37 protein-coding genes are annotated in these 43,763 nt (G+C 67.0%); 26 read left to right on the top strand and 11 right to left on the bottom strand.

Features of this window, described 5'->3' with window-relative positions; genetic code table 11:
• The 11 genes from murG to ligA all read left to right on the top strand — a co-directional run.
• Positions 1-1,041: undecaprenyldiphospho-muramoylpentapeptide beta-N-acetylglucosaminyltransferase (murG, locus tag ACREE8_RS22795; protein WP_431575316.1), on the top strand; the 1,041-nt coding region annotated here is incomplete at its 5' end.
• On the top strand, positions 1,038-2,480 hold the full coding sequence (gene murC / locus ACREE8_RS22800) for a UDP-N-acetylmuramate--L-alanine ligase (protein ID WP_431575317.1): 1,443 nt from the start codon (positions 1,038-1,040) through the stop codon (positions 2,478-2,480). The genes murG and murC, both read left to right, overlap by 4 nt.
• Positions 2,480-3,436, top strand: a complete 957-nt coding sequence (gene murB / locus ACREE8_RS22805) for a UDP-N-acetylmuramate dehydrogenase (RefSeq protein WP_431575351.1) — start codon at positions 2,480-2,482, stop codon at positions 3,434-3,436. Before murC ends, murB begins: the two co-directional genes overlap by 1 nt.
• A complete protein-coding gene (locus ACREE8_RS22810; protein WP_431575318.1) occupies positions 3,433-4,350 on the top strand; it encodes a D-alanine--D-alanine ligase in 918 nt (305 codons plus the stop codon). Before murB ends, ACREE8_RS22810 begins: the two co-directional genes overlap by 4 nt.
• Entirely contained in the window at positions 4,338-5,213 is an 876-nt protein-coding gene (locus ACREE8_RS22815) for a cell division protein FtsQ/DivIB (protein ID WP_431575319.1), read from the top strand. Before ACREE8_RS22810 ends, ACREE8_RS22815 begins: the two co-directional genes overlap by 13 nt.
• Positions 5,214-5,295: 82 nt before the next feature.
• The gene (gene ftsA, locus ACREE8_RS22820) at positions 5,296-6,546 is read left to right on the top strand and encodes a cell division protein FtsA (RefSeq protein WP_431575320.1); all 1,251 of its coding nucleotides are present in this window, start codon (positions 5,296-5,298) and stop codon (positions 6,544-6,546) included.
• A 93-nt stretch (positions 6,547-6,639) separates the two neighbouring features.
• Positions 6,640-8,517 (top strand): cell division protein FtsZ, encoded by a 1,878-nt coding sequence (gene ftsZ / locus ACREE8_RS22825; protein WP_431575321.1) that lies wholly within the window; start codon positions 6,640-6,642, stop codon positions 8,515-8,517.
• 206 nt (positions 8,518-8,723) lie between these two features.
• On the top strand, positions 8,724-9,659 hold the full coding sequence (gene lpxC / locus ACREE8_RS22830; protein ID WP_431575322.1) for a UDP-3-O-acyl-N-acetylglucosamine deacetylase: 936 nt from the start codon (positions 8,724-8,726) through the stop codon (positions 9,657-9,659).
• A gap of 204 nt (positions 9,660-9,863) precedes the next feature.
• Positions 9,864-10,676 (top strand): outer membrane protein assembly factor BamD, encoded by an 813-nt coding sequence (locus ACREE8_RS22835; RefSeq protein ID WP_431575323.1) that lies wholly within the window; start codon positions 9,864-9,866, stop codon positions 10,674-10,676.
• A gap of 7 nt (positions 10,677-10,683) precedes the next feature.
• Entirely contained in the window at positions 10,684-12,348 is a 1,665-nt protein-coding gene (recN, locus tag ACREE8_RS22840) for a DNA repair protein RecN (protein WP_431575324.1), read from the top strand.
• Positions 12,345-14,516, top strand: coding sequence for an NAD-dependent DNA ligase LigA (gene ligA / locus ACREE8_RS22845; RefSeq protein ID WP_431575325.1), 2,172 nt, complete (start codon positions 12,345-12,347; stop codon positions 14,514-14,516). Before recN ends, ligA begins: the two co-directional genes overlap by 4 nt.
• Before the next feature lie 181 nt (positions 14,517-14,697).
• Here the strand turns inward: ligA and ACREE8_RS22850 are convergent, their stop codons facing one another.
• Positions 14,698-16,698: an aminopeptidase P family protein gene (locus ACREE8_RS22850; RefSeq protein WP_431575352.1), complete on the bottom strand. Its 2,001-nt coding sequence runs from the start codon at positions 16,696-16,698 to the stop codon at positions 14,698-14,700.
• A 288-nt stretch (positions 16,699-16,986) separates the two neighbouring features.
• On the opposite strand from ACREE8_RS22850, the gene ACREE8_RS22855 reads away from it, so the two are divergent.
• Entirely contained in the window at positions 16,987-17,634 is a 648-nt protein-coding gene (locus tag ACREE8_RS22855; RefSeq protein ID WP_431575326.1) for a DUF1127 domain-containing protein, read from the top strand.
• Positions 17,635-17,934: 300 nt separating this feature from the next.
• The gene (locus tag ACREE8_RS22860; RefSeq protein WP_431575327.1) at positions 17,935-18,219 is read left to right on the top strand and encodes a hypothetical protein; all 285 of its coding nucleotides are present in this window, start codon (positions 17,935-17,937) and stop codon (positions 18,217-18,219) included.
• Here the strand turns inward: ACREE8_RS22860 and ACREE8_RS22865 are convergent.
• From ACREE8_RS22865 to ACREE8_RS22880, 4 genes are all read right to left on the bottom strand, one after another.
• Positions 18,206-19,153, bottom strand: coding sequence for a 50S ribosomal protein L11 methyltransferase (locus ACREE8_RS22865; protein ID WP_431575328.1), 948 nt, complete (start codon positions 19,151-19,153; stop codon positions 18,206-18,208). The genes ACREE8_RS22860 and ACREE8_RS22865 overlap by 14 nt on opposite strands.
• 8 nt (positions 19,154-19,161) lie before the next feature.
• Positions 19,162-21,504, bottom strand: coding sequence for an ATP-dependent helicase (locus ACREE8_RS22870; RefSeq protein WP_431575329.1), 2,343 nt, complete (start codon positions 21,502-21,504; stop codon positions 19,162-19,164).
• A 76-nt stretch (positions 21,505-21,580) separates the two neighbouring features.
• Complete coding sequence (locus tag ACREE8_RS22875) at positions 21,581-22,240, bottom strand: dimethylsulfonioproprionate lyase family protein (protein ID WP_431575330.1); 660 nt, start codon at positions 22,238-22,240, stop codon at positions 21,581-21,583.
• A 12-nt stretch (positions 22,241-22,252) separates the two neighbouring features.
• Complete coding sequence (locus ACREE8_RS22880; RefSeq protein ID WP_431575331.1) at positions 22,253-22,513, bottom strand: hypothetical protein; 261 nt, start codon at positions 22,511-22,513, stop codon at positions 22,253-22,255.
• Positions 22,514-22,558: 45 nt separating this feature from the next.
• Here ACREE8_RS22880 and ACREE8_RS22885 point away from each other — a divergent pair, with 45 nt between their 5' ends.
• The gene (locus ACREE8_RS22885; protein ID WP_431575332.1) at positions 22,559-23,701 is read left to right on the top strand and encodes a succinylglutamate desuccinylase/aspartoacylase family protein; all 1,143 of its coding nucleotides are present in this window, start codon (positions 22,559-22,561) and stop codon (positions 23,699-23,701) included.
• A 16-nt stretch (positions 23,702-23,717) separates the two neighbouring features.
• On the opposite strand, the gene ACREE8_RS22890 is transcribed toward ACREE8_RS22885, so the two are convergent.
• Positions 23,718-24,233: a thioesterase family protein gene (locus ACREE8_RS22890; protein WP_431575333.1), complete on the bottom strand. Its 516-nt coding sequence runs from the start codon at positions 24,231-24,233 to the stop codon at positions 23,718-23,720.
• A 232-nt stretch (positions 24,234-24,465) separates the two neighbouring features.
• On the opposite strand from ACREE8_RS22890, the gene ACREE8_RS22895 reads away from it, so the two are divergent.
• The 7 genes from ACREE8_RS22895 to ACREE8_RS22925 all read left to right on the top strand — a co-directional run bounded on the left by ACREE8_RS22895 (position 24,466) and on the right by ACREE8_RS22925 (position 31,918).
• Entirely contained in the window at positions 24,466-26,064 is a 1,599-nt protein-coding gene (locus ACREE8_RS22895; protein ID WP_431575334.1) for an ABC transporter substrate-binding protein, read from the top strand.
• Positions 26,065-26,172: 108 nt separating this feature from the next.
• On the top strand, positions 26,173-27,183 hold the full coding sequence (locus tag ACREE8_RS22900) for an ABC transporter permease subunit (protein WP_431575335.1): 1,011 nt from the start codon (positions 26,173-26,175) through the stop codon (positions 27,181-27,183).
• A gap of 9 nt (positions 27,184-27,192) precedes the next feature.
• A complete protein-coding gene (locus tag ACREE8_RS22905) occupies positions 27,193-28,086 on the top strand; it encodes an ABC transporter permease subunit (RefSeq protein ID WP_431575336.1) in 894 nt (297 codons plus the stop codon).
• 9 nt (positions 28,087-28,095) lie between these two features.
• The gene (locus ACREE8_RS22910) at positions 28,096-29,073 is read left to right on the top strand and encodes an ABC transporter ATP-binding protein (RefSeq protein WP_431575337.1); all 978 of its coding nucleotides are present in this window, start codon (positions 28,096-28,098) and stop codon (positions 29,071-29,073) included.
• Positions 29,070-30,101 (top strand): dipeptide ABC transporter ATP-binding protein, encoded by a 1,032-nt coding sequence (locus ACREE8_RS22915; RefSeq protein ID WP_431575338.1) that lies wholly within the window; start codon positions 29,070-29,072, stop codon positions 30,099-30,101. The genes ACREE8_RS22910 and ACREE8_RS22915 overlap by 4 nt, the downstream gene beginning before the upstream one ends.
• Positions 30,102-30,516: 415 nt before the next feature.
• Entirely contained in the window at positions 30,517-31,281 is a 765-nt protein-coding gene (locus ACREE8_RS22920; protein ID WP_431575339.1) for an MlaA family lipoprotein, read from the top strand.
• 4 nt (positions 31,282-31,285) lie between these two features.
• Positions 31,286-31,918, top strand: a complete 633-nt coding sequence (locus ACREE8_RS22925) for an MlaC/ttg2D family ABC transporter substrate-binding protein (RefSeq protein ID WP_431575340.1) — start codon at positions 31,286-31,288, stop codon at positions 31,916-31,918.
• A 201-nt stretch (positions 31,919-32,119) separates the two neighbouring features.
• Here the strand turns inward: ACREE8_RS22925 and ettA are convergent, their stop codons facing one another.
• The 3 genes from ettA to ACREE8_RS22940 form a co-directional block, all read right to left on the bottom strand.
• Positions 32,120-33,799, bottom strand: coding sequence for an energy-dependent translational throttle protein EttA (ettA, locus tag ACREE8_RS22930; protein WP_431575341.1), 1,680 nt, complete (start codon positions 33,797-33,799; stop codon positions 32,120-32,122).
• A 162-nt stretch (positions 33,800-33,961) separates the two neighbouring features.
• Positions 33,962-35,407 carry a DUF294 nucleotidyltransferase-like domain-containing protein gene (locus ACREE8_RS22935; RefSeq protein WP_431575342.1) on the bottom strand — a complete coding sequence of 482 codons (1,446 nt, stop codon included), beginning with the start codon at positions 35,405-35,407 and terminating at the stop codon, positions 33,962-33,964.
• A gap of 14 nt (positions 35,408-35,421) precedes the next feature.
• Entirely contained in the window at positions 35,422-36,762 is a 1,341-nt protein-coding gene (locus ACREE8_RS22940; RefSeq protein WP_431575343.1) for an exonuclease domain-containing protein, read from the bottom strand.
• Between the two features lie 267 nt (positions 36,763-37,029).
• Here ACREE8_RS22940 and ACREE8_RS22945 point away from each other — a divergent pair, with 267 nt between their 5' ends.
• On the top strand, positions 37,030-37,413 hold the full coding sequence (locus ACREE8_RS22945) for a response regulator (RefSeq protein WP_431575344.1): 384 nt from the start codon (positions 37,030-37,032) through the stop codon (positions 37,411-37,413).
• Positions 37,414-37,492: 79 nt separating this feature from the next.
• Here the strand turns inward: ACREE8_RS22945 and ACREE8_RS22950 are convergent, their stop codons facing one another.
• Positions 37,493-38,728: a hypothetical protein gene (locus ACREE8_RS22950; RefSeq protein WP_431575345.1), complete on the bottom strand. Its 1,236-nt coding sequence runs from the start codon at positions 38,726-38,728 to the stop codon at positions 37,493-37,495.
• Positions 38,729-38,730: 2 nt separating this feature from the next.
• Here ACREE8_RS22950 and ACREE8_RS22955 point away from each other — a divergent pair, with 2 nt between their 5' ends.
• Positions 38,731-39,318: a hypothetical protein gene (locus ACREE8_RS22955; RefSeq protein ID WP_431575346.1), complete on the top strand. Its 588-nt coding sequence runs from the start codon at positions 38,731-38,733 to the stop codon at positions 39,316-39,318.
• A 262-nt stretch (positions 39,319-39,580) separates the two neighbouring features.
• Here the strand turns inward: ACREE8_RS22955 and ACREE8_RS22960 are convergent, their stop codons facing one another.
• The gene (locus ACREE8_RS22960) at positions 39,581-39,973 is read right to left on the bottom strand and encodes a hypothetical protein (protein WP_431575347.1); all 393 of its coding nucleotides are present in this window, start codon (positions 39,971-39,973) and stop codon (positions 39,581-39,583) included.
• A gap of 410 nt (positions 39,974-40,383) precedes the next feature.
• Between ACREE8_RS22960 and ACREE8_RS22965 the strand changes: the two genes are divergently transcribed.
• The 3 genes from ACREE8_RS22965 to ACREE8_RS22975 all read left to right on the top strand — a co-directional run.
• A complete protein-coding gene (locus ACREE8_RS22965; RefSeq protein ID WP_431575348.1) occupies positions 40,384-41,007 on the top strand; it encodes a CDP-alcohol phosphatidyltransferase family protein in 624 nt (207 codons plus the stop codon).
• 45 nt (positions 41,008-41,052) lie between these two features.
• Positions 41,053-42,801, top strand: a complete 1,749-nt coding sequence (locus ACREE8_RS22970; protein WP_431575349.1) for a bifunctional alpha/beta hydrolase/class I SAM-dependent methyltransferase — start codon at positions 41,053-41,055, stop codon at positions 42,799-42,801.
• The coding region (locus tag ACREE8_RS22975) for a phosphatase PAP2 family protein (RefSeq protein ID WP_431575350.1) at positions 42,798-43,763 on the top strand (966 nt) is incomplete at its 3' end. The genes ACREE8_RS22970 and ACREE8_RS22975, both read left to right, overlap by 4 nt.

Genomic DNA, 43,763 nt, shown 5'->3' on the forward strand with positions numbered 1-43,763 from the left:
CTCTTGAAGCGCGGCCGGCGCGTCATGCTCGTGACCGACAAGCGCGGCCAGGGCTTCGGCGACCGCCTGCCCGAGGTCGAGACCCGGCGCATCCCGGCGGGTGCTCTCGCCGGCAAGCGGATCTCCGACCGGCTGAGCGGCCTCTTCCGTCTGGCCCAGGGTTATTTCGAGGCGCGCAAGATCCTGCGTTCGGCCCGGCCGTCCCTGGCGGTGGGCTTCGGCGGCTATGCCTCGGTGCCGGCCATGCTGGCGGCCGGCCATGCCAAGGTGCCGCTGCTGCTCCATGAACAGAACGCCGTGATGGGCCGCGCCAATCGGCTGCTGGCGTCGCGTGCCAACCGGATCGCCACCTGCTTCGAACAGGTCGGTGCCCTGCCCGCCTCGGCGCGGAGCCGCGCCATCCTGACCGGCAACCCGGTCCGGCCGGCCATCGCCGCGCTCGCCCACAGCATATATGTGGCGCCCCAGCCCGGCGGTGCCTTGGAGCTGCTGGTCATCGGCGGCAGCCAGGGTGCCCGGATCCTGTCCCAGGTGATCCCGGCTGCGATCGAACGGCTGGGGAGCGCCGAACGCGCCCGCCTGCGCCTCGCCCAGCAATGCCGGGCGGAAGATCTGGAAACCGTCGCCGCCGCCTATCGCAAGATCGGCTTCGCCGCCGAGCTCAAGCCCTTCTTCTCCGACATGGCGGCACGCCTCGCCCATGTGCATCTCATGATCGCGCGCTCCGGCGCCTCGACCGTCGCCGAGCTGCAGGCCGCGGGCCGGCCCTCGATCCTGGTGCCCTACCGCTTCGCCGCCGACGATCACCAGACCGCCAATGCCCGCGCCATGGCGCAGTCGGGTGCCGCCTGGGTCATGACCGAAGCCGAATTCACGCCCGAGGCGCTGGCCGCGAGGCTGGCCTCGCTCCTGGCCGATCCGCAGCAATTGGCGAAAGCCGCCGCCGCGTCGCGCAGCCTCAGCCATCCCGACGCCGCCGAGCGCCTGGCCGACCTCGCCGAATCGCTGGCGCCGCTCGTCGCCGGAAAGGAGGCCGCATGAGGGCCCTTCCGCTCGACATCGGCATCCTGCATTTCGTCGGCATTGGCGGCATCGGCATGAGCGGTATCGCCGAGATCCTGCATAACCTGGGCTACCGGGTGCAGGGCTCGGACGCGTCCGACAGCGGCAATGTGAAACGCCTGCGGACGCTGGGCATCACGGTCGAGATCGGCCACAAGGCCGAGAATCTGGGCCAGGCCGAGGTGATCGTCGTCTCCTCGGCGATCAAGCCGGAAAACCCCGAGGTCGTGGCGGCGCGCTCGCGCTTCCTGCCGGTGGTTCGCCGCGCCGAGATGCTGGCCGAGCTGATGCGCCTCAAATGGTCGGTCGCGATCGGCGGGACCCACGGCAAGACCACCACGACCTCGCTGGTCGCCCAGCTCGTGGACGCCGCCGGCCTCGATCCGACCGTGATCAATGGCGGCATCATCAACAGCTACGGCACCAACGCGCGGCTGGGCTCGGGCGACTGGATGGTGGTCGAGGCCGACGAGTCCGACGGCACCTTCGTCAAGCTGCCGGCGACGATCGTCATCGTCACCAACATGGATCCCGAGCATCTCGATTTCTACGGCACGGTCGAGGCGATGAACCGCGCCTATGAGGAGTTCGTCAAGAACATCCCCTTCTATGGCTTCGCCACGCTCTGCATCGATCACCCGGTGGTGCAGGCCATGATCCCGCGCGTCTCCGATCGGCGCATCGTGACCTATGGCATGAGCCCGCAGGCGGCCGTGCGCGCGGTCAATGTCGAAGTCGGGCCCACCGGCGCCGTCTATGACGTGATCATCCAGGACCGCCACCAGCAGGAGGAGCGCCGCATCGAGCGCCTCCATCTGCCGATGCATGGCGCGCATAACGTCCAGAACTCGCTGGCCGCCATCGCCGTTGCCCATGAGATGGGCATCGGCGACGACATCATCCGCAAGGGGCTGGGCTCCTTCGCCGGCGTCAAGCGCCGCTTCACCCGCACCGGCGAGGCCGGCGGCATCACCGTGATCGACGATTACGGCCACCATCCGGTCGAGATCGCGGCCGTCTTGCGCGCCGCGCGCGGTGCCACGCAGGGCCGCGTCATCGCCGTGGTGCAGCCGCACCGCTTCACCCGGCTCAAGAATCTGTTCGAGGAGTTCTGCTCCTGCTTCAACGACGCCGACGAGGTGATCGTGGCCGACGTTTATACCGCCGGAGAAGCACCGATCGAGGGTGCCAGCCGCGATGCGCTGGTCGCAGGCCTGCAGAATCGCGGTCACCGCCATGTCTCGCCTCTGCCCTCGCCTGAAGCCCTGCCCGCCATGATCCATGAGCTGGCGCAACCCGGCGATCTCGTCGTCTGCCTTGGCGCCGGCAGCATCACTTATTGGGCGAATGCGCTGCCCGAGCAGTTGAAGGCGCTGCAGGCGAGCCAGCCCAAGCCCCCCAAGGGAGCGGGCGAATGATGGCCGCGATGAAGCGCCCCACCGATCCCCTGGCCGGATTGCCGCCCGTGCGCGGACGGCTCACGGCCGATGCGCCTTTGGCCGGCGTCACCTGGTTCCGCGTCGGCGGCGCGGCCGAGATCATGTTCCGACCGGCCGATCGCGACGACCTGGCGGGCTTCCTCGCCGGCAAGCCGGCCGGTCTGCCGGTGACGGTGATCGGCGTCGGCTCGAACCTGCTGGTGCGCGATGGCGGCGTCCCCGGCGTGGTGATCCGCTTGGGCCGCGAGTTCGCGCGCATCGCGGCCGAGGGCGAGCGGATCCGCACCGGTGCTGCGGCACTCGATCTCAACGTCTCGATCGCCGCCCGCGATGCAGGCCTCGCCGGCCTCGAGTTCCTCTCCGGCATTCCCGGCACGGTCGGCGGCGCGCTCCGCATGAATGGCGGCGCCTATGGCCGCGAGATGAACGACGTGGTGATCGAAGGCGAAGCGCTCGACGGCAGCGGCAAGCTGCATCAGCTCAGCCACAAGGATTTCGGCTTCAGCTATCGCCATTGCGACCTGCCCGAGGAGTGGATCTTCACCGGCGCGCTGCTGCAAGGCCGGCGCGACGAGCCCGCCGCGATCCAGGCTCGCATGGCCGAGATCCAGAAGGCGCGCGAGGAGAGCCAGCCGATCCGCACCCGCACGGGCGGCAGCACCTTCGCCAATCCCGCCGGCCCCGAAGCGCGCGGCCACAAGGCCTGGCAGCTCATCGACGAGGCTGGCTGCCGGGGATTGCGCATCGGTGGCGCGCAGGTCTCCGAGCGGCACTGCAATTTCCTCATCAACACCGGCGATGCGACCGCCGCGGATATCGAGACGCTCGGCGAGGAAGTGCGCCGGCGCGTGAAGGAGAAGACCGGCGTGACGCTCGAATGGGAAATCCGCCGCATCGGCCGGCCTGCCACCAACGGTCCGGAGGTGCGCGCATGAAACGCGTTGCCGTGTTGATGGGCGGACCCTCCGCCGAGCGCGAGGTGTCGCTGGTGAGCGGCAAGGCCTGCGCCGAGGCCCTGCGCGCCGAAGGCTATGACGTGACCACGGTCGATGTAGGCCGCGACGTGTCGGCTCTGATCGCGGCGCTCGAGCCGCGCCCCGACACCGTCTTCAACGCGCTCCATGGCCGTTGGGGCGAGGATGGCTGCGTCCAGGGCGTGCTCGATCTCATGGGCATTCCCTATACCCATTCCGGCCTGCTGGCCTCCGCGCTCGCCATGGACAAGCCGATGGCCAAGCGTGTCTTCGCCGCGGCCGGCATCCGCTGCCCCGGCGGCAGGCTCGTCACGCGCGAGGAGTTCGCCAAGGGCGAGCCGATGGCGCGGCCCTATGTGATGAAGCCCTATAACGAGGGCTCGAGCGTCGGCGTGCGGATCGTGCGCCAGGGCGACAACATGCCTCCGCTCGCGGCCGAGTGGCCTTATGGACTGGCGGCGCTGGTCGAGCCCTTCATCGCGGGCCGCGAATTGACGGTGGCCGTCATGGGCGACCGTCCGCTGGCGGTGACCGAGCTCATCTCCAAGACCAAATTCTACGATTACGAAGCCAAATACACGGACGGCATCACCCAGCATCTGGTGCCGGCCCCGCTGCCCCCGGCGGTCTATGAGGCCGCGCTGGCGAACGCGCTCGCGGCCCACCGGTCTCTGGGCTGCCGCGGCGTCTCGCGCAGCGACTTCCGTTACGACGACACGCAAGGCGGCGGGCCCGAGCAGCTCTATCTGCTCGAGGTCAACACCCAGCCCGGCATGACGCCGCTCTCGCTGGCGCCCGAGCAGGCCAAGCATGTCGGCATCTCGTTTCGTGCCCTGGTGAGCTGGATGGTGGAGAACGCGCAATGCGACGTGTGACGGCCTCCGCCAAGTCCCGGGCTGACGCGCCGCGCGGCAAGGCCAAGCTGCGGCGCGATCCGCGCAGCCTGCGCCGCCAGCGCCTGCAGCGTTACGCCCTCATCGGTGCCACCCTCGCCACGGTCGTGGGCGCGAGCTGGATGATGTGGCCCGGCGCCTGGATCGGACGCCAGGGCGTGGCCCTCGGCGATAGCCTGGTGGCGCTGTCCGGCAAGATGGGCCTGACGCTGCAGAGCGTGGCTGTCGATGGCCGCCAGCAGACGCCGCCGGAGGAATTGCTGGCCGCGATCGGGGCCGACCGCGGCACCCCGCTGCTGGCACTCGATCCCGAGGCGATCCGCGCCCGCGTCGAGATGCTGCCCTGGGTCAAGGGTGCCAGCGTGCGCCGCGGCCTCGATGGCACGCTGACCGTTCATGTCGACGAGTTCGCGCCCTTCGCGCTGTGGCAGCGTGACGGCAAGTTCTATCTGGTGGATCGCGAGGGCGAGGCCATCGCCGCCGACGATCCCGGCCGCTTCAACCAGCTCCTGGTGCTGGTGGGCGACAACGCCCCGCAGCATGCGGCCGACCTGGTGACGATGCTGGGTCTCGAGCCGGAGTTGAAGACCCGCGTGCGCGCCGCCGTCTGGGTCGGCGACCGCCGCTGGAACCTGCGCCTCGACAATGGCGTGGATGTGAAGCTGCCCGAGACCAATCCGACCGCGGCCTGGCTCGAGCTGGCCCGCCTGGAGCGCGAGCAGGGGCTGCTCAAGCGCGACCTCTCAGCGATCGATCTCAGATTGCCCGACCGCATGGTGGTGCGGCTGGCGCCGGACGCGAAGCCGGTCGCCACCAAACCCGCGGCACCGGGGAGCGACACATGACATTCGGGGGAGCGGGTCACGGCCAGAAGGCCGGGCCGGCAGGCAGCGTAGAACAGGGGCGTTGGGAATGAGGAAGCCAAGAATGGCATCGCGCAGCGGCACGGTCGCCGCGCTCGACGTCGGGACCAGCAAGATCTGCTGCTTCATCGCGCGGCTGGAGGAAGACGGCCGCCCGCGCGTGACCGGCATCGGCCATCAGGTGTCGCGCGGCGTGCGCAGCGGCGCCATCGTCGATATGGAGCAGGCCGAGGCGGTCATCCTGAGCGCGGTCCATGCCGCCGAGGAGATGGCCGGCGAGACCATCCATGAGGTGATCGTCAATCTCTCGGGCGGCTATCCCGCCTCGCAGACGGTCGGCGTCGAGGTCCAGATCGCCGGCCATGAGATCGGCGACGGCGACCTGCGCCGCGTGCTGGAGCAGGGCGGCATGCTCGACGCCCATGGCGAGCGCCGCCTGATCCATTCGATCCCGATCCGCTACTCGATCGACGGCAGCAGCGGCATCCGCGATCCGCGCGGCATGTTCGGCGAGCGCCTCGGCGTCGACATGCATGTGGTGACGGCGCAGGCCGGCGCCGTGCGCAACCTGACGAGCTGCATCGCCCGCTGCCATCTCGAGATCGGCGCGCTGGTGGTCTCGCCCTACGCGGCCGGACTCGCCTCGCTGGTCGATGACGAGCGCGATCTCGGCGTGACCGTGATCGACATGGGCGGCGGCGCCACCACCATCTCCGTCTTCTTCGACGGCAATGTCGTCTATACCGACATCGTGCCGGTCGGCGGCGCCCATGTGACCAACGACATCGCCCGTGGCCTCTCGACGCCCTTGGCCCACGCCGAGCGGCTCAAGACGCTCTATGGCAATTGCATGCTCTCGCCCTCCGACGAGCGCGAGATGATCACGGTCCCGCTGGTCGGCGAGGAGGATGCGGTCGAGGGCAACACCATCGCCCGCTCGATGCTGGTCGGCATCATCCAGCCGCGCCTCGAGGAGACCTTCGAGCTGGTGCGCCAGCGCCTGGAGCAGAGCGGCTTCGACAAGATCGCCGGCCGCCGCGTCGTCCTGACCGGCGGCGCTTCGCAACTGGCGGGCCTGCGCGAGCTGGCCTCGGCCGTCCTCGACAAGCAGGTGCGCATGGGGCGCCCGATCCGCATCGCCGGCCTGGCCGAAGCGACGGGCGGTCCCGCCTTCGCCACCGCCGCCGGACTTCTGGTCTATGCGCAGCAGGCCTACCACCGGCTGCCGCGCACCGAGGGCCGTCATCAAACCCAACAAGGAGAGGCCGCCGGCTTCATCGGCCGGCTGGGCAACTGGCTCCGTGTCAATTTTTGAGTTCACCCCATACCGGGCCCCTGGCAAGGCCCGGCATAACCGGCGCCGGATCAACCGGCGCCGACACACCCGTGTCATGAATGGAGGCCGTACATGACTTTGAACCTGTCTCTGCCACACAATCCGCATGAGATTAAGCCGCGCATCACCGTCATCGGTGTGGGCGGAGCCGGCGGCAATGCCGTCAGCAACATGATCCGCTCGAATCTCGAGGGGGTCGAATTCATCATCGCCAACACCGACGCCCAGGCGATCGCGCAATCGCAATGCGCGCGACGCATCCAGCTCGGCCATGGCATCACCCAAGGTCTGGGCGCCGGCTCGCGCCCCGATATCGGCCGCGCCGCCGCCGAGGAATCGATCGATAGCGTGATCGAGGAACTGGCCGGCTCGAACATGGTGTTCATCACCGCCGGAATGGGCGGCGGCACCGGCACCGGTGCCGCTCCCGTCGTCGCCCGCGCCGCGCGCGAGCACGGCATCCTCACCGTCGGCGTGGTGACCAAGCCGTTCCATTTCGAGGGCCTGCACCGGATGCGTCTGGCCGAGAGCGGCATCCAGGAACTGCAGCAATATGTCGACACGCTGATCATCATCCCGAACCAGAACCTGTTCCGGATCGCGACCGAGAAGACCACCTTCGCCGACGCCTTCGCGATGGCCGACCAGGTGCTCTATTCGGGCGTGCGCGGCGTCACCGACCTGATGGTGATGCCGGGCCTGATCAATCTCGACTTCGCCGACATCCGCTCGGTCATGACCGAGATGGGCAAGGCGATGATGGGAACCGGCGAGGCCGAAGGCGAAGGCCGGGCCGTAACCGCCGCGGAACGGGCGGTGTCGAACCCGCTGCTCGACGATGTCTCGATGAAGGGCGCCCGCGGCGTTCTCATCAACATCACCGGCGGCCCCGACATGACCCTGTTCGAGGTGGACGAGGCCGCGACCCGGATCCGCGAGGAAGTCGATCCCGAAGCCAACATCATCTTCGGCTCGACCTTCGACCAGAACCTCACCGGCAAGATCCGCATCTCCGTCGTGGCCACCGGCATCGAAGCCGCGGGCCAGGTGATGCAGCGTCCGGTCAGCCTCAGCCTCGTCGCGGCCGGTGGCCGCGTCGTCAGCACGCCGGTCCATCAGCCGGCCGAGGCGCCGTCGGTCCTGCGGGCCGAGCGTCGCGACATGATCGAGGCCCCGCCGGCCGCGGTCATGAGCGCACAACCCTCCACCTCCGGCGCACTCGCGATGGCGATGGAAACCCACCCGGCGCCGGCCATGCCGGCACCGCGTCCGGCCATGGCCATGCCGGCTCCGGCCATGATGGCCCCGGCGACCGTCAGCCAGCCCCAGAGCGATGCGGGCATGTCGCTCGCCTATAATCTGGCGGCCACGCCGGCACCGACCGTCGCAACGCCGGCGCCGACCATGGCACCGACAGCGATGGCACCGATGACGGCGCCCCGCCATACCGAGGAACGGCCCTTCATCGCGCCGCCCCCGGTCGAACGGGCGGCAATGCCGGCACCGCGGGCTCCCCTGCCGACCATGACTCCGCCCGCCATGACGGCCCCGGCGGCATCGATGATGACGGCTCCGGCCATGACCGCTCCGGCGGCCCGGCCGAGCCCCACGCCCACCGCCCCTGAAGCGCCGCGTCGCGGATCGAACCTCTTCGCGCGCGTGACCGGAAGCGGTGGTTTGTTTGGTCGGGCACCCAAAGTAGAGCCGGCGTCCGCGCCGACCGCGGCTCCGGCCGCACCGGCACCGCGCCTGCAGGCTCCGACCATGCCCGCACAGCCGGCGCCGCAGCCGGTTGCACCGCCGCGTGCCGCCACAACCCCCGCCGCGCCGCAAGCTGCCGAAGCGCAGCAGCGGCTGGCGGGACTGGATCCGAAGGACCGCATCGCCTCGACACGCGCCGAGGAAGAGTTCTTCGAAATCCCCGCCTTCCTGCGTCGGCAAGCCAACTGAGCCCTTGGCCGGATTTTCGCCACGGGATTGATTGACTGCGGACACGGGTGCCACAGCTTTTCCCCGGTGCCATCGTCTTTTCGATGGCACCGGGGCTCTTTCTTCCTCTAGGCTGGCGATCGAATCAGAATCGCTGGCCCGATGCGCAAAGCGGAGCTGATTTCCGAGATCTTTCCAGATCGCTTCAGGGAACAGCCTCCCCCCAAATGCCTGACACCATCGCCGGCTCGACTGAGTTCGCTGGGTTTGCACGTCAGCGGACGTTGCGCAACAGCGTGTCCTGTTCGGGTATCGGATTGCACAGCGGACGCGCGGTCCGCATGAGCATCCACGCCGCCCCCGCCGGCAGCGGCATCCGCTTCATCCGCACCGATCTCAGCGGCGACAAGGCGATCATCGCCGCCGATTGGCGCCAAGTCTGCGATCTGCCGCTCTGCACGGCACTGAGCAACGATGCCGGCACGCAGGTGGCGACTGTCGAGCATGTGATGGCCGCGCTGGCCGGTTGCGGCATCGACAATGCCGAGATCGCGGTCGATGCGCCCGAGCTCCCCATCATGGATGGCAGTGCCGCCCCCTTCCTGTTCCTGATCGAATGCGCCGGCACGGTCGAGCAACCCGCCCCCCGCCGCGCGATCGCGCTGCTCAAATCCGTGGTGGTCGGGGACTCGCAGCGCCGCGTGGCGCTCCATCCCGCCGCCGAATTCAGCGTCGAGATCGAGGTCGATTACGGGACCTGCGCCCTGACGCGCCAGAGCTACAGCGCCCGGGTCACAACGGACGGCTTCCGTGCCGAGATCGCGCGGGCCCGCACCTATGGTTTCCTCGCCGATGCCGAAGCGCTACGCGCCGCCGGCCTCGCCCAGGGCGCCTCGCTCGACAATGCGGTGGTGGTCTCGGAGGGCAAGGTCCTGAACGAGGGCGGCCTGCGCTATCCCAACGAGCTGGCGCGGCACAAGGCGCTCGACGTGATCGGCGATCTGGCCCTGGCCGGAGGACCGCTCCTGGCGCGCTTCGAGGGCCGGCGGTCCGGCCATAAACTGCATCATCGGCTCCTCGCCGAGCTCTTCGCCGACTCCGAGGCCTGGGCCTGGGTTCCGATTCGCGAAGATCTGCCCTTGCAGGTTTCGGCGGCCGAATAGCGCCGCCGGTCCCCGCACAAGGGCCGCCTTCCGCCATTTTCCTCGCTGTTCGAGCCTCCGCGGCCGATACCCCGCCCGACTGCGTACCGGCGCTTGAGGGGCTGAGGCCGGGGCCCTATAGTCGGGCCCGGCGCCCGCCTGGGCCGAGCGTGAATTTGTCAGCCAGGCCAGCGACTTGAACGTGTCGAGGCAAAGCAAGAACCGATGCCGTCCCAGTTCCTACTCCGCCGGCCCGCCCTGGCCGCACTCGCCCTCCTGGCCGGCCTCGCGCTTAGCGCCTGCGGCTCCGACACGCCCAAGATCCCCGATCAGCCGCCCGAGGTCCTCTACAACCAGGGCTACGATCTGATCCAGACTGGCGAGTTCAAGAAAGCGGCCGCGATGTTCGACGAGGTCGAACGTCAGCACCCCTACTCGACCTGGGCGACCCAGGCGCAGCTCATGTCCGCCTATGCGCATTACGTCAACAACGAGTATGACGACGCGATCATCGGGCTTGAGCATTTCATCGATCTGCATCCCGGCCACCGCAACGCTCCCTATGCCTACTATCTGAAGGCGCTTTGCTATTACGAGCAGATCGTCGACGTCGGCCGCGACCAGAGGAACACCGAGCTCGCGCTGCAGAGCCTGGCCGAAGTGGTGGCGCGCTTCCCCAACACCGACTATGCGCGCGACGCCTCGCTGAAGCTCGATCTGACGCGCGACCATCTCGCCGGCAAGGAGATGGAGATCGGCCGCTATTACGAGACCCGGGGCCTGTGGGTCGCCGCCATCAACCGCTACCGCACCGTGATCGAGCGTTTCCAGACCACGACCCATGTGCCCGAAGCGCTGTCGCGGCTGGTCGAATGCTATCTCTCGCTCGGCGTCATGGACGAAGCCCAGAATGCCGGTGCCGTGCTCGGCTACAATTTCCCCGGCACGGACTGGTATCAGGACTCCTATGCGCTCCTGACCAGTCACGACCTGGAGCCGATGCATAAAGAAGGCTCCTGGCTCAACAACATCTTCTGACCCGCGGATGCTGATCGGCCTCGCCATCCGCGATGTCGTTCTGATCGACCGGCTCGATCTTTCCTTTGCGCCGGGCCTTTCGGTGCTGACCGGCGAGACCGGTGCCGGCAAATCGATCCTGCTGGATTCGCTGGGGCTGGCGCTGGGCGAGCGCGCCGACACAGGGCTGCTGCGTCCCGGCGCCGAGCAGGCCAGCGTCACCGCCGAGTTCGATCTCCCTGCCTCCCACCCCGCCAACGCGCTGCTGTCCGAGCAGGGCCTCGCCGTCGAGCCGGCGCTGATCCTGCGCCGCCAGCTCGGCCGCGACGGCCGCAGTCGCGCCTTCGTGAATGACGAGCCGGTCAGCGTCGGGCTGCTCAAGCGGCTTGGCGAAACCCTGGTCGAGATCGCGAGCCAGGCGAGCCAGTCGGGGCTCATGGATTCGGCTACCCATCGCGACCTGCTGGATTCCTTCGGCGGCTTGCGCGCCGCTGCCCGCGAGGTCGCCGCCCACTGGCAGGAATGGCAGGGCGCCAAGGCCGCGCGCGAGGCCGCCGAGGCGAGGCTGGCCGCCGCCCGGCGCGACGAAGACTATCTGCGCCATGCGGTGAAGGAGCTGGATGCGCTTGCCCCCGAGGCGGGCGAGGAGACCAAGCTCGCCAACGAGCGCAGCCTGCTGATGAACCGCGAGAAGCTGGGCGAAGCCCTCTCCGGCGCGCTCGCCGCCATCAGCGGCGATGGCAGCGCCGACGAGCGGCTGGCCCAGGCCCAGCGCCGGCTCGACCGGATCGCGGACAAGGCGGGCGAGGCGCTGCAGCCGGTGACGGCGGCGCTCGATCGCGCGGCCAGCGAGCTGGCCGAGGCGGTCCATGCGCTCCACAGCGTGGCCGCCGCCCTGGACGCCGATCCCAACCGGCTCGAGAAAGTCGAGGAACGGCTCTTCGCCCTGCGCGAGCAGGCCCGCAAGCATAACCGCACCGTGGAGGCCCTGCCCGCCCTGCTGATCGAGATGCAGGCCCAGCTCGAGGCGCTCGACGACCAGTCGGGCGGCCTCGCGGAGCTGGGACGGCGCGAGGCCGATGCGGCCGCCACCTATCGCAAGTCGGCCGACGCCCTGTCCAAGGGTCGGGCCGAAGCCACGCGCAAGCTCGACCGCCGCATCAACGCCGAGCTGACCCCGCTCAAGCTCGACAAGGCGTCATTCCGCACCCGGCTCGAGGCGCTGCCCGAACCGCAATGGGGATCGCACGGGACCGAGCGGGTTCATTTCGAGATCGCGACCATGCCGGGCGCCGAGCCCGGGCCCCTGGGCAAGGTCGCGTCGGGCGGCGAGCTTTCGCGCCTGATGCTGGCCTTGCGCGTGGTGCTGGCCGGCAGCGACCCGGTCTCGACCCTGATCTTCGACGAGGTCGATGCCGGCGTCGGCGGCGCCACGGCGGCGGCCGTCGGCGCCAGGCTGAAGCGCCTCTCCGACGATCTGCAGGTGATCGTGGTGACGCATTCGCCGCAGGTGGCGGCGCTCGGCGTCAATCACTGGCGCGTGCGCAAGAGCCTCGGCAAGAGCCCGCGCACCGAGGTCGAGCCGCTCGACGCCGCCGGAAGGCGCGAGGAGATCGCGCGCATGCTCTCCGGCGCCAAGGTCACCGACGAGGCGCGTGCCGCGGCCGACCGGCTGATGGCAGGGACGGCATGAGCAAGAAACCTTCCGCCGCGACCGGCAGCCTGCCGGTCGACGCGCTCACCCCTGCCCAGGCCGAAGCCGAGCTGGCGCGGCTCGCCGCCGAGATCGCGCGTCATGACAAGCTCTATCATCAGAAGGACGCGCCCGAGATCTCGGACGCCGACTATGACGCACTGGTGATCCGCAACCGCGAGATCGAGGCGCGCTTTCCCGATCTGAAGCGGCTGGACAGCCCGTCATTGCGCGTGGGCGCGGCACCGGCGAGCGGCTTCGCCAAGGTCACGCATCGCGCGCCGATGCTCTCGCTCGACAATGCCTTCGCGCCCGAGGACGTGACCGATTTCCTCGGCCGCATCCGCCGCTTCCTGAAGCTGCCCGAGGATGGCGATATCGAGATGGTGGCCGAGCCCAAGATCGACGGGCTGTCGGCGACGCTCACCTACGAGAATGGCCGCTTCGTCCTCGGCGCCACGCGCGGCGACGGCAGCGTCGGCGAGGACATCACGCGCAATCTGATGCAGCTGAAGGACGTCCCGCGCCAGCTCGCCGGCAAGAAGCCGCCCAAGCTGATCGAGGTGCGCGGCGAGGTCTATATGTCCCGCCTCGATTTCCAGAAGCTCAACAAGACCCGCGAGGCCGAAGAGGAACCGCTCTTCGCGAATCCGCGTAATGCCGCGGCCGGCAGCGTGCGCCAGCTCGATCCCGCCATCACCGCCAGCCGTCCGCTCCATTTCTTCGCCTATGCCGAGGGCGAGAGCGAAGGCGCCACCGAGGATTTGAAGACGCAGGCCGAGTTCCTCGACCGGCTCAAGAGTTGGGGCTTCAGCGTCAATCCGCTGATCAAGCTCTGCGAGAACGAGAAGGCGCTGCTGGCCTTCTATGAGAAGATCGGCGCCCAGCGCGCCAAGCTCGATTACGACATCGACGGCGTCGTCTACAAGGTCAACCGCCGCGACTGGCAGCAGCGCCTGGGCTTCATCGGGCGCGCGCCGCGCTGGGCCCTGGCGCATAAGTTCCCGGCCGAGCGCGCGGAGACCCGGCTCAATGCCATCACCATCCAGGTCGGCCGCACCGGCGCGCTGACGCCGGTGGCCGAGCTCGAGCCGATCAATGTCGGCGGCGTGATGGTCGCGCGCGCGACCTTGCATAACGAGGACGAGATCGAGCGCAAGGATATTCGCGAAGGCGACTGGGTCGTGATCCAGCGCGCCGGCGACGTGATCCCGCAGATCGTCGAGGTGATCAAGAAACGCCGCCCGCGCGATTCCAAACCCTACAAGTTCCCGACCAAATGCCCCGTCTGCCGCAGCCTCGCGGTGCGCGAGATCGACGAGGCGGTGCGCCGCTGCACCGGCGGGCTGATCTGCCCGGCCCAGGCGGTCGAGCGGCTGCGCCATTTCGTCAGCCGGGGTGCTGCCGACATCGACGGGCTGGGTGAGAAGCATATCCAGGCCTTCTGGGACGAGGGCTGGCTCAAGATGCCGGGCGATATCTACCGGCTGAAGAACCACCGCGACGAGCTGGTCGCGCGCGAAGGCTGGGGCGAGCAGTCGGTCAAGAAGCTCCTGGACGCGATCGAGGCGCGCCGACAATTGCCGCTCGACCGCTTCATCTATGCGCTCGGCATCCGTCAGGTCGGCGAACAGACCGCAAAGCTCCTGGCGCGCCATTACGAGACCCTCGCCGCCTGGCGCGACGCGATGATCGAGGCGAGCCAAGGCCTGAAAGAGGCGACGAAGCAGTCGACCGAAGAGTTGCCGCTCGATGTCTGGAAGCTCGCCATCAGCCTCAGCCCTGCCATCGGCGATCTCGATGCGATCGAGGGCATCGGCCCCTCGGTCGCCAACGACATCGTCGAGTTCTTCACCGAGCCGCATAACCGCGAGGTGGTGAAGGATCTGGAACACGAGATCGAGGTTCAGCCCTTCAAGGCGCCGAAGCGCGGCAACTCGCCGGTCGCCGGCAAGACCGTGGTCTTCACCGGCACGCTCGAAACCATGGGCCGCAACGAGGCCAAGGCGAAGGCCGAATCCCTCGGTGCCAAGGTCGCGGGCTCGGTCTCCAGCAAGACCGACTATGTCATCGTCGGCGCCGACGCCGGCTCGAAGGCCAAGAAAGCCACCGAGCTGGGCGTGAAGACGCTGAGCGAGCAGGAGTGGATCGCGCTGATCGGGGGGTGATGCCTCTTTCTTTCCTCTCCCCCACAAAGTGGGGGAGAGGATCAAGGTGAGGGGGTCTCGTTCGTAGAGCGGGATGTTCGAGCGTGAGCATCGGCGTCATTCTCAACAGCGACCGAGAATGTTTCGACGCCCCCTCACCCTGCCCTCTCCCCCGCTGCGCGGGGGCGAGGAAAGAAGGTTGCTACGCCCCCACCGGCCGCGTCGCCTGGGCCAGCCAGGTTGCGGTCGGCGCGTCCAGCAGCGGCGTCAGGCTCTCGCGCACGCGCTGGTGATAGGCGTCGAGCCAGGCGATCTCGTCGGCGGTCATGATCTTGGTGTCGACCAGCCGGCGATCGATCGGCGCCATCGTCAGGGTCTCGAAGGAGAGCATGGGCAGCCCGCCTTCGGGCGCGGGCTCCGCCTGCACCGCGACCAGATTTTCGACGCGGATGCCATAGGCGCCGGTCTTGTAGTAGCCGGGCTCGTTCGAGACGATCATCCCGGGCAGCAGCGCGACGCGGTTGGGCACCTTCGAGATGCGGTGCGGCCCCTCATGCACGGCGAGATAGCTGCCGACGCCATGGCCGGTACCGTGATCGTAATCGAGCCCGACCTCCCAGAGCGCGCGGCGCGCCAGCGCATCGAGCTGGCTGCCCGAGGTGCCGCGCGGAAACTTCGCGGCCCCCAGCGCGATATGGCCCTTGAGCACGCGGGTGAAGCGGTCGCGCATCTCGGGCGTCGGCAGGCCGATCGCGATGGTGCGGGTGATGTCGGTGGTGCCGTCGAGATATTGCGCGCCGGAATCGAGCAGGAACAGCTCGCCGATCTGGAGCTTGCGGTTGGTGCGCGGGCTCGAGCGGTAATGGACGATGGCGCCGTTGGGCCCGGCGCCGGAGATGGTGTCGAAGCTGAAATCGCGGAACAGCTCGCCCATGCGGCGGAACTGGGCCAGCTTCTCGACGGCGATCAGCTCGTCGACCTCGCCCTTGGCGGCGTTGATATCGAGCCAGGCGAGAAAGCGCGTGACCGCGACGCCGTCGCGCCGATGGGCGTTGCGCATGCCGGCGAGCTCGGTCTCGTTCTTGCAGGCCTTGGGCAGCGCGCAAGGATCCTCGCCCATCGCCAGCGAGGCGCCGGACGTTTTCAACTTCTCGACGATCCAGAGCGCGCCGGAGCTGCGATCGATCAGGACGCGGCGATGCTCGCTGCCGAGCCGCTCGAGCGCGCGTCCGAACTCGGAGGGCGGCGACACGGAGACGCCGTTGCCCAGATGAGCCTCGAGCCCGGGCGCCAGCTTCAAGGGCTCCATGAAGAGCTCGACCGTGCCGTCGCGATGGGCGAGCGCGAAACCCAGCGGCAGCGGCGTGCGCGGCACGTCGGCACCGCGCACATTGAGCAGCCAGGCGATCGAGGCCGGCTGGCTGATGACGGCGGCGTCGATCTCGGCCCTCTCCAGCTCGGCGCCGATGGCGGCCCGCTTGTCCGCCGCCTCGCGGCCGGAATATTGGATCGGATGGATCACCACCGGCGCGATCGGCGGCGCCGGCTGGTCGCTCCAGACCGCGTCGACCGGGTTGCGCTCGCAAGCCACGAGCTGCCCGCCGCGACGCTCGGCCGCCTCGCGGATCGCGACCAGCCCGTCGGCGGTGTGGAGCCAGGGGTCATAGCCGAGCCGCCCGCCCGCCGGGAAATGCTGGCCCAGCCAGGCCTCGGCCGGCTCGTCGGTGATGTGGCGATATTCGTAAAGGGCGCCATCGACCTCGTCGCGGACTTGCAGGGTATAGCGGCCATCGATGAAAACGGCCGCCCGGTCGGCCAGCGCCAGCGCCAGGCCCGCGGAGCCGGTGAAGCCGGTCAGCCAGGCCAGGCGGTCGGCCCGGGGCGGGACATATTCGCCCTGGAACTCGTCGGCCCGGGGCACCAGGAAGCCGTCCAGATTCTGCCGGACCAATTCTTTTCGCAGTGCAGCAAGACGCAGGCCTCGATCGCTACCGCGCGCCGCAAGCTCAACTGGTCGCCCAGCGGCTATTTCTTCTTCCAAGGCGGCAAGCTGGCGCTCCAGCGCCTGATCCGGGGAGGCCGCGACCAGCGTCATCCAGTCCTTGGGGCGCTCGCCCCGGGGCGCCGAAACTACGCCCGCGACCAGATGGCGCAGCTTATTGATATCCAAACGAGATCCCGACAGCTTCAGGAGCGCCGCCATGGCGGCGTCGCCCTCATAACGGGGGGGTTGGAGGGGTTGATTCACGCTCGGTTCTCCTGCCATTCACGGTCTGCCATAAGAGCGTCTTGCGGCTGCCACAAGATTTCCTCATTTGTTAACGTGATATGCAAAAATCGTCAATATTTTGTCAATGCATGCGCTGAGGACATTACTGCAATGCAGCAAAACCGCTGCCTAAACTCGGAACTCCTTCCTATATTTGCCACCGTAAGCGCAGGGGCAATAGCGCCCAGGAAAGATGATCGGATCTCGAAAATGACTCGCTTGATGGATTTGGAACTGACGACGGACAGCCGCGCGACGATGCCGGCCTCTGTCGCTTCTGTCGATGGCTTTGCTCGCATTGCTGCCTTCGGCCGTTCGCTGGTCACTCGCTGGCGGCACGCGGCCCGGAAGCACCAGGTGCTGCAGGAGCTCGCGGTGCTGAACGAGCGGATGCTGGCCGATGTCGGCCTGACCCGCGGCGACAGCGAGCGCGTGGCCGAGCTGACCGCTCAGGCCTATGCCCCGATCGACGGGACCCTGTTCCAGGAATTCCAGTCGCTGGTCCAGGATCTGGTGGTTCGCCCGGTGGGCCGTTTCGCCCGCCGCCGCCGCGCCTATCATAATCTGATGGCGCTCGACGATCGCATGCTCCGCGACATCGGCCTGACCCGGGACGAGATCCCGGCCGTCGTGAAGACCCTGACCGGCGACGCGCCGGCCTGGTCGAGCGACGCGGAAGAGGTCTCCACGATTCGCGTGTGGAACCGCTACCGGGCCGCCGCCAAGGAGCTGGGCCAGCTCGACAATCACATGCTGGCTGACATCGGCATCGTCCGTGGCGATATCGACTGGGTTGCCGAAGAGCTGGCGATCCGCTCGGTCCGTCCCGCCGCGAACGCCAACAACAGCTCGGCGCACCGCGCCGCCTGATCTTCCGTCAGCGACCAAGTCGCTGACAAAATTGAATAAATCAAGACGACGGCCCGATCCTCGGGCCGTCGTCTTTCTTTTGCCTTAATGTTTTTTTAACTTTCGTCCCCTGGGGAGCTTCACCGGTAGGGCCCAAGCCAACCGCTGTGCGATGTGACTCCCGCCGCAAGACAAGAAATTCGGGTGTGGGGGCGTGTTATGACGCGGCTTCGTTCGGCCTTGCTCATAGGCATGACGGCTTTGGCGTTCGCGATCCCGGCGACCGGCTGGGCGTCTCCGAAGGGGATCCAAGAGGTCCTGATGGGTTCGGAGATCCAGGGCCTCATCATCGGCAATACCCTGACCGGCGAGACCGCCAAAGCCGGCAGCTTTGCCTACTACTACAACAAGAACGGCACGATCCACGGCGCCGACTACAAGGGCACCTGGACGATCAAGGACAATGCCTTGTGCCTGACCGCCGCCGACGAGACCAAGCCGCGCTGCTGGCGGTTCGGCCGCGACGGCCATAATTTCCAACTGATCCTCGACGGCAGCGTCGTCGGCACCGGATCGGTTGTCCCCGGCAATCCTAACGACCTCTGACCTGACGGCCTCTGTGCGTCGCGGCCCTGACATTGGGCTTGCGCAGCAGCAGCGCCGACCAGTCGCCGTGATGCTGGCGCGCCTCGCAGCGCAGCCCTCGCGCGCGATGGGCCGCCAGCACCTCATCTTCCTGCTCGATCAGCAGCCCTGACAGGATCGCCCGGCCGCCCGGCTCGAGATGGCGCGCCAGATCGGGCGCCATCTCGATCAGGGGCCGCGCCAGGATGTTGGCGACGATGAGATCGAACGGCCCCGCCCGCTTCAGAGCCGCCGCTGCATAACCCTCGCTGCGCAGGGGCCGGATCAGTCTTCGCAATCCATTCCGTTCGGCGTTCTCCCGGGTGACCGTGACGGCATCCGGATCGTTGTCGGCGGCGATCACGGCCACCCCCCAGAGCTTCGCCATGGCGAGCGCCAGGATCCCGGTGCCGCAGCCGAGATCGAGCGGTCGCGCCGGCGGCGTGGCGGCAAGCCGCTCGATCAGCTCGAGACAGCCGCGCGTGGTCTGATGGCGGCCGGTGCCGAAGGCGATGCCGGCATCGATCTCGAGCGCCAGCTTGCCGCGCGGCAGGGCTCCGCGGTGATGCGAGCCATGGACGAAGAAGCGCCCCACCTTGAGCGCCGGCAGCTTCGCCTGGCTTTCGGCCACCCAATCGCGATCGGGCAGGCGATCGAGCTGCCAGGTGCGCTTTTCCAACCCCAGGGATCTCAGCAACGCAGCAAGCGCCTTGCGCTCAGGCCGGGCGGCAAAGAGGGCGTCGATCCGCCAGCGCTTGCCCTTGGCGCGCTCGAAGCGCAGCAGCGCCACGGCATAGGGTTCCAGCGTCTCCTCCAGCGCCGCGATCGTGGCGCCGTCGCGCGCCGACAACTCGATGCGGAATTGCCAGAGGGGCGTGCCGACGCTGGAGGGTTTCGGGCCGGCGCGCTTCGCCATGCGAAGAATCAGCCCGCCTGATCGGCCGGCAGGACGAAGCTCGCCATCACGCGCTTGGTGCCGGCCTTGTCGAACTGGATCTCGAGCTTGTCGCCCTCGGCCACGGTCACCTTGCCGTAGCCGAACTTCAGATGGAACACGCGGTCGCCGACGCCGAAGGCGCCCGACGAGCGCGACGAGGAGGCGGATTCGATCAGCCGCGGCGAGCGTTCGCGCGCAAGGGCATCGCGCCGCACGTCGAACCGCGCGACGTTCGAGCGTCCCGCATTCCCGCCCGAGAAGAACCGTCCGAATTCGCGCCCGCCGCTCTCGCCGAGCCGGCCGCGCGGCCATTCATCCGTATCCTCGCCGCCCCGGCCGGCACCATAGAGGCCGGGATCGACGATCCGGTCGATCGCGTCCTTGGGCAATTCGTCCACGAAGCGCGACGGAATCAGGCTCTGCCACTGGTTATGGATGCGCCGGTTGGCGGCATAGGAAACCCAGGCGCGCTTGCGCGCCCGCGTCAGCCCGACATAGGCGAGCCGCCGCTCCTCCTCGAGCCCGGACAGCCCGGTCTCGTCGAGCGCCCGCTGATGCGGGAACACGCCCTCCTCCCAGCCCGGCAGGAACACATAGTCGAACTCCAGGCCCTTGGCGCTGTGCAGCGTCATGAGCGTGACCTTCTCGACCGAATCGGTCGCGGCATTCTCCATCACCAGGCTCACATGCTCGAGAAATCCCTCCAGGGTCTCGAACTCGCCCATGGCGACGACGAGCTCCTTGAGGTTCTCGAGCCTTCCGGCCGCGTCGGGGGAGCGGTCGTTCTGCCACATCGCGGTGTAGCCGGATTCATCGAGCAGCCTCTCGGCCAGCTCGGTATGAGGAAGATCGCGCGCGAAGCCGCGCCAGCGGTCGAGATCCTCCATGAAGCGGCTCAAGGCCCGCTTGGCCGCCGGCTTGAGCTCGTCGCTGCCGACCAGCCGCAGGGCCGCTTCCGTCAGCGGCATCTCGTTGGCGCGGGCGAAGCGATGCAGCAATTGCAGCGTGCTGTCGCCGATGCCCCGGCGCGGGAGATTGACCACGCGATCGAAGGCGAGGTCGTCGACCGGTTGATGCACCAGCCGGAGATAGGCGAGCGCGTCGCGGATTTCCTGGCGCTCATAGAAACGCGGGCCACCCACGACGCGATAGGGTATGTCGGCGGTGAGGAACCGTTCTTCGAACTCGCGCATCTGATAGCCGGCACGCACCAGGATCGCGATCTGTCCCATGGGTCCGCCGCGCCGCTCGATCGCCTCCACCTCGTCGGAGATGTAGCGGGCCTCGGCCTCGCCGTCCCACAAGCCCCGCAGCAGCACCTTCTCGCCCGGATCGTCCTCGGTCCAGAGCGTCTTGCCGAGCCGGCCCTCGTTATGCGCGATCAACCCCGAGGCCGCGCGCAGGATATGCTGGGTCGAGCGGTAATTGCGCTCGAGCCGGATGATGCGGGCGCCCGGGAAGTCCTCCTCGAACCGCAGGATGTTGCCGACCTCGGCGCCGCGCCAGCCATAGATCGACTGGTCGTCGTCGCCCACGCAGCAGATGTTCCGATACTTCTGCGCCAGCAGCCGCAGCCACAAATATTGAGAAACATTGGTGTCCTGATACTCGTCGACCAGGATGTAGCGAAAGCGCTGCTGATAGCGCTCCAGGATCTCGGGGCGCGTCAGGAAGATCGTCAGGTTATGCAGGAGCAGATCGCCGAAATCGGTGGCGTTCAGCGTCTTCAGCCGTTCCTGATAGGCGCGATAGATCTCGGGCGCCCGGCCGCCAGCGAAATCGCCGGCTTCGGCGACGCCGATCTTGTCGGGCGTCAGGCCGCGATCCTTCCAGCGCTCGATCTGATGCAGCACCGCGCGCGCCGGCCATTTCTTGTCGTCGATGTCGGCCGCCTGCACGATCTGCTTCATCAGCCGGAGCTGGTCGTCGGTATCGAGGATGGTGAAGTTCTGCTTGAGGCCCACGACCTCCGCATGGCTGCGCAGGATGCGCGCGGCCAGGGCGTGGAAGGTCCCCAGCCACCAGCCCTCGACCGGACGGTGGACCAGGGCCGCGACGCGGTCCTTCATCTCGCGCGCCGCCTTGTTGGTGAAGGTGACCGCCAGAAGATCGCCCGGACCGGCCTTGCCGGTGTTGAGGAGATGGGCGAGGCGCGTGGTCAGCACGCGCGTCTTGCCGGTGCCGGCACCCGCCAGCACCAGCACAGGACCGTCGAGCGCCTCGACCGCTTCACGCTGGGTCTCGTTGAGCGCCGAAAGATAAAGCGGCGGATGGCCGGCGGCCGCTGCCGGGCGCGGCTCGAAAAAGGGAGAATCGCTGTCGGAAGTCATCACGGACGGGCTTATAGCATGCCCGCTGCGCTCGATTTATGCGTTTTCGCGAGGGCTCCCCGCGGCCGGAATCGGCTCAAGATGCAAGGATCCTGGCACCCGTCGCGAGATCGCCCAGCCACAGATAGAAGGCCAGCAAGGGCACGGCCCCGGCTTCGGTCGCATGGACCATGCCCGAGGCGTGATGAACGAGATCGCCCGCCTGCCGCTCGCGCCATTTCTCCTCGCCCCGCAGCCAGCGCGCCGGCGCCAGCGGCACATAAAGCTCCTCGGCGGGATGCGCATGGGGCGGGTAGAGAGTGCCCGGCGCCAGGAACAGAACGCCGAAGGCCAGTCGATCGCTCGTCATCAGGCTCGGTACCAGGGTGGGACCGACGAACTGCGCGTAACCGTAGCGGTCCAGGAAATCGCGGGAGGGCGGTCGATCGCGATAACCTTGGGTCCAACGCAAGGCAGGCGCCAACTTGGACAGCGGCTCGGCCAGGTCGGGCACACCTTCCCGCGCCGCCGCGAGCGCCTCGGGCAGCTTTTTCAGGACGGCCAAGGCGAACTCGGCGCCGGCACCGCCCTCCGGAATCTGGACAGGCCCGCGAAGCCCTGAAAGAGCTGCTTCGAAACGCTCGCAAGCGTCGATGGGAAAATCGCTGCCCTGATGCAGCCGCGATCGCAAGGCCGCCACGAGGGCGTCGAAGGCATCCTGGGTCGCGGCAGAACGGCGGGAATCGGGTTTCAACATCTTGTCTTTGAGTTAAGCGGAGAGATGCGATCTGGCAAGGGAGTGGATGGATCGACCGGCGGCAACGCCAGCCCAGGAGACCATGGGATGGCCCGGCGCGGCGATCACATCGCCGTCACCCGGCAATTGCACAGGGCTGCCGATCTTGCGGATTTCAAGGCGGGGCGTGCCGTCGCTGCAGCCGGTGTCGATTCGGGGCCAGATATGATAACGATGGATTGCAATATCAACTCCGAATGGCACGCGCCGGACTGGTGGATGCGCCTTCTTCAACGCCGCATTCCCCCTGCGGTTCCACGGAATCAGGGACCCTGTTCCATGACCAAGACCACCGAACGCATCACCCTGGTGTCGCCCAGCCCTGGCACCCATCGCCAATTGCTGGCGCATCGTTATGGCCGGCCGGGCACTCGACCGAAGGCCTATCTGCAGGCCTCGATCCATGCCGACGAAACACCGGCCATGCTGGTCGCCGATCACCTGATGCGGCTGCTCGACGAGGCCGACGCCAAGGGCGCCATCACCGGCGAGATCATCCTGGTGCCGGTGGCCAACCCGATCGGCCTGTCCCAGAGCCTGAACGATCATCTGCTCGGGCGCCATGAAGCCTCCGGCGGCGGTAATTTCAATCGCAGCTGGCCCGATCTCTATCCGACCCTGCCGAAGCGCGTCGCCGGCAAGCTCGGCAGCGATCCGAAGCGGAACATCGAGACCATTCGCGCCGCCTTGCGCGAGATCGCCGGCGAGCTCCAGCCCGGCAACGAGTTCTCGAGCCTGCGCAGCGCCCTGACCCGCCTTGCCGTCGACGCCGATATCGTGCTGGACATGCATTGCGACGACGAAGCGCTGATGCATCTCTATCTGATCCCGCAGCATTGGCCCGAGGCCAGCGACCTCTCGGCCGAGATCGGCAGCCGCGCGACCTTGCTGGCGGAGGATTCCGGCGGCCATTCCTTCGATGAGACCTTCAGCACGCCCTGGACGCGGCTGGCGGTCGCGCTCGGGTCCGAGACGCCCGTGCCGGCCGCCTGTCTCGCCGCGACCATCGAATACCGCGGACAGGCGGATACGAGCGACGAGATCAACCAGCCCGACGCGCAGGCCCTGTTCCGCTTCCTGCAGCGGCGCGGCCTCATCGCGGGCGATCCCGGGCCGTTGCCGAAGCCGTTCTGCGAGGCGACGGGCCTCGATGCGACCGAGGTGCTGCGCTCGCCCGTTGCCGGCATCGTCTGCTATCGCCGAGCCCTGGGCGCCAGGGTCGCCAAGGGCGATGTGATCGCCGAGATCTTGAATCCGCTGGCGGAAGATCCGTCCCAGGCGCGTCTGCCGCTCGCCGCCGGGACCGATGGATTCCTCATGACCCGCCGGCAGCACAAGATGGTGCGGCCGGGAAACTCCATCGGCAAGATCGTCGGCACCGAGCCCCTGCCCTCGCGGCAGGGTTACCTGCTGGAAGACTGAGCCCGCGCGGCAGCGATCAGGCCGGATCGGTCGGCGAACGCCGCGGGATCGAGATGCCGCGACCGACCGGCGCCGGCAGCGGGATCGTCCGATGGGCCTCCAGCACGCGGGCGAGATGCGCCTGAAGCTTTGGCGGCATCGCCGCCACCCGGCGCTGGTTCATGTCGATATAGAGGATGAGCCATTCTACAGTCGCCGCCAGATAACCCTCGTCCGCGTGGTACATCGCCTGAACGAAATAAACCCGACGCGGATCGACATCGATCAGCTGGGTCGTAATCCGCAGCGGCGCGCCCTCGAACAATTCGCGCTTGAAGCTCAGATGCATCTCGGCAGCGAAGGTCGAGGCCTGCAGGGTCTCGGCAGTCCCGCGTTCGAATCCGAACTGATCATAAACCCGGTCATACGCCAAATCGAAGCAATGCAAGTAATAGGCGATATTGAAATGACCGTTGCTGTCGATCCAGGCTGGAAGGACCTTCAGTCCTTCGGCCAGAAAGGGGATCTCGATCGGGGGAAGCTCGTCGCGCATGGCGCGGCACCTTAGCGAAAGAGCGATGCCGGTCAAGCTGTTACCGCGTTGCATCGAAACGCTCAAAAGCGCTGAGGCAGAGCCGGTCCTGCGCTGTGATCACGCGCTCCCAAATTGTCCTCGCACATTGACAAGGCCGATTGGGGCCGCCTAGGGTCGCGGCCAAGGTGGTCGTCCGTGAACCAGTGCTCCGGAAAGGCCGCCGCAATCAATTTCGGGGAGGTCATCGTCTATGAAACGTCAACTGTTGGGTGCCGTCGCGGCGCTGGCGATTGTCGCCAGTTTTGCCGTCGCAGCCGAAGCAAAGACCCTGGTCTATTGCTCGGAAGGCAGCCCAGAGAATTTCAATCCGCAGATCAACACCACCGGCACCAGCTTCGACGCCGTCTATCCGGTCTATAACCGGCTCGTCGAGTTCAAGCCCGGCACCACCGAGATCATGCCGGCGCTGGCCGACAGCTGGGATGTCTCCGACGACGGCCTCACCTACACCTTCCACCTGCATAAGGGCGTGAAGTGGCACACGGTGAAGGGCTTCAAGCCGACGCGCGATTTCAACGCCGACGACGTGATCGCGACCTTCAATCGCGAGTGGAAGGCGGACGATCCCTATCACAACATTTCCGGCGGCGCTTACGACTACTTCAACGACATGGGCATGGCCGATCTGCTGAAGTCGATCGACAAGGTCGACGACCTCACGGTCAAGTTCACGCTGACCGAACCGAACGCGCCCTTCATCGCCAACATGGCGATGGATTTCGCGGCCATCCTGTCCAAGGAGTACATGGACGCGATGATGAAGGCGGGCACGCCCGAGCAGGTCGACCAGCTTCCGGTCGGCACCGGCCCCTTCATCTTCGTCGACTACCAGAAGGACGCCGTGATCCGCTACAAGGCGAATCCGGATTATTTCCGCGGCAAGCAGAAGATCGACAATCTCGTCTTCGCCATCACGACCGACGCCACGGCGCGCATGGCCAAGCTGCAAGCCAATGAATGCCAGGTCGCGCCCTATCCGAGCCCGGCCGACATCGAGAAGCTGAAGGCTGATCCGAACCTGCAGGTGCTGCAGCAGGAAGGCCTCAATGTCGGCTATGTCTCGATGAACGTCACGAAGAAGCCCTTCGACGACGTGCGCGTGCGTCAGGCCATGAACATGGCGATCGACAAGGACGCGATCATCAAGGCCGTGTTCCAGGGCGCGGGCAAGCCGGCGGTCAACCCGATCCCGCCGACCATCTGGTCCTACAACAAGGACATCAAGCCCTATCCGTACGATCCGGCGAAGGCGAAGGCCCTCCTGGCCGAAGCCGGCTATGCGAACGGCTTCACCACCGATCTCTGGTACATGCCGGTGCAGCGTCCCTATAACCCCGACGCGAAGAAGATCGCCGAGCTGATCCAGGCGGACCTGGCCAAGCTCGGCATCACGGCGGAGCTGAAGAGCTTCGAATGGGGCGAGTACCGCAAGCGTCTGCAGGCGGGCGAGCACCAGATGGGCCAGCTCGGCTGGACCGGCGACAATGGCGATCCCGACAATTTCATGGGCGTGCTGCTGTCCTGCCAGTCGGCCCGCGAAGGTGGCCAGAACCTGTCCAAATGGTGCAACAAGGACTTCTCGGCCCTGATCGACGAGGCCAAGAAGACCTCCGACATCGCGAAGCGCACCGAGCTCTATATGAAGGCTCAGGTGATCTTCCATGACGACGCGCCCTGGATCCCGATCGCGCATTCGGTGGTCTATCTGCCGATGAGCAAGAAGGTGATCGGCATGAAGGTCCATCCGCTGGGCACCCACATCTTCGAAGGCGTGGATATCCAGGAGTAGAGCGCTCGAAAGACGGGGCCGGCGGAATCGAAAGGTTCCGCCGGCCAATTTCTTTTCGGCGCTTTTATTTTCGCTATGACACGCTCGATCCCCACGCGCTGAGGACGCATGCTGCGATTCCTCCTGACGCGCGTCAGCCTGGTCATCCCGACCTTCTTCGGGGTCGTCTTCCTCGCGTTCCTGCTGATCCACCTCGTGCCCGGCGATCCGGTCGAGGTCCGCGTCGGCGAGCGCGGCATCGATCCGGTCCGGCATGCCAAGCTGCTGCATGAGATGGGGCTCGACCGCCCGCTCTCGATCCAGTTCCTCGACTATGCCGGCCAGGTGGTCAGCGGCGATCTCGGCATCTCGCTGGTGACGCATCGTCCGGTGCTGGACGAGTTCCTGACGCTCTTTCCCGCGACCTTCGAGCTCGCCTTCTGCGCGATGATCTTCGCGACCATCCTGGGCCTGCCCGCCGGCATCCTCGCCGCGGTACGACGAGGATCGATCTTCGACCATGCGGTGATGGGGGCGTCGCTAACCGGCTATTCCATGCCGATCTTCTGGTGGGGCCTGCTGCTGATCCTGACCTTCTCTGTCAATCTGCATTGGACGCCGGTCTCGGGGCGCATCGCGCTCGATTACTTCTTCGATTCCACCACCGGCCTCATGACTGTCGACTCGCTTCTGTCCGGCCAGGAGGGCGCCTTCCGTTCCACCCTCTCGCATCTGATCCTTCCGACCATCGTCCTCGGCACGATTCCACTGGCGGTGATCGCGCGCATGACGCGCTCTTCGATGCTCGAGGTCCTGGGCGAGGACTATATCCGCACCGCGCGCGCCAAGGGCCTCCCCGCCTGGCGCGTCATCTCGATCCATGCCTTGCGCAACGCGCTCATTCCGGTGGTGACGGTGATCGGCCTGCAGGTCGGCACGCTCATGGGCGGCGCCATCCTGACCGAGACGATCTTCTCCTGGCCCGGCATCGGCAAATGGCTGGTGGAATCGATCAACCGGCGCGACTACCCGGCGCTCCAGGGCGGCGTGCTGCTGATCGCCACCCTGGTGATGTCGGTCAATCTGCTGGTCGATCTGCTCTACGGAATGCTCGATCCCCGCATCCGGCACCGGCGCTAGGACAGGACGATGGCGGAAACCTCCACCCGGCCCAATCTCCAGCCGATCTCGCCCGCTCGCGAGGTCTGGCTCGCGATGCGCGCCAATCGTGGCGCGATGCTGGGGCTGATCATCATCGTGATCCTCATCCTGGCGGCCGTCTTTGCCGATTTCGTGGCGCCGCATCCGCCGGCCGAGCAGTATCGCGACCATTTCCTCGAGCCGCCGGTCTGGCAGGCGGGTGGATCATGGGTGTTTCCGCTCGGCACCGACGATGTCGGCCGCTGCATCCTCTCGCGCATCATTTATGGCGCGCGGCTGTCGCTCTTCATCGGCAGCATCGTGGTGACGCTCTCGCTGGCGCTCGGGATCGCCTTCGGCATGCTGGCCGGCTTCTTCCGCGGCCTCACCGACATCGGCCTGATGCGTTTCATGGACATCATTCTGTCGATGCCGAGCCTGCTGCTCTCGATCGTGATCGTCGCGATCCTGGGCCCCGGCCTCGTCAACGCCATGATCGCGGTCGCGATCACCTATGTGCCGCATTATGCGCGCCTCACGCGCGCCGCCGTGCTGGGCGAGCTCAACAAGGAATATGTCACGGCCTCGCGCGTGGCCGGCGCCGGCACCTTCCGGCTGATGCTGGTGACGATCCTGCCGAACTGCGTCGCACCCCTGATCGTCCAGGCGACCTTGAGCTTCTCGACCGCGATCCTGGACGCGGCGGCCCTCGGCTTCCTCGGGCTGGGCGCCCAGGCGCCCACGCCCGAATGGGGCACGATGCTGGCGGACGCGCTCAAATTCCTGCAGCGGGCACCCTGGGTCGTCACCTTCCCCGGGCTCGCCATCCTGATCACCGTGCTGGCCTTCAATCTGATGGGCGACGGGCTGCGCGACGCGCTCGACCCGAAGCTCAAGCGCTGAGGCCGGTCCATGGCGCTGGTCGAGATCCACAACCTGGCCGTCGAATTCCAGACCCATCGCGGGCCGTTCCGCGCGGTCGACGGAATCGACATCACCATCGACGAGCGCGAGGTGCTCGGCATCGTCGGGGAGTCAGGATCCGGCAAGAGCGTTTCGATGCTGGCGCTGATGGGGCTCATCCCCTTCCCCGGCCGGGTCACGGCGGATCGGCTCGATTTCGCAGGACGCAACCTCCTGGCGCTGTCGGGCGCCGAGCGCCGGCGCATCGTCGGCAAGGACATCGCCATGGTGTTCCAGGAGCCGGGCACCAGCCTCAATCCCTGCTTCACGGTCGGCTACCAGATCATGGAGACCCTGAAGGTGCATGAGGGCGGAACCCGCCATGAGCGCCGGCGCCGCACGGTCGAGCTGCTGGGCCAGGTCGGCATCCCGGCGCCCGAGACCCGCATCTCGGCCTTCCCGCATCAGCTTTCGGGCGGCATGAACCAGCGGGTGATGATCGCGATGGCGATCGCCTGCAACCCGCGGCTCCTGATCGCCGACGAGCCGACCACCGCGCTCGACGTCACCATCCAGGCGCAGATCCTGGAGCTGCTGATCGAGCTGCAGCGCCAGCGCGGCATGGCGCTCGTGCTCATCACCCACGATATGGGCGTGGTCGCCGAGACCGCACAGCGCGTCATGGTGATGTATGCCGGCCAGCAGGTCGAAGAGCAGACGGTCGACAGCCTGTTCGCCCGGCCGCACCATCCCTATACGGCAGCACTCCTCGATGCGCTGCCGGAACGCAGCGCCGCCAAGACCCGGCTCGCCACCATCCCGGGCGTGGTGCCCGGCATCGACGACCGGCCCAGCGGCTGTCTCTTTCATCCGCGCTGCCGCTATGCGCAGGAGCGCTGCGTCCGCGAGGTGCCGCAGCTCGAGGGCGGCATCGCCGCCGGCCGCGTGCGTTGCCATTTCCCGCTGAACAGCGGAGCCGCGCGATGACCGCCGCCCCGATGACGGTCGTCGCGCCCTCGGCCCCTCTGGTCGAAGCCCACGACCTCGGTCGCGACTACATCGTCGGCAGCAGCATGTTCCGCGGCGGGCTGGCGCTCAAGGCCGTGGCCGGCGCCAATTTCACCGTGACCGCGGGACGCACTTTGGCCGTGGTCGGCGAATCCGGCTGCGGGAAATCGACCCTCGCCCGCATGGTCACCATGATCGAGCGGCCCACCTCCGGGCGGCTCCTGATCGACGGCAATCCGATCGAGAAGGCCGATGGCGCGACCCTGAAGCGGCTGCGGCCGCTGGTGCAGATGGTGTTCCAGAATCCCTATGCCTCGCTCAATCCGCGCAAGCAGGTCGGCCAGATCCTGGAAGAACCGCTCGTGATCAACACCAGCCTCGATGCCAAGGCGCGGCGCAAGGCCGCTCAGGAGATGATGGCGAAGGTGGGTCTGCGGCCGGAGTTCTATCAGCGCTACCCGCATATGTTCTCGGGCGGCCAGCGCCAGCGTATCGCCATCGCCCGCGCGCTGATGCTGCGGCCCAAGCTGGTGGTGGCGGACGAGCCGGTCTCCGCCCTCGATGTCTCGATCCGCGCCCAGGTGCTGAACCTGATGATGGATCTCCAGGCCGAGTTCAATCTCGCCTATCTCTTCATCTCGCACGATCTGGGCGTGGTGAAGCATATCGCCGACGAGCTGATGGTGATGTATCTCGGCCGGCCGGTGGAGCAGGGTCCGCGCGACGTGATCTTCGCCCATCCGCGCCATCCCTATACCAGCGCGCTCCTGGCCAGCACGCCTGCGGTCGATCCCGCCCATCGCCGCCTGCGCACCGCGATCAAGGGCGAGCTGCCCTCGCCCCTCAACCCGCCGCCCGGTTGCGCTTTCCATCGCCGCTGCCCGCTGGCGACCGAGCGCTGCGCCCGCGAGCGCCCCGAATCCCGGCTGGTGGATGGCCGTCTGGTCGCCTGCCACCATGCCGAATCGGTCGGCGAGGCCACGGCGAAGGCGCAGCCGCCGGCCTGACCGGCCGGCTCTTCCCGGAGCGGGGCTCCTCACCTCTATCCCACGGCAATTATTGCGACTTTTGGGTCACAGTTGGCTCCGGCGGCAGCTTTGGCAGCGCCTGGCCGCCCGATACGCCTTGGAATAAGATGGTTAATAGGGATAGATGGCGTGCTCTGAACCCGGGAGAAGCGGCCGTCGGATCGAGCTCAGGGTCTCGCGACGGCCGTGCATACAGGGTTGGTTAACGGTCAGATGCCACCCTCGGTGGGGGGATCACCGTGAGCGATGTCGCGGGAACATCAGGCGTGGGGGCTTTACCGCTCCGGCGCCTGGGGGTTTCGTCCGGCCTCAAGCATCACGACGATCCGCAAGGGGAATGGGCGCGGTATTTGGGGATCGGCGTTCGATGCGGTGCGGTGGATTGAAGGCAATCGTGGCGGCAGTGGGGTTCGCGCTGCTGACTTTGACCTATGGCTGTGCCGCGGTTCCAACGGACCCGGACGAGAAGGCCGCCTATGACGAGCGGAACGACCCTTACGAGCCCATGAACCGCTACTTTTTCGATCTCAACAACGCCATGGACGAACTGGTCCTGAAGCCGTTCGCGGGCTGGTACTACATCCTGCTGCCGAATTTCGCCCAGGACGGCGTGCGCAATGCGCTGAACAACCTGCGCACCCCCGTGATCCTCGGCAACGACCTGCTCCAGGGCGATCTCGACCGCGCCGGCATCACGTTGGCGCGCTTTTTCATCAACAGCACGCTGGGCATCGCGGGATTGTTCGATGTCGCCAGCGAATTCGGCCTGATCTATCACGACGAGGATTTCGGCCAGACGCTGGCCGTCTGGGGGACCGGCGAGGGCCCCTATCTCGTCCTGCCGATCCTGGGGCCGTCAAATCCGCGTGATGCGACTGGCCGCGGGGTGGATATGGCGATGGATCCGCTTACCTGGATCCTGCCGATGTATGATCTGGGCTATCTGGGTTATATCCGGGCCGGCCTGGACGCCGTCGATCTGCGCGCGCGCAACCTGAAGACGCTCGATGAGATCAAGCAGGGTGCGATCGATTACTACGCCACCATCCGCAGCCTCTATCGCCAGCACCGCAATGACGAAATCCGCAATGGCGCCCCGCCCGATTCCGTTTCGGTCCTCGACTACATCACCGACCCCCAGACGTCCGAGGCGCCCTGATCCCATGATCGCCCGTCGCGCCTTTCTCATCGGGGCCACGGCCCTGCTCGCTATCGGCCTTTCGGGACCTCTGGGCTTCCTCGCCCGCAGCGCCGCCGCCGCCGGCGATCCGGCCGAATTCATCCGCAATCTCGGCGACGAGGCCCTGGCGCAGCTGGTGGGCAGCGACATCACGAAGGCCGAGCGCGCCGAGCGCTTCCGCAAGCTGCTGGTCGCCAATTTCGACGTGCCCGCCATCGGCAAGACCGTGCTCGGGCGCTATTGGAAGACCGCGACGCCGGAAGAGCAGCAGGAATATCAGAAGCTGTTCGAGGATTTCCTGGTCGGCAACTACGCGCAGCGTTTCGGCCAGTATGCCGGCGAGAAGTTCACCACCGCCGGCGTGCGCGAGGAAGGCGACGGCATGCATACCATCATGACCGTGATCGCCCGGCCGAACGGCCAGACCGCCCGCCTCGACTGGCTGCTGCGCGACGATGGCGACAGCTACAAGATTCTCGATCTCAAGATCGAAGGCATCAGCATGTCGGAGACGCACCGCTCCGAGTTCGCTTCGGTGATCCAGAACAATGGCGGCAAGGTCGCCAGCCTGATCGACGCCCTGCGCAAGAAGACCGCGCAGATGAACGCGGGCTGATTCGGGCACGCGGTCGCGGACCGACCATTCTCATTTCTCTTTCCTCTCCGCCCGCGTAGCGGCGGGGGAGAGGGTAGGGTGAGGTGGGTCGGAGGTTCACCCTCACCCAGCTCCGAGTAAGTCTCCGCTTCGCTCCGACTAACTCTTCGCATCCCTCTCGCTCACTGCGTGAGGGCGAGGAAAGATAGGGAGCGTCTGCGTTTACCGCGTCAGCGGCTTGAAGTGGATGCGGTGCGGCTGGTCGGCTTCGGCGCCCAGGCGCTTATGGCGGTCGACCTCGTAATCGGCGTAGTTCCCTTCGAACCAGACGACCTGGCTCTCGCCTTCGAAGGCGAGCATGTGGGTCGCGATGCGGTCGAGGAACCAGCGATCATGGCTGATGATCACGGCGCAGCCCGCGAAATCCAGCAGGGCTTCCTCGAGCGCGCGTAAGGTATCGACATCGAGATCGTTGCTGGGCTCGTCGAGCAGCAGCAGGTTGGCGCCGGACTTCAGCATCTTGGCGAGATGCACCCGGTTGCGCTCGCCGCCAGAGAGCTGGCCCACCTTCTTCTGCTGGTCCGCACCCCTGAAGTTGAAATTCGAGACATAGCCGCGGCTGGCGACCTTGCGCCCGCCCAGATCGAGCTCGTCGGAACCGCCGGAGATCTCTTCCCAGACGGTCTTGTTGGCGGCGAGCGTGTCGCGCGACTGGTCCACATAGCCGAGCTTCACCGTGGGCCCGATGCGCAACGTGCCGCCATCGGGCGTCTCCTGCCCGACGATCATGCGGAACAGCGTGGTCTTGCCGGCGCCGTTCGGTCCGATCACGCCGACGATGCCGCCCGGCGGCAGCTTGAAGCTCAATTCCTCGATCAGCAGCCGGTCGCCGAAGCCTTTCTTCAGGCCGGTGGATTCGATCACCAGATCGCCCAGCCGCGGTCCCGGCGGGATCGTGAGCGTGCCGGCATCGGCCGCCTGCTTGGCGCTGTTGGCCACCAGGCTTTCATAAGCCGTGATACGCGCCTTGCTCTTGGCCTGGCGCGCGCGCGGACTCTGTTTGATCCATTCCAGCTCGCGTTCGAGCGTGCGTTGCCGGTTGGTCTCCTGCTTCTCCTCGAGCTCGAGGCGCTTGGCCTTCTGCTCGAGCCAGGAGGAGTAGTTGCCCTCCCAGGGAATGCCCTTGCCGCGATCGAGCTCGAGGATCCAGCCGGCGACATTGTCGAGGAAGTAGCGGTCATGGGTCACGGCCACGACGGTGCCCGCATATTCATGCAGGAAGCGTTCGAGCCAGGCGACGGATTCGGCATCGAGATGGTTGGTGGGCTCGTCCAGCAGCAGCATGTCGGGCTTCTGCAGCAGCAGCCGGCAGAGGGCCACGCGGCGGCGCTCGCCGCCGGAGAGCTTGTCGACGGGAGAATCGCCGGGCGGGCAGCGCAGCGCATCCATGGCGATCTCGATGGTCCGGTCGAGATCCCAGCCATTGACGTTATCGATCTTCTCCTGAAGCTCGCCCTGCTCCGTGATCAGCTTGTCCATCTCGTCGGCCGAGATATCCTCGCCCAGCTTCATGCTGACGGCCTCGAAGCGGTCGACCAGCTTCTTGATCGGCGCCAGGCCTTCCATCACGTTGCCGGCCACGTCCTTGGTCGGATCGAGCTGCGGCTCCTGCGGCAGGAAGCCAACGGTGGCGCCGTCGGCGACCCAGGCCTCGCCGGCGAAATCCTTCTCGATGCCGGCCATGATCTTGAGCAGGGTCGATTTGCCCGAGCCGTTCAATCCCAGCACGCCGATCTTGGCGCCGGGCAGAAAGCTCAACCAGATGTCCTCGAGCACCTTGCGGCTGCCCGGATAGACCTTGGTCAAGCCCTTCATCACATAGATGTATTGGTAGGCGGCCATCGGCCCTACGCTCCTCGGTTCATGCCCTGGACGGGAACCCGGACGGCGCAGCCAAACGAAGCCGGCGCCCGGCCCGGGAAAGGCGGTCTTCTTAACGCAAAGCGGGCTCTCCCGCAAAGCGGCCTTTGGGCAGGGCTGCCATCCCGCCGGAACCCGTTCCGTTCAGGCCAGCAGGGCGTTCTTGACGATCACATCGACCATGGCGATGAGCGTCAGGGCGCGCTTCAGGTTCGTGCGCTGGAACCGCATCAGGCGCCGGACCTCGACCAGGGCGGTCGGCTCACGGCCGGCCTCCAGATCGACGATCTGCTGCTCGAGGATGGCCCGCATGATCAGCTCCTCGGCCTCCTGCAGGCCAGCGAGGTCGCTGCTGTTGATGAGGCCTGCCCTGGCGGCCCCCGCCAGCCGCGCCGAAGTCGAGGTCGCGGGAACACCGGCCTTGAGCGCGAGGATGCGGGCGCCTGACGTCAATGGCAGCAGGCCGCCGCGCTTGAGATCGACGCGGCCCTGGCTCATGCGGAACCGGCCGAACAGAGTGAGTGCCGAAACCCGCGCGTCGAGCGTGGCGCTGAGACGGGCCAGCAGGGCCCGGTCCTGGGCAGCGGCCATCGCCTCCTGCCGCAGCGCCTCGGCGAGCCGCCGGTCGCCATGGACCGGCTGGAAGTCGTAGAAGATATCGACCGACAGCAGCGCACCCGGGTCGGCCTGACGGACCCATTCCGCCACCTGCCCCTGCCAGCCTTGCAGGCTGTGACGGCAGGCGGATTCCGAGGCCATCACCTTGCCGCGGCAATAGGGGATGCCGGCCGCGTCCAGCAGGTCGGAGGCGCGCCGGCCGAGCTCGGCGAACCAGTCATCGTCCTGGATTTCACGGCCCGCATGGACCAGCGCATTGTCCTGATCGGCCGCCAGCAGGCTCTCCCCGCGCCCGCCCGATCCCAGGATCAGATAGCACCAGGCGGCCGGCGCCGGACCGCGGCCCTCGGCCGCCATGCTCTCCGCCGCGAGTTCCGCGGCTCGCGCGCTGATGTCGCGCAAGACCGCGCTCAACACCGCGGCGACATCGAGCACCGACAGCTTCTCGTGCAACAGGGATCGAGCGAGTGCGGGGAGCCGCCCGCGGATGTGCGCCATCTCGGCGCCGCTCTTCGCATCGGCGATCTCGTCGCCCAGCATCAGCGCCTGGTTGGCGCGTTCCTTCAGTAGCGCGCCGGCGCTGATCACGCCCACGAGCTCGCCGGTCACAGGATCGCTGACCGCGAGCTGGCGGATGCCGCGCCGGCCCATGCGGGCGAGGGCCGTGTAAAGAAAAGAGTCGGCCGGGACGCTCGCCACCGGATGCGCCATGAGGCTCGCGAGAGGTCGATCGAGCGCCACGGCACCTTCCTTGGCGATCGCCCGCACCACGTCATATTCGGTCACGATGCCGACGAGCCGTTGCCCGGCATCGACGACCAGCACGGAGCTGACGCGCCGATCGCTGATGAGCTGGGCGGCCTGGGACAGCAGGGCCTCGGGCGATGCCGTGACCGGCGGGCTCGACATCGCTTCACCCACCCGGTGGCGGTAGGGGAAGACATCGACCCGCTCGATCAGATCGCGTTCCACTTTCCCAGCGTCCCCTACCAGCCCGCGGCCCGCTGCCGGCGGACCACTTCCTTCGGCCGCAAAGCGAAGCCGATCGCGGCCGAGAGCGTCACGATCCCGGCCCCGGTCAGCATCGGCACCAGCCGGCGGAAGATCTCGGCGGTCATCAGCGCGTCGCCCAGGGCCGTGTGCCGGCCGCGCACCTCGACGCCGAGATCGGCCGCGATCGTCTCGAGATCGAGCTTGGTGGTGCGCGGCCGCAGCGCGGCATAGAGATTGAGCGTGTCCAAGGTCACGGGTCGTGCCCATTCCCGGCCCGCCAATTTCATCTCGCGATCGATCATGGCCATGTCGAAGCCGATATTGTGGCCGATCACGACGACATCGCGACAGGCCGAGGCGAGGCGGGTCGCGATATCCGCGAATGTCGGCGCGCCCGCGACCATGGCGTCCGTGATGCCGTGGATCGCGGTCGAACGCGGCGGAATCGGCATCCCCGGATCGCAGAGCAGGTCGAAGATATGGGTCGGGTAGATGCGCGTGCCCTGCATGCGCACGCCGCCCGCCGAAACGATGCGGTCCTTGCCGACATCGAGCCCGGTGGTCTCGGTATCGAACACCAGGATCGGCAGCTCGGTCAGGACCATCTCGTGATGGATCGGTTGGCTCGCCGGCGGCCGATCATGCAGGGCCAGGTCATGCTCGAGATGACGCCGGAACGCCGCCTGGCCCGCGGCGAAGCGCAGCAGCGCGCCCATCTCCTCGCCGAGATCGGTCACCGTCGCCGCGATCCGTTCGCTGCCGGCGCTCAGCAACTCCGTCTCCTGCGGGGTCGCCGCGGCCGCGGCTTCATCCAGGACGCGCGCGAAGCTGCGCCGTTCGAACAGCTCGAACACGCTCAAGCCCGGCGCCACATGGTCGCCGAACAGGCTCTTGGCCGCGGCATTGACCAGGCTGATCTGTCCCTGCGGAGTCACCACGAGGATCGCCTGATCGAGCGCGCCCAGGACCGCGCCCAGCCGGCGATCGCGGGATTCACGCCGGGCGATCTCATGGCCGCCCAGCTCGGCGATCGCGAGCTCCAGACGGTCGAGTGCCCCCGCACGGCCCATGCGCGGGGGCGGCATCGGCACGCCCTGGTCGCCCAGCAGCAGCACCGTCGCGCGCAGCCGTTCGAGATGGGCGAAATGAGCATCGATCTGCCGCCAGGCAAAGCCCAGGCCACCGAGGCCCAGCAAGACGCCGCCGGCGAGAGTCGCGGTCGGTCCCAGACCCCATCGGGCCGACTCAAACCCCAGGGCGGCTAGGAGGATCAGCAGCAGCCCGAGGCCCGCCCCGGCCATGAGCAGCCCCAGCCTGCCCCTCGTATCGATCATGCTCTTGAACCGTCCCCCGGGCGCCTACCCTGCCATGGGCATGCGCGCCGGCCATGATGGTGCCCGATCGCCCGGCCTTGGAAAGCCTAATCGCCGGCCCATCATCACGTTGGTCAGGCAATCAATAAAGCGCTCGAAGAAATGCGGGTAAGACCAAAGGGTTGAGTGACATGACCATCCGGATAGCCCATGCTTGACATCAATTGTTGTTAACCGCCGCGATCATAATATTGATCGGCCTGAGGGTGGGCACAGGGCAGGCTCGTTATGCCAACAGCGCAACAGAAGACGGTTCTTGTTGTCGACGACAATGCGGATTTCGCGGAGTTCGTGAAGAGCGCCGCCGAAATGCTCAATCTCAACGCCGTGATGCTGACGGATTCCAATCGCTTCCAGGATGTCTTCGAGGAGCTTTCGCCGGATATCCTGGTGCTCGACATGGTGATGCCCGGGATCGAGGGCACCGAGATCGTCGACTGGCTGGCCGAGCGCAAGGCCGACGTCAAAGTGATCATCGTCAGCGGGTTCAACCCGCTCTACTCGAAAATCGCGCGCACGCTGGCGGAGGCCAAGGGCCTCGGCACGGTCATGACCCTGCGCAAACCGGTTCGGCTGGCGGAGATGCTGGCGGCGCTGGGCGACGCGCGCTGACGGGGCAGCAAAAAGGCGACAACCCGATTTCGTCTGCCGGCACCGGTTTCGACCGCCGCCGCTATCCGCGCGAACCGCTTTACGGCGTTCGCGCGGCCAGTGCCGCCGCGATCTGTTTCTTCGTTGCCTTGACCTCGCCCGGAAAGGTCGAGGCTGCACCGGATTTGGGATAGCCCTCGATCACCACGGCCTGCAGCCGGTCGAGCCGGTCCGACAGATCGAGGCCGGCACCGGAGGCCATCTTCACCGCGACGTCGCGCACCGTCGACAGCAGGCTGCCGCGGTAATGGTCGATATATTGATCGCCGTCATAGCTCTTCGCCTTGGCCTCCTCGGCCAGCTCACTCGTCAGGCGATCGATCGCCCGCGTCACCGGTTCCGAAAGGCCACTCGAAGGCTGGAACGGCAGCCGGACGACGAGGGACAGGGCTTCCTGCACCCATAGCGAATTGCCGCTGGCCAGTGCTTCGGTCAGATCGGCCTCGAGCATGGGCCGGGCCGCGATGCGCTTCAGCGCCGTCTCGCGGATGTCGTCGGGGATCTTGTAATAGCCGACATAACCGTCCCAGGTGAAAAGCGGATCGGCATCGGTGAGGGCCGCGAAGTTTCGGCGTGTCTGCTGAATATCTTCGTCTTCACGCTCCTGCTCGGCCGCGGCGTCGGCCGCCGCCTGCTGGTTCCAGCGCGCCATCTCCTTGATCGTGACGAACCCCGCCAGCGCGCCGAAGATCGCGATACCGGCGAACAGCGCATAGCGACTTGCTGCCACCGCGCGAAGCTCGGCCGGCGCGTCCACGACCCAGGCCGCATAGAGGATCAGGATCGCCGGCATGCCGATCGCGACCCAGCGCGACGCGACCACCATGCCGTGGTCCCAGCGCTGGTCCGATCCGGTCGTCTCCATGGTGATGCTGATCGCGGCGAAGCAGAGCAGGCCGATCGCGATGAAGCCGGCGATCACGATGACGAACCGCAGCCCCCGCCCCTCGGCCGGGATCCAGTCGAACCCGCCGACGGCGACGCAGCCGATCAAGGCGACCGCCAGGGCCACGGTATAGAGGAAGGCCGCGAAGACGATGGCCAGGGCCGCGCCCATCTGCGCATCGCCGCCGCTGGGCTTGTCCGACAGGACCGCGAGATAGAGGAACAGGCCGGCGCCGAACGCCGCCACGAGGATCGGAAGATTGAGGAGATAGCGCAGAGGGGCCTGGACCTGTCTTACGAAGGAATGGATTTCCGTCGAGTATTTCGCCGGCGGCGCCGGGTCTCGTTCGATCGAAAGAGGCTTTCGATCAGCCGCCGCTCGACGAATCAACCATGGATTCCATTCTTATCATGAAGAAGCTCCTGGGCCTTTGCGTTCTCGCATCGGCCGCCCTTCTGGCCGGCCCCAGCCTGGCCCAATCGCTGACCGGCTGCTTACCCATCACCATGCACGACGTGGCGCCGCTCGATCCGCCGGCCTTCGCCACCTATCCGGCCGCTGTCGTTTCGATCGCCAAGCCGGCGGTGCCGGACCTCGCCAGCAATGCCGAAGCCAAGGAGTTCAAGACGGCACTGCGCGGAGGCGCCAAGGACGGACCGAACTTCACCGGCCATTTCACGATCGTCGGCTGGGGCTGCGGCAGCGCCTGCCTCGATTTCGGCATCCTCGATGCCAGGAACGGCCATGTCTATTTTCCGCCCGAGCTGCGCGCCATCAGCGTGATGAATGTCGCAAGCTCGCCCGGCGAGGCGGCGCCGGATTACGACGCGCTGCGCTTCCGCCCCGACAGCGATCTCATCGCCGTGCTGGGCGCCCCCAACGAGGACGAAAGCAAGGAAGGCATCGCGTATTATCGCTGGGACGGGAAGAAGCTCGTCACGGTGAGGGCCTATCCCAGCGCCAAGACGCAATGCGAGTAGGGGTAGGAGAGCGACGCAGAAGGTAAGCGCAATACGCTCTTTGTCGTCACCCCGGCCCCCGGGTCCGGCCGAAGGCCGGCCCGAGGCTAAACTCCGGCCGGGGTCCGTGAACACCCATCGAGCAAAGCCACGCACGGTCCGTGTTCATGGATGCCGGTCGTAGCCTGTCCTCGTGCGCGCCTACGGCGCGACACGGGGCCGGCATGGCTATAGAAGCGTAGGGGGTGACCTCTATTCACCGTCACCCCCATCCCTCGCTCGCTCAGAGCTTCTCCGTCAGCAGCGCGCGGATCTCGTTGTCGCTGAAGGCGCCGTCGAGGCCCTGGGCCCAGGCGCATTGCATCTCGAGCACACCGCCGCCGAAGCTGAGCTTCTTGGCCGATTTGTCGGCGACGTTCTTCAGCTTGATCGTCTTCAGCCCGTCGCGCACCGCTGCCTTGCCCATATCGTCCTGGCAGATCATGCGCAGCGCCATGTTGAGGCGGTGGCAGGAGACATTGTCCATGAAGTTGAGCGCTTCCGCGTTGTCCTGAACGCTGGGCCAATCGACCTCGTAGGGAATGGCCTTGCCACAGATCTCCTCGATCTCCTTGGACCGCCCCGGAAGGGTGACGTCCTGAAGCTCCTTCACCTTCCGCCTTTCGTTCAAACCCATCTCAAACCTCCTGAGGGGCGCGGAGGAATCCCCCTCGCCCGGTGTTGGACATCCATCATCGGACATCGCGATGTCGGGGATATGTCGACTCGTCCCGCCATCGGCTGCAATTGTTTCAACGGGCTCATCGTTCCAGGCAAGGTGAAAATCCGAAACCGGGGCCGGGGAGGCAAAAAACCTATCCCTTCTGTCAAAATCGGCGGAATTCCCTTCCAAAGCCGTCCTTTGCCCGGGTCCAGAACGCCTAATTTTCGCCCCAGCCCCTTACGATGCTTTATGAATGCGCCTGTTGCGATCCGGCCCGGAGCAACCGAGGATTGAGGCGGCGATGGCGGGCACCCCGGCGATCGGGAGCCTCGCGGCGCCGACAGGGAATGCGGCCGGATCGCGGGGCCCGAGGGGGATTTTGAGTGGCGACGCTTTACGCATTGAAGCCGCGCTTCCAAGCGCTGCTGCGCCCGATGGTTGGGCAGATGGCGGCCGCCGGCGTCACCGCCAACCAAGTGACCTTGGGCGCCTGCCTCGGCTCGATCCTGATCGGGCTGCTGCTGATCGCCTGGGCGGCGGCCCATCCCATCCTGTTTCTCCTGATCCCGGTCTGGCTCTTCCTGCGCATGGCGCTCAATGCGGTGGACGGGATGCTGGCGCGCGAGTTCGGGCAGAAGAGTCAGCTCGGTGCCTATCTCAACGAGATCACCGACGTCGTCTCCGACGCGCTGCTCTATGCGCCCTTCGCGCTGGTGGCGCCTTTCGGACCGCTCGAGGTCGGGCTGGTGATCCTTCTGGCCGCCGTCTCCGAGATGGCCGGCCTGCAGGGCCTCACGCTCGGCGCCACGCGCCGTTATGACGGGCCGTTCGGCAAGAGCGACCGGGCGCTCGCCTTCGGCGCCCTGGGCTTGTGGGTCGGCATCGGTGGCCCTAGGCCCGACTGGCTGCATTGGATCATGCCGCTCATGGCGCTAGTCCTGGCGATCACGATCGTCAATCGCGTTCGCGGCGGCCTCGCCGAAGCGCGTGGGAAGACGCCCGGCTGATTCGAAAACTCTATTCCCGTTCATTCATCCAATCTGGGAGCCACCATGCGCCCCGTCGAAGACCACAAATTCCTGACCCATGACGGGGTCGAGCTGTTCTACCGGTATTGGCCGGCCGCGGGCGCCCCGCGCGGTGCCGTCGTGCTTTTCCATCGCGGCCATGAGCATTCCGGCCGCGTCGCGCATCTGGCCGACGAACTCGATCTGCCGGACTTCGCCGTCTTCGCCTGGGATGCGCGCGGCCATGGTCATTCGCCTGGCGAGCGCGGCTTCAGCCCCAGCCTCGGCACCTCCGTGCGCGACGTGCAGACCTTCGTCGATCACATCGCAGCCCAGCATGGCATCGCCGTCGAGGACATGGCGGTGATCGCGCAGAGCGTCGGCGCGGTGCTGGCCGCCACCTGGGCCCATGATTACGCGCCGAAGATCCGCGCGCTGGTGCTGGCCTCGCCCGCCTTCAAGGTGAAGCTCTATGTGCCCTTCGCGCGGCCGGGGCTCGGCCTCATGCGCAAGCTGCGCGGCCATTTCTACGTCCAGTCCTACGTCAAGGCGAAGTTCCTGAGCCACGATCCGGAACGCATCGCCTCCTTCGATTCCGATCCGCTGATCACGCGCGCCATCTCGGTCGATATCCTGCTGCAGCTCTATCGCACCGCCGAGCGCATCGTCGCCGACGCGCGCGCCATCACCATTCCGACGCAGATCCTGATCTCGGGCGCCGACTGGGTGGTACATCACGGGCCGCAGCATCGCTTCTATGAGCGGCTCGGCACGCCGATCAAGGAACGCCACATCCTGCCGGGCTTCTATCACGACACGCTGGGCGAGAAGGATCGCAAGCTCGCGATCGACAAGGCGCGCGCCTTCATCCTGGCCCGCTTCGCCGAGCCCTTGAACCGGCCGTCGCTGCTCGACGCCGACAAGTACGGCTATACCCGCGATGAATCCGACGAGCTGGCCTCGCCGCTGCCGCCCCTGTCGGCGCGCGGACTCTACTGGACAGGCATGCGCAACAACCTCAAAGTCGGCGGCCTCATCTCCGACGGCATCGCGCTCGGCCACAAGACCGGCTTCGATTCCGGCTCGACCCTCGACTATGTCTATCGCAACAAGCCGACCGGCATCGGGCCGATCGGGCGCGCCGCCGACAAATCCTATCTGGACTCGCCCGGCTGGCGCGGCATCCGCCAACGCAAGATCCATGTCGAGGAGCTGATCCGGATCGCCATGGCGCGGCTCCAGGCCGCGGGCGCACCGATCCGGGTGATGGACATCGCCGCCGGCCACGGACGCTATGTGCTGGAATCGCTCGAAGGCAGCGCCATCAAGCCGAACTCGATTCTACTCCGCGACTATAGCGACATCAATGTCGCCGCCGGCCGCGCGCTCATCGAGCAGAAGGGCTTGGGTGCCATCGCCCGCTTCGAGCAGGCCGACGCCTTCGACCGCGCCAGCCTCGCCGCCGTGACCCCGCGTCCGACCGTCGCCGTGGTGTCCGGTCTCTACGAGCTCTTCGCCGACAACGACATGATCCGCCGCTCGCTCGGCGGCGTGGCCGACGCCGTCGATGCCGGCGGCTTTCTCGTCTATACCGGCCAGCCCTGGCATCCGCAGCTCGAGCTGATCGCGCGGGCGCTGACCAGCCATCGCCAGGGCCAGGCCTGGATCATGCGTCGGCGCACCCAGGCCGAGATGGACCAGCTCGTCGCCAATGCCGGCTTCCGCAAGCTGGAGCAGCGCATCGATGAGGACGGCATCTTCACCGTCTCGCTGGCGCAGCGGATCGCCGGATGACGCTGGAACGATCCTATTCAGCCGGCAGGCTGGCCCCGGCAACGGGCGCCAGGATCGAGCCCCACCCCTGGCGGCGTGCGATCCTGTGGCTCGCCTTGCTCGGGCCCTTCTTCTTCGCCAGCTATGGCCTCGCCAATTATCTGGCGACCCAGCGCAGCGACGTGGGCTCGGTGGTGTTCGGTTGGGAACATCAGATCCCCTTCCTGCCCTGGACCATCATTCCCTACTGGTCGATCGATCTGCTCTACGCGATCTCGGTCTTCCTCTGCACCAGCCGCGCCGAGCTCGACGCCCATGCGCGCCGGCTGCTGACCTGCCAGATCGGCGCCGTCACCTGCTTCATCCTGTTCCCGCTGCGCTTCACCTTCGCCCGGCCGGATATGACGGGCCTGCCGGGTTTGATGTTCGATGCGCTGACCAGCTTCGACAAACCGTTCAACCAGGCGCCCTCGCTGCATATCGCGCTGCTGGTCGTGCTGTGGGTGGTCTATGCGCGCCATGTCCCGCGCTGGCTGGTCTGGCCGCTGCATCTTTGGATGGCGCTGATCGGCGCTTCCGTTCTGACCACCTATCAGCATCATTTCTTCGACCTTCCTACCGGTGCGGCGCTGGGCTTCTTCGCGCTCTGGCTCTGGCCGGACAGCGTTCCCAGCCCGGTGACGAAGTTTCGGCTGGCGCGCGCTCCCCGGCGCCTCGCCCTGGCGCTCTATTACGCGCTGAGCGCCACCCTTGCGGCCGCGGCCGCACTCGTCATCGGCGGCTGGGGCTGGTGGCTGTTCTGGCCGGCCTTCTCCCTGGCGCTCGTCGCTGCCAACTACGCGTTTCTCGGGGCCGCAGGGTTCGAGAAGGCGCCCGACGGCCGCATGTCTCTCGGCGCCATCGTTCTGCTGCTGCCCTACCTCCTGGCCGCCGCCTTCAATGGCTGGCTCTGGCGCCACGGCCAGGGTCCGGCGGTCGAGATC

The sequence above is a fragment of the Hypericibacter sp. genome (genome assembly GCF_050729195.1).
In the GTDB taxonomy this organism is placed as follows: domain Bacteria; phylum Pseudomonadota; class Alphaproteobacteria; order Dongiales; family Dongiaceae; genus Hypericibacter.

Coding starts and splice junctions, on each gene's coding strand:
- murC (WP_431575317.1), top strand. CDS start 1,038: ATGAGGGCCCTTCCGCTCGACATCGGCATCCTGCATTTCGTCGGCATT.
- murB (WP_431575351.1), top strand. CDS start 2,480: ATGGCCGCGATGAAGCGCCCCACCGATCCCCTGGCCGGATTGCCGCCC.
- ACREE8_RS22810 (WP_431575318.1), top strand. CDS start 3,433: ATGAAACGCGTTGCCGTGTTGATGGGCGGACCCTCCGCCGAGCGCGAG.
- ACREE8_RS22815 (WP_431575319.1), top strand. CDS start 4,338: ATGCGACGTGTGACGGCCTCCGCCAAGTCCCGGGCTGACGCGCCGCGC.
- ftsA (WP_431575320.1), top strand. CDS start 5,296: ATGGCATCGCGCAGCGGCACGGTCGCCGCGCTCGACGTCGGGACCAGC.
- ftsZ (WP_431575321.1), top strand. CDS start 6,640: ATGACTTTGAACCTGTCTCTGCCACACAATCCGCATGAGATTAAGCCG.
- lpxC (WP_431575322.1), top strand. CDS start 8,724: ATGCCTGACACCATCGCCGGCTCGACTGAGTTCGCTGGGTTTGCACGT.
- ACREE8_RS22835 (WP_431575323.1), top strand. CDS start 9,864: ATGCCGTCCCAGTTCCTACTCCGCCGGCCCGCCCTGGCCGCACTCGCC.
- recN (WP_431575324.1), top strand. CDS start 10,684: ATGCTGATCGGCCTCGCCATCCGCGATGTCGTTCTGATCGACCGGCTC.
- ligA (WP_431575325.1), top strand. CDS start 12,345: ATGAGCAAGAAACCTTCCGCCGCGACCGGCAGCCTGCCGGTCGACGCG.
- ACREE8_RS22850 (WP_431575352.1), bottom strand. CDS start 16,698: ATGGCGGCGCTCCTGAAGCTGTCGGGATCTCGTTTGGATATCAATAAG.
- ACREE8_RS22855 (WP_431575326.1), top strand. CDS start 16,987: ATGGATTTGGAACTGACGACGGACAGCCGCGCGACGATGCCGGCCTCT.
- ACREE8_RS22860 (WP_431575327.1), top strand. CDS start 17,935: ATGGGTTCGGAGATCCAGGGCCTCATCATCGGCAATACCCTGACCGGC.
- ACREE8_RS22865 (WP_431575328.1), bottom strand. CDS start 19,153: ATGGCGAAGCGCGCCGGCCCGAAACCCTCCAGCGTCGGCACGCCCCTC.
- ACREE8_RS22870 (WP_431575329.1), bottom strand. CDS start 21,504: ATGACTTCCGACAGCGATTCTCCCTTTTTCGAGCCGCGCCCGGCAGCG.
- ACREE8_RS22875 (WP_431575330.1), bottom strand. CDS start 22,240: ATGTTGAAACCCGATTCCCGCCGTTCTGCCGCGACCCAGGATGCCTTC.
- ACREE8_RS22885 (WP_431575332.1), top strand. CDS start 22,559: ATGACCAAGACCACCGAACGCATCACCCTGGTGTCGCCCAGCCCTGGC.
- ACREE8_RS22890 (WP_431575333.1), bottom strand. CDS start 24,233: ATGCGCGACGAGCTTCCCCCGATCGAGATCCCCTTTCTGGCCGAAGGA.
- ACREE8_RS22895 (WP_431575334.1), top strand. CDS start 24,466: ATGAAACGTCAACTGTTGGGTGCCGTCGCGGCGCTGGCGATTGTCGCC.
- ACREE8_RS22900 (WP_431575335.1), top strand. CDS start 26,173: ATGCTGCGATTCCTCCTGACGCGCGTCAGCCTGGTCATCCCGACCTTC.
- ACREE8_RS22905 (WP_431575336.1), top strand. CDS start 27,193: ATGGCGGAAACCTCCACCCGGCCCAATCTCCAGCCGATCTCGCCCGCT.
- ACREE8_RS22910 (WP_431575337.1), top strand. CDS start 28,096: ATGGCGCTGGTCGAGATCCACAACCTGGCCGTCGAATTCCAGACCCAT.
- ACREE8_RS22915 (WP_431575338.1), top strand. CDS start 29,070: ATGACCGCCGCCCCGATGACGGTCGTCGCGCCCTCGGCCCCTCTGGTC.
- ACREE8_RS22925 (WP_431575340.1), top strand. CDS start 31,286: ATGATCGCCCGTCGCGCCTTTCTCATCGGGGCCACGGCCCTGCTCGCT.
- ettA (WP_431575341.1), bottom strand. CDS start 33,799: ATGGCCGCCTACCAATACATCTATGTGATGAAGGGCTTGACCAAGGTC.
- ACREE8_RS22940 (WP_431575343.1), bottom strand. CDS start 36,762: ATGATCGATACGAGGGGCAGGCTGGGGCTGCTCATGGCCGGGGCGGGC.
- ACREE8_RS22945 (WP_431575344.1), top strand. CDS start 37,030: ATGCCAACAGCGCAACAGAAGACGGTTCTTGTTGTCGACGACAATGCG.
- ACREE8_RS22955 (WP_431575346.1), top strand. CDS start 38,731: ATGGATTCCATTCTTATCATGAAGAAGCTCCTGGGCCTTTGCGTTCTC.
- ACREE8_RS22960 (WP_431575347.1), bottom strand. CDS start 39,973: ATGGGTTTGAACGAAAGGCGGAAGGTGAAGGAGCTTCAGGACGTCACC.
- ACREE8_RS22970 (WP_431575349.1), top strand. CDS start 41,053: ATGCGCCCCGTCGAAGACCACAAATTCCTGACCCATGACGGGGTCGAG.